Origin of the sequence: Rhodoferax sp. (assembly GCF_037143375.1) — a bacterium.
In the GTDB taxonomy this organism is placed as follows: Bacteria; Pseudomonadota; Gammaproteobacteria; order Burkholderiales; family Burkholderiaceae_C; genus Rhodoferax.
In genome coordinates this window covers 1-50137 of the sequence record NZ_JBAWYV010000013.1, presented here as the reverse complement: position 1 = coordinate 50137, position 50137 = coordinate 1, and the positions used below count along the sequence as shown (strand labels likewise).

Here is a 50137-nt window from a genome sequence, read left to right as displayed (position 1 = left end):
GCGGCACTCAGCGCTGTTCGTGTCCTCCGGCCTTCGGCCTCCCCCTTGACCTCACAGCGCTGAGTGCCACACCGTCCTGAGCCTGCAAGCCGTTGCGAGTGTTCATCGGCACTCACAAACGGAGGCTTTCCCCCCGTTTATAGCGTAGGCCAAATAGCTGTTCCAAGCCTCATTCGCCCGGAGAGAGCGAGAGGGTTTGCGGGTGAGTGGGGAAACTTAACGCCCGTAAACGTCCTCAAACCTGACAATGTCATCTTCGCCCAAATAAGAGCCTGACTGCACTTCGATCATCTCCAGCGCCACGCGGCCGGGGTTCTCCAGGCGGTGCGTGGTGCCCAGAGGGATGAATGTGGACTGGTTCTCGGACAACAAAAAAACCTCTTCGCCACGCGTGATGCGGGCGGTGCCGCTGACCACAATCCAGTGCTCGGCGCGGTGGTGGTGCATTTGCAGCGACAAAATGCCGCCCGGCTTGACCACAATGCGCTTGACCTGAAAGCGCTCACCGGCATCGACGCCGTCGTAAGAGCCCCAAGGGCGAAACACCTTGCGGTGAACCGAGCCTTCAGCACGGCCCTGTTTCTTCAGGATGTCGACGATTTTCTTGACGTCCTGGGTCTTGTCCTTGTGCGCGACCAAAATCGCATCGGCGGTTTCAATCACCACCAGATCGTTCACGCCGACGCAGGCAATCAGGCGGCCTTCAGAGAGCGCCAGCGTGTTGCTGCAGTCTTGCAGCAGCACATCACCCTGCACCACATTGCCGCTGTCGTCTTTGGGCAGTACCTGCCACAGCGCATCCCAAGCACCCACATCAGACCAACCCGCACTCAGGGGAATCACCACGCCGGGCGGCAGCAGACCCGAATCAGACCCGGCTGCAATGCGCTCCATCACGGCGTAATCGATCGAGTCGGCGGGGCAGTTGGCAAACGCTTCCTTGCCCACTCGCACAAACTCACCGTCGGTGGAGCCCAGGTCCCAGGCCGTTTGGCAGGCGGTCAGAATGTCTGGACGGCATGCTTTCATGGCGCTCAGCCAGACCGAGGCGCGCATCATGAAGAGGCCGCTGTTCCAGAGGTAAGAGCCGGCATCGAGGTAAGTCTGGGCCGTGGCTAGGTCTGGTTTTTCAACAAAACGGGCGATCAGGCTGGCGTTTGATTTTTCGCCGTCCGAGGCGCCAACGTAAGCCGCGCCAGACTGGATGTAGCCATAGCCGGTTTCTGGTGCGTCAGGCGTGATGCCAAACGTCACTACCGCGCCGGTCGCCGCCAGCGCAGAACCCTGGCTGACCACGCTCTGGAACGCCGCGAGGTTGGTGATCACGTGGTCTGCCGGCATCACCAGTAAGACTGGATCTGCTCCGTTTTTAATAGCTGCTAGCGCAGCAAGCGTAAGGGCTGGAGCTGTATTTCGTCCTAAAGGCTCGAGCACAATGATGCCCGGCTTGCCGAGCAGGCGCAGTTGTTCGGCGATGACAAAACGGTATTCCTCACCGCACACCACCATGGGTGGGGCCAGTTCGACGCCAGCAATGCCCTCGACACGGCGCACCGTGGCTTGCAAGAGGGAGTCATCACCAATCAGGGGCAGCAGTTGCTTGGGGTATTTTTCGCGGGACAGGGGCCACAGGCGCGTGCCGGAGCCGCCAGACAAAACGACAGGTTGAATCAACATGGGGTGAGCAATCAATAAAGTGGGAGGAGGCGAAGCGGGCACAAGCGATCAGGCCCGCGCATCGCCCCAGCGCAATTGGGACGTGTCATCACCGCGGTACAGCGTGTCGCCATGGCGGTCCACCAAGTAGTCGGGCGAAACAATCATTTCGTTAAAACGCATGTCGGCAGCAATTCGGGTGTACTCAAACAAAATGCTGCGCACTACTTTGGCACCGGTGCGAAGGTGGCAACCGTGCCCAATCCATGCCGGTCCGGTAATAGTCACGCCGGGTTCAATGCGGGTGTTGGCGCCAATGTAAACCGGCCCTTCAATCGTCACCTTGTCCCAGGGAATCGAGGTGTTGAGCCCAACCCAGATGCCCGGTTTAACCTGGCGCCCAGGCATCTCGGCTTCGGCGATTTCACCGCGCAACACGCGCTGCAATACCGACCAGTAGTCACTCACACGCCCGATGTCGATCCAATTGAAAAACCGGTTTTGCACATAAAAAGGCAGTTTTTTCTCGACCAGTTGCGGGAACAACTGCGAGCCAATGTCATAGATCTGACCGGGTGGCACCAGATCCAGCACCGCAGGCTCGAAAATATAAATACCGGTGCTGGCCAAGGTTGATTTGGCATCGGCAGGCGACGGTTTTTCCTGGAAGGATTCAATACGGCCGTCAGGTGCTCCCACCACAATGCCATAAGCCTGAACATCTTTCAACGGCACGTCCAGCGCCACGACGCTGGCAATGGCGCCCTTGGTTTTGTGCTCGTGCAGGGCTGCGCCAATGTCCAGGTCAATCAGGGCGTCGCCGCACAGCACCAGCGTGGTGTCGTCAAAGAAGCCGCCAAAGTCCTGAATGCGCCGCATACCACCGGCCGAGCCCATAGGGCGAGGCAGGATGTCGCCGTGGTCCAGCACGCCTTCGTAGGAGTAGCCAATTTCCACGCCCCAGCGGTGACCATCTCCAAAGTAGCGCTCGATCTTTTGGTGGTGGTAAGCCACGTTGACCATGATTTCGGTGATGCCGTGGCGCGCCAGATGTTCAATCTGGTATTCCATCAGGGGTTTGCCCAGAATCGGCACCATCGGTTTGGGTAAATCGCGCGTCAGGGGGCGAACGCGGGTGCCTTGCCCCGCCGCCAGAATCATGCCTTTAGCCATGGTGTACCTCTACTTTTGTGTTCATTTTTACTGTCCCTGGTTGTATTGAAATCAGTTCAGTGCGTAGCCATTGGGGTTGCCGCTTTGCCAGCGCCAAGCGTCGGTGCACATGGCCTCCAGCCCGCGCTCGGCACGCCAGCCCAACAAGGCCAGTGCTTGCGCCGGGTTGGCGTAGCACGAAGCGATGTCACCCGCGCGACGCGGGCCCACCTTGTACGGCACCGGTTTGCCACTGGCAAACTCAAAGGCACGCACCATGTCGAGCACGCTGTAGCCCACGCCTGTCCCCAGATTGATGGCCAGGCATTCGGCCTGGTTTTGCAAACGCTCCAGCGCCTTCAAGTGGCCCAGTGCCAGGTCCACCACATGGATGTAGTCACGCACGCCGGTGCCATCGGGGGTGGCGTAGTCATCGCCCCATACATTCAGAAACTCGCGGCGGCCGACGGCTACTTGCGCCACAAACGGCAGCAGGTTGTTGGGCGTGCCTTGCGGGTCTTCGCCGATCAGGCCGCTGGCGTGTGCCCCCACCGGGTTGAAATAGCGCAGGATTGAAATGTGCCAAGTGGGGTCGCTGCGAAACAGATCGCGCAGCATGTCCTCAATCACCAGCTTGGTCTGACCGTAAGGGTTGGTGGTGGACAGCGGGTGGTCTTCGGTCAAAGGCAGGCGCTGCGGGTCACCATAGACGGTGGCGGATGAACTGAATACCAGCGTTTTAACGCCGCACTCGGTCATGGCTTCGAGCAGGCGCACGGTGCCGACTACGTTGTTGTCGTAATAGGCCAGCGGGTTTTGCACCGACTCACCCACCGCTTTCAGACCCGCGAAGTGGACCACGGCGGTGGCGCCACTTTGCTTTAGCGCCGTCACCAGTGCAGCGCGGTCGCGAATGTCGCCCTGGATCAGAGTTGGTTTCTTGCCAGTGATGCGTTCCACCCGCGCCAGCGCCTCGGGCTGGCTGTTGCAAAAGTTGTCAAACACGGTCACCTCATACCCCGCGTTGAGCAACTCGACGCAGGTGTGGGAGCCGATATAGCCCGCGCCACCAGTCACAAGAATCATGGCCATGGTAGGTGCTGTCTTTTTAAGTAGGGGTTAAAGAGCGGTGGCACTCAGGAAAGAGGTGCCAACGGCATCTTTGACTGAGAGCTTGGGTGCGCTGGCCATGGCTGGCCAGTCAATCGCCAGCGTCGGATCGTCCCAGGCGATGCAGCGCTCATGCTCTGGCGCGTAGTAATCGGTGGTTTTGTACAAGAATTCGGCATGCTCCGAGAGCACCACAAAACCGTGGGCCAAACCCGGTGGCACCCATAACTGGCGTTTGTTGTCGGCCGACAAAATCTCGCCGACCCATTGGCCAAACGTGGGTGAGTCGCGGCGAATATCCACCGCCACGTCAAACACCTCACCGGCGGTGACCCGCACCAGCTTGCCTTGCGGGTTTTGCACTTGGTAGTGCAGGCCGCGCAACACGCCCTGGGCCGACTTGGAGTGGTTGTCCTGCACAAACTGCAGGTCCAGCCCGGTGGCTTGGGCGAAGTCGCGCTGATTAAAACTCTCATAAAAGAAGCCGCGTGCATCGCCAAATACGCGGGGTTCGATCAGCAGCACATCGGCAATGGCGCAGGGCGTCACTTTCATCAATAGACCTTTTCTTTGAGCAAACGCAGCAGGTACTGGCCGTAGCCGGACTTGGCCAGCGGCAAGGCCAGCTTGTTCAGTTGGGCGTCGTCAATCCAGCCGTGACGCCACACAATTTCTTCGGGCGCGGCCACCTTGAGGCCCTGGCGGTTTTCAATCGTGTAGATGAACTGGCTGGCTTCCAGCATCGACTCATGCGTACCGGTATCAAGCCAGGCATAGCCGCGGCCCATGGTTTGCACATCGAGCGAGCCTTGTTCCAAATACAGCCGGTTCAGGTCGGTGATTTCCAGTTCGCCTCGGGCCGAGGGTTTGACCTGTTTGGCCAGTTCCACCACCTGCGTGTCATAAAAATACAGGCCGGTGACGGCGTAGCGCGACTTCGGGCTGGTGGGTTTTTCTTCCAGGCTGATGGCGTGGCCGTTGGCATTGAACTCCACCACGCCATAGCGCTCGGGGTCTTGCACGGCGTAGGCAAACACGGTGGCGCCATGGGTTTGTTTATTGGCGCTGTCCAACAGACCAGCAAAGTCGTGGCCGTAAAAAATGTTGTCGCCCAGCACTAGCGCACTCGGGGCGCCATCCAGAAACGACTCGCCAATCAAAAATGCCTGTGCCAGACCATCGGGCGAGGGCTGCACGGCGTAGCTGAGTTTCAGGCCCCATTGGCTGCCATCGCCCAGCAGTTGCTCAAAGCGCGGCGTGTCTTGCGGGGTGGAGATCACCAAAATCTCGCGAATACCTGCCAGCAGCAGCACGCTCAAGGGGTAATAGATCATCGGCTTGTCGTAGATCGGCAGCAGTTGCTTGCTGACGACTTGCGTGGCGGGGTACAGGCGCGTGCCCGAACCACCAGCGAGGATGATGCCTTTGCGTGCCTTGGTGTTGGCAGTCGTTGGAGTGGTCATGGTTATTGTTTCCCTGTTATTTCTGTGAGCATGCGCGCCACGCCTTGCTGCCAGTGGGGCAGCGTCAATCCAAACGCGCTTTGCAGGCGTTTGGTGTTCAGGCGCGAATTCAAAGGCCGCTGCGCCGGTGTCGGGTAGCTGGAGGTGGGCGTGGGCATCACTTGTGCGGGCCCGGCCTGGAGTGCCCAGCCCAGCGCCTGGGCTTGCGCCAGCACGTAGCTGGCGTAGCCGTGCCAGCTGGTTTCGCCACTGGCAACGCAGTGGTACAGCCCGGCTAATTCGGGTTGCTGCAGGGCTTTGACCAGCGCATGGGCCGTCACATCGGCCAGCAGTTCAGCCGAGGTCGGCGCGCCAAACTGGTCGTCAATCACTGTCAGCACATAACGCTCACCAGCCAGGCGCAACATGGTCTTGGCAAAGTTGCCGCCCCGTGCCGCGTAGACCCAGCTGGTTCTGAAAATCAGGTGCTTGGCGCAGGTGGCCACCGCAAGTTCACCTTCAAGTTTGGTCTGGCCGTAGACGCTCAACGGGCCGGTGGCGTCAGACTCGCACCAGGGTTGTTGGCCGCTGCCGTCAAACACGTAGTCGGTGGAGTAGTGCACCAGCCAGGCGCCCAGTTTTTGCGCCTCGGTCGCCAGCACGCCGGGTGCCAGCGCATTGATCGTGCGGGCCAGGTCGGGCTCGGACTCGGCTTTGTCGACCGCCGTGTGCGCCGCAGCGTTCACGATCACATCGGGTTGGACCCGACGCACGGTCTCGGCCAAACCAGCGAGGTCGCTAAAGTCGCCGCACAGTTGATCTGGGTTGTGGGCCGCATCGTGGTCCAGCGCCACCACGTCACCCAGCACGCTCAAAGACCGTTGCAGTTCCCAGCCCACTTGGCCGCCACGGCCAAACAACAAAATTTTCATAACTTAATTACCGTATTGTTTTGTCACCCAGTCGCGGTACCCGCCACTCAGCACGTTAGCCACCCACTCGGGGTGCGCCAGGTACCACTGCACGGTTTTGCGGATGCCCGACTCAAAGGTCTCGGCCGGTTTCCAGCCCAGTTCTTGCTCGATCTTGCGGGCATCAATCGCGTAGCGGCGGTCGTGGCCCGGGCGGTCGGTGACATAAGTGATCTGCTCTTGGTACGGCTTGCCGTCGGCGCGGGGTTTGAGTTCGTCCAGCAAAGCGCACACGGTGTGCACGATGTCGAGGTTGGGTTTTTCGTTCCAGCCGCCCACGTTGTAAACCTCGCCCAAACGGCCAGCTTCGAGCACGCGTCGGATGGCGCTGCAGTGGTCGGTAACGTACAGCCAGTCGCGAATCTGCTGGCCGTCGCCATACACCGGCAGCGCTTTGCCGGCCTGTGCGTTGACGATCATCAGCGGAATGAGCTTTTCTGGAAAGTGGAACGGCCCGTAGTTGTTGGAGCAGTTGGTGGTGAGTACCGGCAGGCCGTAGGTATGGTGGTAGGCGCGCACCAGGTGATCGCTGGCGGCTTTGCTGGCCGAGTACGGGCTGTTGGGCTCGTAGCGGTGGGTCTCGGTAAAGGCCGGGTCGGTCTTGCTCAAGGAGCCATAAACCTCGTCGGTGGAGACGTGCAGAAAGCGGAACGCAGCCTTTTCGGTGGAATCTAACGCGCCCCAATAAGCGCGCACCGATTCGAGCAGGTTGAAGGTGCCCACGATGTTGGTCTGGATGAACTCGCCCGGCCCGTGGATGGAGCGGTCGACATGCGACTCGGCGGCAAAATTGACCACCGCACGCGGTTGGTGCTGCGTCAGCAACTGGGCAACCAGCGCGGCATCGCCAAAATCGCCGTGCACAAACACATGGCGCGCATCGCCGTCGAGTGAGGCCAGGTTTTGCAGGTTGCCGGCGTAGGTGAGTTTGTCGAGGTTGATGACCGGCTCGTCAGAGGCTCGGAGCCAGTCGAGAACGAAGTTACTGCCGATGAAGCCGGCGCCGCCGGTAACGAGGATGGTCATGTGATTTGTGTCCCTGCAATATGAATACTGCCGTGATTATCACCATGACACACCCCGCAACTATTGCGTAATCGTTACAGCAGGTTCATCTTTTTGGCCGCTTCAGTCAGTTCGGCGCGAAAGCTGGGGTGCGCAATCGAGATCATCTCTTGCGCGCGCTGTTTGCCGGTCTTGCCGCGCAACTGCGCCACACCAAACTCGGTCACCACATAATTGATGTCGTTCTTGCTGGTGCTGACGTGGGTGCCGGGGGTGAGCGTGGGCACGATGCGGGTAATACTGTCGTCCTTGGCCGTGGCTGGCAGCACGATAAACGCCTTGCCGCCGCGTGAGCGGTTAGCCGCGCGCACAAAGTCAGCCTGACCGCCGGTGCCGGAGTAGGGCACATGGCCCAGGCTCTCGGAGCCGCACTGGCCCAGCAAGTCAATTTGCAGCGTGGCATTGATGGCCATCAGCTTGTCGTTTTTTCCGGCCAGGTAAGGGTCGTTGGTGAAGTCCACCGGGTGGATTTCAAGTGCCGGGTTGCGGTCCATAAATTGGTACAGCTTTTTTGAGCCGAGCGCAAAGGTGGCCACCATCTTGCCGGGCAGGTAGTTCTTTTTGCGGTTGGTCACGGCGCCGCTTTCGATCAACGTCAAAATGCCGTCGCCAATCATTTCGGTGTGAATGCCCAGGTCGTGCTTGGCGGTGAGTTGCATCACCACCGCATCGGGAATGCCGCCGTAGCCGATCTGCAGCGTAGAGCCGTCGTCAATCATGTCGGCCACGTACTTGCCAATGGCCTGCTGCACCGGGCCAATTTTGGGCAAGCCCACTTCCATGATCGGCTCGTCGCGCTCAATGAGCGCAGACACCTGAGAAATGTGTACCAGGCAATTGCCATTGGCAAACGGCACATTGGGGTTCACTTCCAGCGCAATGACGCGGGCCTTGGCCACCGCTGCCATCGTGTAATCAGCGCCCAGGCTGAGCGAAAAATAGCCGTGCTGGTCCATCGGCGAGGCCATGGAAAAAACCACGTCCGCCGCAATCTGACCGCGCTCGATCAGGCTTGGCATTTCAGAGAAATAACTTGGGATGAAATCAACCCAACCGTTCAGGCCGCCGGGCCGCGTGGTGGCACCATAGAAAAACGCTACGTGGCGCACATGGTCAACCGTTTCGGGGTCGATGTAGCCATATTTGCGCACGGCCAAAATCTGCGCCACCTTGACGTCTCGAAAACGCAAACGCTGCTCCGAGAGTGCTGTCAGCAGCGCTGGGGGCTCGGCCACGGCGGTCGGGACGACGATGAAATCACCGTCTTTGATCAAATTAACAGCATCTTCGGCGGTGCCGCGTTTTTTTTGGTACAGGTCTTGGAATGACATGGTGCGCTTCGTGCCCTATCTGGTGGAGTGTTGATATGAATACAGCAGCCTTCGATGGTAGTCCAGACAAATTGTGCGGGGCTGACAAAGTGAGGCTAGAAAAAGACGAAAGGTTGACTGATTGGCCAGGCTCAGGGCAATGGTCAGATTGGCGCATCTCGGTTTTGCGAAAGCATTTGCATTTGACGCAAATCAAAGACGGTATTTGAAATATTCACCCTTTTTGGCTTCGCTTGTTGCAAATCAACGTATCGCTTGCTTACTTTTGGCCTGGGCGGTCTGCCAAGGGTTACTACTAACTTACACCTGACATGGAGGCTATCCGCGCTGTTGGTTATCAAAATCAAGAAATTTGGCGTTCAAATTCTCAAAAATGGGGAATAAGTCACAGGTTTGGGGTTTTTATGATTTCGAAAACAAGTGTTTTTCTGTAACCAAGTGCAAAAATTGCGTCATGGCTTGTGTAAACGCAAGCTTTTGCTAATGGTCCATTCGGACATTGCAAATCGCTTGCTTTGAATCAATGCATTCGATCGTTCGAAGTTTTCACAAATAGCCAAATTTCAGGAGTGGAAAATATGAAAAAAGTCCAAAGCAGTTCTTTCGCGTTAAATCCAGTGGTAGCTGCACTTGTGATGGTGATGACGGCACAGTTTCCGGCGAACCTTGCGCGAGCCAATAGTGCTTTCGGTCAAAACACCGATGTGGCAGGTAAAACGATCAGCGTTCCAACTTACTTCGCGAGCAGTCCTTCAGGAATCCACCCCGCATATGACCCGGCCACACAAGCGATCAGTGACACCCTCACGGTAGATACGGGCAAGCCACTACGCAAGTTTGTGGACTCCATTGGCGGGGCCTATAACGGCCTGGATAACTTGCCAGGCGATTCGGACCTGCAATCTGGTATCCCGGTTGCCATGCAAGTGCACAACTGGAAAAATCCCGCTTCCGGCCTGCAAACCGCAGATGACTACCTTGAGTTGGCCATCGTGGAATACACCGAAAAAATGCACAGTGATCTGGCCAAAGCAACACGATTGCGCGGTTATGTGCAGATTGAAACCGCTGCGCAAGTTGGGAAGACCGACGCTTCCGGTGTGATTGCCAGCGAGCACATCAAGGCGTTTTACCCGGACGGCGTCACGCCGATCCTGGACGCCCAAGGTCAGCAAGTTTATTTCGTTCACAAGCCGCATTACCTGGGCCCGGTCATCGTCGCCTCCAAGGGTACGCCGATGCGGATCAAGTTGACTAACTACCTGCCGTACACCGATGCGACCGGTAAGTCGGTGGGCTCATGGAATGGAACCGGTGGCGATCTGCCCATCCCCGTGGATGAAACCATCCCCGGTGGTGGCCCGGTGCTCGATGCTACAGGCGCACAGATTTTTGCCAAAGACGCTACTGGCAACCTGATCCTGGACTCGGCCAGAAAACCCATTCCCGTGAAAATGGGCCAAAACCGCGCCAGCATTCACTGGCATGGTGGCGACACACCCTGGATCAGCGACGGTACTCCGCACCAGTGGATTGCGCCAGCGAACGATATTTCCTATACCTTGGGACACGATGCAAATCATCCGTTCGGCATGGGCAAGGGCGACTCTTCTGTGGGCGTGCCAGACATGGCCGCACCGGGTGATGGCGAATACACCTTTTTCTTCCCGAATAACCTCAGTGGTAGGTTCATGTTCTACCATGACCATACCTATGGTCTGACCCGTCTGAACGTGTACCAAGGCGTTGCCGCAGGCTATGTGGTGATTGACCCCGTGGAACTAAAGATGGTTTCCAGCGCGCTGGGCACGACCACCGGCGCCACCGTTGGCAGCCTGGCGACCGGCTTGCTGGACACCATCGGCATTCCCCTGGTATTCCAGGACAAGGGATTTGTGCCCAAGAACATCGGCGCCAATGCAAAGGCATCGGATGGAACAACGTCGCAGTCGCAGGATGCCAAGTGGGATCTGAACCACTGGGGTCAAGAGGGCGATCTGTTCTTTCCCCATGTGTATGAGACAAACCAGGATCCAAACTCCATTGACGGCACCAACCCAGTGGGTCGTTGGGACTGGGGCCCCTGGTTCTGGCCTGTGTTCCCGGCTCAATACTCCTTGCCCTCCGGTGACTACGGAGACGTGACAACTACGCCTGAATCGTTCATGGACACTGCCATGGTCAATGGCAAGGTCTACCCCACAATGACTGTGGACCCCAAGTCTTACCGCTTGCGCATACTGAACGCCTCCAACGACCGCGCACTGAACCTGAGCCTCTACCAGGCCGTGGATGCCGAAGGCAATTTGTGCAATGCCGCCAACACCACACCCAAAGCGCCAGGCAGCGTGCCATCAAGCAGCCCTAATGGTGTACTTATCCCTGGTAACGGCTACGGCCCCACTGGTGACCTGACCGTATTCCCTGGCGGTGGAGCTTCATTGCCGGCCACTTGTACTGAAGTCAAGATGGTCCCCGCTGTGCCAAGCCCTGGATACCCGGCCAACTGGCCTGTGGATGGCCGTGTTGGCGGCGCGCCGGACCCAGCCACTGCGGGTCCTGACATTGTTCAAATTGGTAGCGAAGGCGGTTTGCTGCCTGCGCCTGCCGTCTGGAAATCGCAGCCCACAACCTATGAAACCGATGTGCGCAGCATCACCGTTTTCAACATATTGCACCATGCACTGCTGGTGGCGCCGGCAGAACGCGCTGACGTGCTGGTGGACTTCTCGCAATATGCGGGCAAGACGCTCATCGTTTACAACGACGCACCTGCGCCGATGCCGGGCTTCGACCCGCGCATTGACTACTATACCGGCATGGGTGACAACACCGCTGCCGGTGGTGCCTATGACGTCGCACCTGGCTATGGACCGAACACCCGCACCTTCATGCAGATCAAGGTGAACGCCATTACGCCAGCGGCTCCTCTGAACGTTGCTGCCCTAGCGCAAGCGTTGCCTGCGGCCTATGCCGCAACGCAACCCGCACCGCTGATTCCAGCCGTGGCTTACAACGCACCGTTTGGCACCAACGAAATTAATAACTACGCTGCCATTGGAACCGGTTCCGGCGCTTTGAACACAGGGCAATTTAGCTACGTAAAAAACGGCGTCGTCAAAACGTTGCCCGTGATCAACAAGGCGATTCAAGAGTTGTTTGATCCCGTCTTTGGCCGGATGAACGCAACCCTGGCCGTGGAGTTGCCTTTCTCCACCGCTACCGTTGCCACCACGATTCCGCTGAGCTACATCGACCATCCGGAAGAGCGCCTGGACGCGATCAAGGAAGGCGAGACACAGATCTGGAAAATCACCCACAACGGCGTGGATGACCACCCCGTGCACTTCCACTTGGTGAACGTGCAGGTGATTAACCGTGTGGGCTGGGATGGCGTGATCAAACCACCAGAGGCCAATGAACTGGGCTGGAAAGAAACCCTGCGCATGAACCCACTGGAAGACGTGTATGTGGCGGTGAGGGCCTCGCGCCCTGTGGCACCCTTCGGCATACCCAAAAGCTCGCGTTTGCTGGACCCCGCACAGGCAGAAAATTCACAACTTGGTTTTACCCAGCTTGATCCCACGTCTGGTCAGGCGCCTGCTTTGCCATACGCCAATGTGGTCACCAACTTTGACAATGAATACGTCTGGCATTGCCACATCCTGGGTCACGAAGAGTTCGACTTTATGCGTCCTTTTGTGTTCCACCCCACAGTGGTGGTGCCTGATGCACCTACCAACATAGTTATAGCTGGCAATACTGTGACCTGGACCGACACCACGCCTTATGGTGGTGTGGACTTGCAAGGCATCCCCACAGCGGGGACCAACGCAGTCTACGCAGAGCCCACTGCCAATGCCAAGAATGAAATTGGTTTCAAAATCATGATCGGGCAAACCAAGATTGGTGATGCACTTGCCAATATGACCAGCTGGGTTGATGCCGTTCCCAATCGGGATCTAAGCGGTGCGACGGTCGTGGCTTACAACGCGGCTGGTGACTCTGTTGCAGGCGGCGTGTCGGTTGTGCAAGTTGCCCCTGCTCCTGTGGTGGCTCCATTAGCACCAAAAGCAGCGCCTGCACTGACAGGCCCTGCAGCGCCAACTGGCTTGACCGTGAATGCAAACGGCATCAACTCTGCAACCCTAAGCTGGACTGCCGTGGCAGGCGCTACCGGCTACCTGGTGAACGGTGTTGCAACGGCATCTACTTGTGACCCATTGACAGGTGTTTGTACGGCCACCTTGTCCCACTTGGCCGCGGGTGCCATCACCTTCCAGGTGTCGGCCACGACCTTGAACGGAACCACGATGGCGGCAACCATTGGCCTGTTCAACGGCACAGCTTATGCGCCTGTGGGATTGGCGGGCAGTTCCACTGCTGCTGCGATCAATGGCTTGTCTGGCTCAACAATTTCCCTGACTTGGGCCAATGACCCAAGAAACAATAACAACGTGAAGGGTATGACGCTAACGTGGTTGAACCACACCGCGACATTCGCACCTGGCAGTACAGGTACCACGGTGTTTGGCTTGACTAGCGGTACCTCGTACACATTTAAGCTGGTCGCTACTAGCCTGGACGGAACTTCCACGTCTTCTACCATCACAGTAAGGGCGAAGTAAGCGCAAGCACCATAGCCAGCCTAGTAAGATCTGCCTCTTCTGAGGTGGATCTGCAAACAGACAAACGGTTTCAATATTTGGGAGTCAGACATCGTGAAAAAATTCCAACACACTTCGTTTAAGGTCAGTCCAGTTGCTGCGGCAATTGCGATGGCAATAGCGACATCTTTTGGTGCTAACGTGGCACTGGCCGGGTCCGGTTTCGGCTCTGGAGTGAACGTTAAAAATGCACCGGTGGCCGTACCCACCTACTATGCCAACAGTGCCGCAGGCCCATCGCCTGCACTGGTTGCTGGCGCACAAAGCATTGTTACTGCAACGGGCTTGCCCAAGATGATTGACTCTGGCAAGGCGCTGCGGAAGTTTGTCGATACCTTGCCTGGCATAGGTGCAGCCAAGGCCAACAACCTGGGTCAATACATTCCCTTGGCCGCGCCTGAGAAGTGGGTTGACCTCAATGGCAATGCCACGCAAGACGATTACTACGAAATCGCAGCGGTTGAGTTCACCGAACAAATGCACAGTGATTTGGCTAAGCCGACCCGCCTACGCGGGTATGTTCAACTTATGACGCCCGGACTGATTGCCAAGGGGGTAGTTGCCAAGACTTTTACGACGTTGGATAACCGTGTGCTGAGCGTAGTGGATAATCCCCATCACCTCGGTCCGTTCATTCAGTCAGCCAAAGGCACGGCAGTTCGTGTTAAGTTCATCAACTACTTGCCCACAGGTGCCGGTGGTGCACTGTTTATCCCGGTGGACACCACCCTCACAGGTGCTGGCATAGGAGCCAATGGAAAGAAAGCTTACACCCAAAACCGCGCGAGCATTCACTTGGTGGGTGGTCAGTCTCCCTGGATTAGCGCTGGCACGCCGCATCAATGGATTGCGCCTCAGGGCGAAACCAATCCTGGGGTGAATGCCAAAGGAAATGATGTTGCCTTGCTCGATGCCCGAGGCGTCAGCAATCAGAACGTTCCGGATATGGCTGACCCTGGCCCTGGCGCCACCACGCTCTACTTCCCCAACGACATGAGCGCGCGCTTCAGTTTCTACCAGGACCGTACTTCTGGCCTGACGCGTCTGAATGCCTATGCGGGTCTGGCTGCCGGGTACATGATTACCGACCCGATCGAGCAAGGGCTGATTGCCAGCGGTGTTATCCCTGCCGATCAAATCCCATTGATCATTGAAGACAAAACCTTTGTGCCCAGCGACATTGCACAGCAAGACGCCTTGTGGAATACCGCCAAATGGGGCAAGCCTGGCGACCTGTGGTTCCCCCATGTTTATGAGAAAAACCAGGACCCATCATCGGCCAACGGTGCCAATCCAGTGGGTCGTTGGGATTTTGGTCCCTTGTTCTGGCCGATCTTCCCGGCCAAGGATCCCCTGCCATCAGGTGCCTACGGGGATGCCAGCTTTGTGCCAGAAGCCTTTATGGATACACCGGTTATCAACGGCACGGCCTACCCCACACTGACGGTAGACCCCAAGGCCTACCGCATGCGTATTTTGAATGCCAGCAACGACCGCTACATCAATCTGGCTTTGTACAAGGCAGATGGTTCGGTGCATGCACCCATGCTGGATCTGAATGGCAACACGATGGTGGATGCTGCGGGCGTTGCAAAACTGATTGATAACACCGAAGTGAAGATGGTGCCTGCTGTGGGTGACGCTGCCGGCAATCCGGTCGGGTGGGATGTGACTGCTGGTGTTCAGATGCCTCTGCCACAGTATGTCAATCTAGGTGTGGCTACCAATATCATCTCCGAGCCATCTGGTCCCACACGTGCCTGGCCCGTGGATGGCCGCGCAGGTGGTGCACCAGACCCATCGACTGCCGGCCCGGACTTCATCGCCATTGGCAATGATGGCGGCCTGTTGCCTCACCCAGTTGACATTCCCGCACAACCTGTGACCTATGAAGCCAATCGCCGCTCCATCACGATTGGCAACATCTATGGCTACGGCATGTTGTTGGGTCCCGCCGAGCGTGCCGATGCTATCGTTGACTTTTCAGCCTATGCCGGTCAGACGCTGATTTTGTACAACGACGCACCCGCACCGGTGCCATTCAACGATGTGCGCAATGACTACTACACCGGTGGCCCGGACCAGACCGGTGCTGGTGGCGCTTACAGTACCAAGCCTGGCTATGGTCCGAATACCCGCACCATGATGCAGATCAAAGTGAGCGCGATCCCAGCTGCCGCGCCTTACGATCCGACCGCACTGATTACAGCCCTGCCGATTGCTTACGGTGCATCTCAACCCGCGCCCCTGGTTCCTGCGGTGGCCTACAACGATTCGTTCGGTACCAACGACACCGACATCTATGCTCACGTCGCCACTGGTTCTGCGGCACAACCCACGCTGGACTTCTCGACCAGTGTCAACGGTGTAATCACCCTGACTGGTCTGACTCTTGTCACCTCGGGCGGCACGGCCAGCGCTGGCGGGACTATCGCCGGCAATGTGATCCCAGGCTCTGGCACCGGCTACGATCCATTGAACCCACCCACGGTTGTATTCAACAATACAGTCAACGGTGTCGCATGCCTGCCCATGGAAGCCAATGGCGCTTTGAAAAATGGCGCAGTATCTGCCATGGCGACCGCCGTGGTAGACCCAGGTACACCCGGCGTGCCCAGCACCCACCAGGTGACGAAAATCATCAACTTTACGGCTGGCTCTGGCTATACCTGCGCGCCCGTTGTCACGTTTGAGAATCCTGCTGGCACCAGCGGTGTTGGCGCACAAGTCACGGTCAACTCTACCAAGATGTTCTCCATCCCCGTGCTGACCAAGGCGGAGCAAGAACTGTTTGATAACCGCGGCCGATACAACTCCACTGGCGGTGCGGAACTGCCTCTGACCAACGGCGTGGTGCAGACGACGGTGCCTTTGAATTACATCGATTCGGCCACCGAAATTTTGAAAGACGGTGAAATCCAGATCTGGAAACTGGTGGACAACGGTTTGTGGACCAACTCCATGCACTTCAACATGGTCGATGTGCAACTGATCAACCGCGTGGGCTGGGACGGAACCGTGAAGGTGCCTGCCAGCAATGAAGTGGGTTGGAAAGACACTATTCGCCTGAACCCGCTGGAAGATGTAATTGTGGCCATGCGTGCCAAGCGCGCCAGCGTGCCATTCGGTATGCCACAAAGCACTCGACTGATGGATCCATCCAAGCCTGTCGGCACCACCGGCGCTGCGGCGTCCGGTTTGGGCTTTACAGTTGCCACCGGTGTCACGCCGCTGCCATCCGTGACCAATGATTTGGTGAATTTCGATAACGAGTTTGTCTGGGGTTCTGCCATATTGGGCCATGCTGAAAACGACCTGACACGCCCTGTGGTGTTTCAACCCACGGTGATCAAGCCGGCAGCACCATCCAACCTGACCAATGCGGCTTCTAATGGAAAATTGACTTGGATCGACTCGACGCCTGCTGACAAGTCATTGGGCAACCCACAAAATGAGCTCGGTTTCAAGATATCAAAGTCTGCAGTTGATGCTAACGGCTTTCCCGCAGGAGGCTATGTAGAGGTGGCAAGGGTACGGGCCAACCAAACAACTTGGACGGACCCCACTCCTGCCCCAAGTAGCGCATACCAAGTGGTTGCCTACAATGTGGCAGGTGACTCACTCCCAGCCTATAGCTATGTCGAGTTGCCTCCAGTTGCTGCAACATCGCTGACAGCTGCTCCTGTGGCCTATAACTCTGTCACCTTAAACTGGAGTGTTAAACCCAGTAGCAGCAAATTGCAAGTCTGGCGCGATGGTGTGATGCTTGCTACCCTGCCGGGAACGGCGCTTAGCTATGTTGATAACACCGCCACGCCCCTGATGACCTACAGCTACGTGATCAAGACGAGCAACACCATCGCAACGATCGATTCGGCAACATTGGTAGTCAACACACCAATGATCCCGGTGGCCGCTCCTACTGGTGTGACTGCTACGGCTGGCGCCTACAGCGCAGGCACCAAAACGCTGCCCATCACTGTCAAATGGACCGACAACGCCAACAACGAAACGTCGTACTGGGTTGAGGTTTCCGCTGACAATGGCGCGCACTTTGCAGCTCCAATTATCGTGACCAGCAGTGGGGCTCAAAAAACAGCGATTAATCGCGCTATGACCCTTACAACGAACCTTGCGGTGTCAGCGCCAGGAAACGTTTATGTGTTTAAGGTGACTGCCATTAACTTGACGGGCAGTGCAACCAGTAAGTCGGCATCCCTGTCGGCATCGATTGATCTGTCTGCACCCGCAGCACCGAGTAAGCCGGTGGCCGTGGCCGTTTCGCAAGGTGCCACCAATATGTCGTTCACCTGGGCTCCGGTGACCGTGCCTGTGACGGTGCCGGTGACGGCAGTTTCGTATGTGGTGCAAGTGTCTACCAACGGTGCTGCACCCGTGGCGCAGGCACAGCAAACGACGATGACCGCCAACCCGGCCATTGCTGCAGGTAACAGCTACACCATGCAGGTGCTTGCACAGGCGACCCGGTTCGGTTTGACAACGCAGTCTGCTTTGTCGAATATGTTGACGGTGAGCACACCGCCCGCCGCTTCGACCACACCGTTCGCTAATGCAGGTGCTTTGACTACACGCAATATCACGGTGAGCTGGACCAACCCATCTACAAACATAACGGGATGGACTGTTCAACGTAAGCCTAACAATGGTCTTGCAGCTTTGCGTGTATGGTCAAACATCACTCCGTCAGTGACGGGAACTGCGCCAGCGTATGCATTTACCGACACGGCCCCCCTTGCAGGTGGTAATTACACATACCGTGTGACGACTACCAGTGCTGTGGGATCCAGTGGCCCCGTGACCTCAAACGCAGTTACCGCGCGTTAATCCCGGGTAGTAACCAATCGCCGATGCCAGATATGTCTGGCATCGGCGATTTACATGCTAATGTCGGCGTGAGAGATAAGCGAACTGTAGGAAGAATATGAAACAACTGAAATGGATAGCGTTGGGTGGACTGTTGATAGCTTGCAGCACCTTGTGGGCAGCAGAGGCTGTTGCCATCAAATCGGACAAAGATAAGCTGAGTTACAGCATTGGTGCGAGCATCGGTAAAAACCTCAAAAGCGAAAGTGCCGAGGTCGATCTGCCGATGCTGATTGAAGGTATCAAGGCCAGTCTGGGCACTGACAAGGTCTTGCTGAGCGAAAAAGAAATTCGCCAGGTGATGAACGATTACCAGACCAAACTGCGCCAGCGGGCCCAGGTGAAAAAGCAATTGGCCATTGGTGACAACAAGAAAAAGGGTGACGCCTATCTGACCAACTACAAGGCCCAAAAAGGGGTGCAGGCCTTACCCAATGGCGTGCTTTACAAAGTATTGCATGAAGGCCAGGGTAAAAAGCCCATGGAGTCCGATATGGTGGAAGTGAACTACCGAGGCGCGCTGACCAATGGCACTGAATTTGACGCCACCGAGCCAGGCAAACCTGCCAACTTGAAGGTTTCATCATTGATTGTGGGTTGGAAACAGGCTTTGAGCGTGATGCCCGTGGGCTCCAAGTGGCAAATCGTTATTCCGGCTGAGTTGGCCTATGGTGAACGTGGTGTGGGCAATGACATCGGCCCGAATGAGGTGCTGGTGTTCGACCTGGAATTGTTGGCGATCAAGTAGTAGGATTCATATGAGGAAAATGAAATCAGCATGGTTGCTGCCACTCTGCTTGGTGAGTCTTCAAGTCTTTGCGCAGACAGCAGTAAACGATCCCTTGGCTGGGGCCAATGCAGCCAACAAGGAACTCCTGCAGCGGGGCGGCAAGATCAGCCCTCGCCAACAACTTGAGTTGAACCGAGCCGAAAAGGCGCAAAGCAACCAGCAGTCTGCTGCCAGCTTTTTGGCCACAAACAAGTCCAGAGTTGGCGTTGTGGCGTTGGCCAGCGGTGTGCAGTACAAAATCCTGAAGGTTGGAGCCGGCAAAAAAATCGGCAATGCCAACTCGGTGCGCTGCTTCTACCAAGGCATGCTAGTGGACGGATCGCGCTTCGACAAGGCGGTCGACAAAGTACCCGCAGTGATGCGCGTGGCCGGTTTTGTACCAGGTCTGCAAGAAGCCATGAGGTTGATGCCAGCGGGTTCCAAGTGGGAAATTGTGATACCACCAGAACTCGGCTACGGTGTGCAGGGCAACCATGCCGTGGCACCAAATGCAGTCCTCATTTATGAGATGGAAATTGTTGGCATTCTTTAAGCATGAATACGCTTTTTAAAGGGGGCCGTCATTGTATTTTGGCATTCGTGCTGGCGATGGGTATGCCCTGGTTGGCCATAGCACAAAACCCGTTGCTAACGAGTGCCGACGCGCTGGAGTTGGGACATCGCATCTATGACCAAGGCATTCGTGCCGATGGTTCTGCGCTAACAGGCCGGCGCGTGGATGGTACCCAGGTCAGCGGTGTTGCTGCCGCCTGTGTGAATTGCCATCGGCGCAGTGGCATGGGCCAGGTGGAAGGCAATACCTTGGTGCCGCCGATTAACGGCACTTATTTGTATGCCCCAGAGGGTGACAAACCAGTGGCCACCATGGATCCGCACGTCAGCAAGATGTTCAACGAGGCGCATCCACCCTACACTGCTGAGGCCTTCGCCAGCGCGGTGCGCAACGGTGTCAATAATCGAGGCCGAACCATGAAGGTTCTCATGCCTCATTTCGAACTGAATGCGGTCGAGTTGAATTCGCTCAGCGCTTATTTGAAGCAGCTCTCTTCTCAGTGGTCACCTGGCGTGACCCTGACAAACATCCACTTTGCCACCGTCATCACGCCGGATGTGGACCCGATACGGCGCAAGTCATTCGTTGACATGATGCGCCGCATTGTTCGTCAAAAAAATGGCAGTACGGTGACGGCGAAGCAAGATCGCTCACGCCACCACATGATCAGTGCGGCCGAAATGATGCTGGGGACCGAGCGCACCTGGACTTTGGATATTTGGGAGCTGCAAGGTGCCCCTGAAACTTGGGACGCCCAACTTCGCCAGCACTACAGCGCCAAACCCGCGTTTGCCCTGTTGTCGGGACTGTCTGATGCCACTTGGCAACCGGTGCATGACTTTTGTGATCAAAACCAAGTGCCTTGCTGGTTCCCCAGTGTTGATGTCCCGCCAAGCGGATTTTCCAATTACGACTTGTATTTTTCGGCTGGCGTCAAGCTGGAGTCCGAAGTGCTGGCGCGCCATCTGCGCGATAGTCAGCAGTCCCCCAAGTCGCTGGTACAGATATACCGGAATGGGGTTGCGGCGACTGCTGCTGCAGAGACCTTGAAGAGTGCGCTTGCCGGGTCTGCCACGGTGACGAAAGCACTTATCTTGCGCTCTGACTTGGCGCCTCTGGAGGCATTGCACCAAGCCATTGCTGAACTCAAGCCTGCGGATTCGGCCATGTTTTGGCTTGGACAAGACGACTTGAAGTTGCTCAACCAACTCGCTCCCCAAGCCGAGAAGAATTACTTTTCAATGCGCCTGTCCAAAGGTGGCCTGGAAAATCTGAATCAGGCTTGGAAGGCACGTGCCCATGTGATCTATCCCTACGAATTGCCAGTCCTTCGTGCGAAGAATCTGGACTATTTCCGCTCCTGGATGGGCATGAGCAAGCTGGCGCTGGTGGATGAGTCCATGCAATCTGAGGTGTTTTTTGCCATGAACTTCATGACCGATACCTTGTCTGAAATGCTGAATAATCTGTACAGCGACTATTTGGTGGAGCGGGCCGAAAACATGCTTGGCAAGCGCGAGGGCGCCAAGTCAGAGCAGGAAACTCGTGACCGCGTCGTCTTGGGTCGCGAGGGTGATTTGTTGAGAAAGTTGGGCACCATGACCATGACTGATGCTGCTCGTATTCAAATTCCAGCCCAAGGTGGCGCCTTCGCAAAGAGCGTTGGCACCACGATGTATCCGAATTTGAATCTGGCGCCCGATCAGCGTTTTGCCGCCAAGGGCGGCTATATCGTCCGTTTTGGAAATGGCAGCGAAAATTCTTTGATTGCCGAATCTGAGTTAATTGTTCCCCACTGATACAAGGAGTTTGATAATGAAAACTATTTTTTCTAATACTTTCAAAATATCTTTATTGCTTAGCGCAACACTTGGCCTAAACGCTTGGGGTGCTGATACGGTTCAACAGACACCGGATAGCTCAGACGCTGTTGTGCTCACCAACTTAGGTGAACCCGATGGCGTAGACAGCACAGCCGTGCTGAAAGATGCAAACGAAGCATCCAGTGCAGCAACTGAAGCCAAAAAGTCAGGCTCTCCTTCGACGCAAGAAGATGGGACCACAAGTTTTGCCAATGTCGGTATGCCTGGCAATATCAGTCCTGAAGAGTTGAGTACGAATGGCTCACCGGCCAAGTACCGCGAAGTGATATTAAATAAATCAATAGCAGCCCCCAATGAGAATCCATCGGCTTCGCGCCGTTATCTTGCCGTGGACCGTGCCACCTACCAATCGAGAATTGGGCAATAAATGCGAAATTTTGTAAGTCTTGAGGGTATTGATTCGCGTACTATTGAGCCATATCAGTGTTAAAAATACATTCAGGGATTTTTAGAGCATGAAATTTGTAAAACAGATGCAGTCCGCAACCCATTTGTCGGCAGCCATGTTGCTCGCATTGGGCCTGGGGATTTCGCAGTGCGCGCTGGCAGAGGACGAACACGCCGGTCATGACATGTCAAAAATGAGCATGGACCATGACATGAAAGGAGAGGACCCCCATGCAAACCATCACGCAGACATGAATGCCGCGGTCAAGCGCAGCATGGTGGAGGTTGCTTTGGCTGCTACACCGATGGTGCGTCAGGATGGCTCTGCAACGACGCTGAGCAAGGAACTGGACGGCAGCAAGCCCGTCATCCTGGCCTTTATTTACACCTCTTGCACCACGGTATGCCCGGTCACCAGTCAGATTCTGGCTACGACCCAGGATTTGCTTGGCAAAGACATGGGCAAGGTGCGCATGCTCTCAGTGTCGATTGACCCGGAATATGACACCCCCGCAAGGCTCTTGGCATACAGCAAAAAATTCGGTGCTAAACCCCAGTGGGTGCACTACACAGGCACACTTGCCAACAGTGTGGCCGTTCAAAAAGCGTTTGGCGCCTACCGTGGCGACAAGATGAACCATGAACCATTGATTTTCATCAGTGGCGGCGGTAAAAAGCCTTGGGTCCGACTGGATGGTTTCCCAAGTGCAGAGCAGGTCGTTAAAGAATTCCGCGACCAAACCAAGGGCTGATCAGATGACACGTCTACGTCGTAAAAGCCTCGGTTTCACGCTGCTTGAACTGCTGGTGGTGATGGTCATCATTGGCCTGCTGGTCGGTTATGTGGCGCCCATGTATTTCAAACAAGTCGGCAAATCCGAGGTCAAGGTCACGCGAGCCCAGATCGAATCGTTTGGCAAGGCGTTGGACCAATATCGACTGGACACAGGCCATTACCCTACCAGCGAGCAAGGCTTGCAAGCGCTGAATGTGAAACCTGCTGATGAACCTCGTTGGGACGGCCCTTACCTGAAAAAAGGGGTGCCACTGGACCCCTGGGGTACGGCCTTTACCTACAAACGACCCGGTACCAAGGGTGAGTACGACATCGTGTCGTTTGGCAAAGATGGCGTTCCGGGGGGTGAGGGCGAAGCCGCTGATATTGGAAGTTGGGAGTAGATGCAGGGCTAACCCCTTCACTGCTTGACAACACTGATGCAATTCGAAATCCGCTCTATTGACAAGGCCTCAAGCGTCAGCACGTTGACCCTGGATGCGCCCAATCGCGAAGCCGCCATGCAAATGGCGATAGAGCGGGGCTTGCGAATTCTGTCGATTGAATCAGGTCAAAAGCTTTCGGGCTTATTCCAGCGCAAGTCATCCAAAGATTTTCCACTAGGTCAATTTAGCCAGGAATTGCTGACGCTGCTGGATGCCGGACTGGCATTGGTGGAGTCCATCGAAACCCTGAGCGAAAAAGAGCATCGGCCTGAGCGCCGGGATTTACTGAACCGGCTGGTGGCTGACTTGTACCGTGGCGCTGCCTTGTCGCGCGCCTTGAGCCAATTTCCGGATGTATTTCCTCCGCTTTATGTGGCCACCGTTCGGGCCAGTGAGCGCACAGGTGGGTTGTCTGAGGCCTTGGGTAAATATGTCGCCTACCAAAGCCAGTTGGACATCGTCAAGAAAAAAGTGGTGAGCGCCAGTATTTATCCGATCGTGCTGGCGGTTGCCGGCTTGTTGGTGATCGGGTTTTTGATGGGTTACGTGGTGCCGCGCTTTGCCCGTATTTTTGAAGATCTCGGCGGTGATATTCCATGGATGTCACGCCTGTTGATTCAGTGGGGGCACCTGGCGCGCGACTATGGTGGCACGCTGCTGGTGGGTAGTCTGGCACTCGTGGGTGCTGCCGGTTTTTGGTTAACGCGACCCGGCACACCGGCTCAGGTTCTGCAATGGCTGCAGAAGCTGCCTTCGATTGGTGAGCGCTTGCGTGTTTATCAGTTAACCCGTTTTTACCGCTCTTTGGGCATGCTGCTGCGCGGTGGTATGCCTGCGGTGGCTTCACTGGAATTGGTCACAGGATTGCTGCCCGGCGCCTTGAACCAGCGGCTCGTCTCCGCCACGCAATTGATTCGAGAAGGAACCACCATGTCGGTGGCCATGGAGAACTGTGGTCTCACCACGCCGGTGTCGGCGCGCATGCTCCGCGTGGGCGAACGCACCGGGCAGATGGGCGAGATGATGGAGCGCATCGCCTTGTTTTATGACAGCGAAATCAGCCAGTGGATCGACTGGTTTGTGCGGTTGTTTGAGCCCTTGCTGATGGCTTTTATCGGCTTGGTGATTGGCTTCATCGTGGTGGTTATGTATTTTCCGATTTTTGAACTAGCAGGCAGCATCCGGTGACTCAAACATCTACTCATTCCGTGTTGTTTTCTGGAGACGAGCTGCGTCAGGCGCAAGCACAGGCTCAGGCATCTGGTCACTCAACGGCGCTGGTGCTGCAAGAAACACTGGGCCTGACCGATACCGATTTCGTCAACGCACTGGCCAAAAAACTCGGCTACCCCGCGCTGACCATGAACGAGCTTCACGCGATGGAGCCGGCACTGGACGTCCTCACGTTCAGCGAGATGCTGCGCCGTGAGTGCCTGCTGCTGCGCGACCCGGAGCGGGGCTATTGCCTGGTGATGTCGGACCCGTTCGACCAGAAGTTGCACCAGTGGGCAGATGCTCGCCTGAAGCAGGATTTCACCAATTGCCTCGCACACCGTAGTGATATTTCTGCCTGGCTTGCCAAGCAGGAAAGTGGTCTGCGGGCCATGGAGTCGCTAGTTTCCACGAAGGACAACGCCCAGGGAATTGGTGAATCGGTCGAGGAACTCAGTTACCGCGGTATCAGCGAAGACGCCAGCCCGGTCGTAAAGTTCGTCAATTCCACCATTTTCGACGCCTTGCGTGCCAATGCCAGCGATATTCACCTGGAGTCAACCTCGGGCGGCATGGCCATCAAGTACCGGGTGGATGGCGTGCTGAGTTCAGTCGGTTCGGTGTCCACCGCTGAACTGGCCGAGCAAACTATTTCACGCATCAAGGTGATGTCGGAGCTTGATATTTCGGAGCGTCGCACGCCGCAGGATGGCCGTTTTCGGGTCAGCTTGCAAGGGCGTTTGATTGACTTGCGGGTCTCGATCATCCCCAGCATTCACGGTGAAGATGCAGTGCTGCGGATTTTGGACAAGCAGTCTCTGAGCGATCAGATGAAAGGCCTGCAGCTCACCACCCTGGGTTTTGACGAGGAAATTGCGGTCGTGCTGCGACGACTCGCCTCTGAGCCCTACGGCATGATGCTGGTGACCGGGCCAACGGGTAGCGGCAAGACAACGACGCTCTACGCTGCCATTTCAGAAATCAACAACGGTTCTGAGAAAATCGTCACAATTGAAGACCCGGTGGAGTACCAACTGCCGGGCGTGCTGCAGATTCCCGTGAATGAAAAGAAGGGACTGACGTTTGCCCGGGGCTTGCGTTCTATTCTGCGGCATGACCCCGACAAGATCATGGTCGGCGAAATTCGTGATGCCGAGACCGCACAAATCGCCATTCAGTCGGCGCTGACCGGTCACTTGGTCTTCACCACCGTTCACGCCAACAATGTTTTTGATGTCATTGGCCGGTTCATGCACATGGGCATTGACATGTACAGCTTGGTGTCTGCGCTGAACGGCGTTTTGGCCCAGCGACTGTTGCGCGTGAACTGTACGCACTGTCTAGAGCCTGTGGTGCCGGATGCTGCATTGTTGGCCGTTTCAGGGTTAACGCAAGAAGCTGTGGCAGGTTGGACTTTTATGGCGGGCCGTGGTTGTGGTCACTGCCGGGGTAGTGGCTACAAAGGTCGCAAAGCGATTGCAGAAATCTTGAATCTCAATGACGAAATTCGAGAACTTATCATTGCCCGTGCGCCCATTCGGCAACTGAAGGAAGCCGCCCGGAAAAACGGAACACGTTATTTGCGTGAGTCGGCACTGGACCTTGTTCGCAAGGGTGAATCAACGCTTACCGAGATCAATCGTGTCACTTTTGTCGTCTGATTCCCTGTTGCTTTATCTGACGCCTGACAAGGTTCAGGCGGTGCATTTGCGTGGCTGGCGATCGCACATCGTCGGCTTGCATCAGTTGCCGGTCACTTCGGAGTCTTCCGATGATTGGCAAGCGGTTCTGGAGACTGCTTTGCGCTTGGTTAAAACGCTGGCACCCAATAGCGTGCGCATCTTGCTGTCAGATCAATTGGTTCGCTATTCCTGTTTTCCCTGGCGCGATGCGTTGCGCAATGAGGCTGAAGAACTGGCCTTTGCCAAGTTGGCGTTTGAAGATACCTACGGCGCCGAAAGCAGTGTGGGCTGGCGCATGAGTTTCAGCAATGAGGCACCGGGGCTTAACCGACTGGTCGCAGCAGTGCCTGAGGGCTTGATCGCAGGGTTGCAGTTGGGGCTTGCACAAGCCAAGGTGCGACTGACATCGGTACGACCTCAGTTGGTGGCTGCTGTTCAGGCATTTTCAAAATCGTTGCCTAAAGTCGGTTGGATCATGAGCCACGAGCCTGGTCGTCTTTCTATTGCAGGCTGGGATGCGTCAGGTTGGCATTGGGTGGGTTCAAACAGAATGGGCTCAGACGCGCCCCAGATGCTGGTTTTGCGTTTACAACAAGAGCTCATGCTGGCAGGCGCCTGGCCTGCTGCGACCGAATCACCGATTCTGGTCAGCGTATTTGGTCCTACGTTGCCAGCGCATGACTGGGTTGCTGTTGACGGACTGCAATTTACCCCATGGGTCATGCCCGCCAATGTATTGACCAGGCTGGAGCAAAAAACCGATGGGGCCCTCATGACCGAATCTGCCATTGCTGATTTCAGTCAAGCCTTGATGGGGGTTTTGGCATGAAAAACTTCCATCTTGATTTTGTGGCGGAGGCGGGCGGCCTGCGTGGCCTGCGACTCAGTTTGCTTGTGCTGGGTTTGTTGGCGGCGGCCGGTGTTTGGACCTATCAGCAGACCGAGATGCTCCCCCGCACGCAGTTGCTTAATCTTGAATTGGCGCGTCAAAAAGCCGAGTTGACGCCTCCGGCAGTGCAATCTACGTTGAAGCCCGCCGACCTGTTGGCCGCTTCTCGTCGGGTGCAGGCGATTTCTGATCAGTTGAATTTGCCTTGGAGTGGTTTGTTTGCGTCCATGGGCAAGGCGTCTTCCAAGGAGTCGCTTGCCTTTTTGACGATTGAGCCTGATGCCATCAAAGGGCAGATTGTGGTCGTCGCTGAAGCTCGTGACCTGGATGCGATGCTCAAATTTTTTAAAGCGATGCAAGACAGTCAGTCTTTCAGTGATGTCACGCTCCAATCGCATTTAATCAATCATGCGGTAGCTGAAAAGCCGGTGCGCTTCCGTCTTTCTGCACGATGGAAGCTAAAAGGATGAATACACTTTTATGGCGTCGTCGCCTGCAATACCTTCTCCGTCAATTGGGGCCTTTTGGGCTGGTAGGCATGTGTTTGCTCATCGCAGCTGTAGCCATGTGGCTGGCCATTGTTCGGCCAGGTCAGATGGAGCAGCAGCGACTCGTCAAAATGGTTGAAACCCGCAACGCTCAACTCGTCGCGTTAAAGCAAGTGGGTCGCGTTGTTGAATTAAGTCCTGAAGAAAAAATTGACGTTTTTTACAAAAAGTTCCCAACTGCGACCCAAGTGCCTGAGTTGTTGAGCAAGGTGTATGGTGCTGCTCAAAAAAATGGGCTCGCCCTGGAAACAGGCGAGTACGCGTTGCTTCAATCTGATGCTGATCGGTTGGCACGCTACCGGGTTTCGTTGCCCGTCAAAGGGGCTTTTCCGCAACTTATTGCCTTCATGGATGCCGTACTAAAAGACATGCCGACGGTGGCCCTGGAGAGTGCCAACTTCAAGCGCGAAAAGGTGGATGATGTTGCGGTGGATGCCAAACTGGTTTTTATCGTTTTTGTAGAGACCCAGCTATGAGTCCCAAAATGACAAAAATCCTTTTGGTCTTGGGCGTGATCGCTACCATTGGCTTGATCTTGTTCGCACCCAAAGACGCAGAGGAAACGATTTCAGCGCCTGCCAAGTCGTCTAAAACGGGTGCCAAAGTAGTGGGCGGACCAGCTCAAATAGCGCGTCCAACGAACGTCGTGCTGGCCCTACAAGAGCAACGCCCGGAATTGAGTGAACCGGTGGTCGAGCAGCTTTTTTCAAAGCACTCCTGGTTCATTGCGCCGCCGCCGCCGCCACCCCCACCACCGCCGCCACCCCCTCCACCGCCACCACCGCCCTCTGCGCCACCGTTGCCTTTTACTTTCCTTGGTAAATACACTGAAGGAGCGACGCAGTTGATCATTTTTTCGCGCGGTAACCGCGTCATCACCGCAGGACTGGGCGACGTCGTGGACAACCAATACCGGATCGAACGTATCGACCCCACCAGCGTTCAAATCATGTACCTGCCTTTAAGCATTCAACAAACTCTATCCACCGGGAGTTCTCAGTGAAACCAGTGCTACTCCTGACTCGCAAAATTTTGCCCCTCACTTTGGCCTTACTACTGGCCGGTTGTGCCGCCGATCGCTATCGCAAAGAAGGCCTGTCGCTCATCAGCGAAGGAAGACTTGAAGATGGGCTAGCCAAGCTTACTTTGGCCCAACAAACGGATTCGAGCGATGCGTCCATTCGTAAGGACTGGTTGATGCAGCGTGAAGAAATCACCCGGCGTCTGATGGCTGAAGGCAACCGAGAGCGAGGTGCAGAGCATTGGGATGTCGCTTTACAGCGATTTAACCGTGTGCTCAGCATCGACCCGGGTCATATTGCTGCGCCACAGGCCATTACCGAGCTGACTTTGGCGCGCAAGCAGGTCTTGCGTCTGGATGAGGCCGCTATAAAGATTCAAAAAGGTGAATTTGAGCCAGCCAGTGCCTTGGTCGGCAAGGTGCTGATTGAAGCGCCTAGCCACCCGCGGGCATTGCAACTGCGAACCCAATTGGCGGAAGCCACGCAAAACGATTCGTTCAATGGCGTGAGCCTCAACCTCAAGGGCCGCAAACCGGTGACCTTGCAGTTCCGCGAGGCCAACTTGCGCATGGTGATGGAAGCCATCTCCAAGACCACCGGCCTGAATGTGATGTTTGACAAGGACGTGAAAAGTGATTTGAAGGTCACGATCTTTGTGCGCGATACACCGGTAGAAGAAGCCATCGACCTGATCCTGATGCAGACCCAGACCACCAAGCGGGTCATGAGTGAAAACTCGATCCTGGTCTACCCGGACACCGAGACCAAAGGGCGCGAATATGCCGAGCTCAAGATCCGCCGTTTTTCCTTAACCAACGCAGATCCCAAGCAGGTGATGGCCATGGTAAAAGCCATGGTCAAAACCAAGGACATGTTCATCGATGAGAAAACCAATGCTTTGATCGTGCGGGACACGCCGCAGATTATTCGATTAGTCGAAAAACTGGTGGCGACTATGGACCAACCAGAGCCTGAGGTCATGTTGGAAGTGGATGTGATGGAAATTTCACGTGCGCGCGCGCTGGCACTGGGCATTGACTTGCCAACGAGTTTTGGTACCAGCCTCACCAGCATGACGGTGGATCAGTTGAAAGCTTTGGGGCGCAATGACTTCTTCTCCAACGCAGGTGTGACCATCACGGCCAATAAGACCGACTCCGACATCAATGATCTCGCTACGCCTCGCATTCGTGTGCGGAACAAGGAAAAGGCTAAGATTTTGGTGGGCGACCGCCTGCCTGTGATTTCATCTGCAGCAACGCCATCCACTACAGGCGCTGCTCCTGTCTACAACACCAGCGTTCAATATGTGGAAGTGGGTATCAAAATCGAAGTGGAACCCACCATTTATGCCGACGGTGATGTCGCCATCCGCTTAACATTAGAAGTCAACTCAAAGGGGGATCAGGCACCGGACGTTGCAAAAAATGGCACCATTGCTTACACCATTGGCACCCGAAGCCTGAGCACGGTGCTGCGTCTCAAAGATGGGCAGACCGAAGTCATTGGCGGCCTGATACAGGATCAGGATAGAACGGGCGCCAACCGCGTTCCTGGCTTTGGTGATATTCCACTATTGGGTCGATTGTTCGGTAAGCAGACTGACACCAAGAATAAATCAGAAATCATCATGTCGATCACGCCGCATATCGTTCGAAACAACCGTCAAGCCGACGGCGATTTGCTAGAAATGTGGTCGGGCACGGAGAATAACCTCCGCTATGGTTCCAAGGTGGTGGGTGCCAGCAGAACGCAGCTGCCGACCCCCAGCATGCCTGCGGCAGCTACACCCGGTGCTGCCTCGCCCACAGCCTCGGCTTCAAGATCAGGTGTGGCTCGTCCAGCACCAGCGCTAGCCGCTAAAGCAGCGGGTCAAGCAACAGGTACACAAATTACTGCACGCCCGGTAGCACTCATGCCTGTCGTTTTGTCCGCACCACAAGCGGCCAAACCAGGGGAGCAAATTTCAGTGGCGTTGGCACTGCCGGCTTTGCCTGCAGCTACCCAGTTGGATTTAACACTGGCCTACGACCCGGCAACTTTGCGTTTTGTTTCCGTGACTGAGGCGGGTGCTGAGCGCAATGCGGCTGTAGGTGCGCGCTTTACTGGCGATGCTGAGGGTGCGGGTTCCGTTCACATGGAGTTGACAGCGGGACGTGGCGAGAGTTTGCCAGCAGGTGGCGGTGCACTGGCACAAGTACAGTTTGAGGTTCTGACGGCCGCAGGCCCTACGCAAATCAACATCAGTAACGCTACCTTGCACAGTGCAGACGCTGGCGATCAGCCCCTTCCTATGACGCCCGCCGTAGGAGTGGAAATCAAGGCGGCTCCATGAAGTTTTTCCGATCACGGCAACGGGCAGCGGGTTTTACGCTGATTGAAATGGTCGTGACCGTTGCGATTGTCGGACTGCTCTCAACAATTTCATTTCCATTGATAGAGTTAGCGGCGCGTCGCAGTCATGAGCGCGAATTGCGCGATGCACTGCGTCAAATTCGCACAGCCATTGATCGCTACAAGCAAGCCGTTGATGAAGGTCGCATTCTGGATGATGCCAAGGCCTCAGGTTATCCGCCTAACTTGAATGTGTTGATAGCGGGGGTGACCGATGCCAAGAGCCCCAACAAGGAACAAAAAATATTTTTCCTGCGCAGGATTCCACACGATCCAACAGCACCAGAAACCGCTTCGTCGACCGAAGCCAGTTGGGGCTTGCGCAGCTATGCCAGCTCGTCTGATAGCCCACAACCGGGTGCTGATGTTTTCGATGTGTATTCCTTGACTGCCGGCATGGGCCTTAACAGTGTTCCTTATCGGGACTGGTGAATAAATGAAAGTCAGATCCATTTTTCGCCCATTGCGCAAAGGTTTCACTTTGATCGAATTGATCATCGTGATGGCCATTGTGAGTTTGTTGCTGACGCTGGCCGCGCCACGGTATTTTCGATCGATCGAGCGCAGCAAGGAAACCGTTCTAAAGGCCAATCTGGCCTCTACGCGCGATGCCTTGGATAAGTTTTACAGCGACACGGGTAAGTACCCGGATCAGATCACGGATCTGGTGGACCGAAAATATATGCGAACGCTTCCGTGGGATCCGATTGCTGAAAGCGCAGTCAGTTGGACTACGGTGCCTCCACCCGGAGGTCAAGCGGGGGCGGTTTACAACATCTTCAGCGGGGCGCAAGGCGCTGGATCGAACGCCATCCCTTATGCAGAATGGTAAAAATCAGGGGTTTGTTTACATTGGATTGTTGATCGGCCTGACAGTGATCGGGGTTGGCCTGAGTGCAGTTTCTGAAGTTTGGTACCAAAGCCGCCAGCGTGAGCGCGAAGAAGATTTGCTTTTCATAGGCAATCAATTTCGCCAAGCCATCACACGTTATTACATTGAGTCCCCCAAGGGCAGCCTTCGTTTCCCCATGCGTATGGAAGACCTGCTTCAAGACGATCGTTCGGTTGATAAATCAAAGCGTTTTTTGAGAAAAATTTATCCTGACCCTATGACAGGAAAAATGGAATGGGGTGAAATTCGGCTGGCGAGTGGTCAATTGGTGGGCGTTCATAGTTTGTCAACAGAGGCGCCTCTGAAGGTGGCAGAGTTCAGCGCGCAAAACAAAGACCTGGCCGATAAAACTCGTTATTCAGAATGGGATTTTCGGTCTGCGCTTCCTGCTGCAAACCCCATTCTCCCGCCGAATGCAAGTTATTCAACACCAGGAGGCGGTACTCAAAGTCCCGGTGCTGCGACGCCACAAAGACCCTTAGCACCTACGCCACCTGGTTTTACACAGCCAATGCCACGCCCGAGGCCTTAATAGGATGCTGAAGCTGCAAATAAATGGATGTTATCTTCACGTGGTGAACGTGCGCAATGGTATTGAAAGGATTTGTTATATGAAAATTCGCATCAAAGCGGTCGAGTTGATCGCCGCTGTGACTACAGTTTTGACCGCTTGCGGTGGCGGTATTGATAGCGGTAGCGCTAGCGGCACTTTAAGCGGAGTTGCCGCAGTGGGTTCGCCAATAGTTAGCGGCGTTATTAATATTAGTTGTGCTAGCGGTCCGATAATAAATTCGACGACCACAGATTCTGACGGGGCCTGGAAATCAACTATATCAGGGCATACCTTGCCTTGCGCTGTGCAAGTCTCAGGAGGGACCGTCAATGGCTTCGCCAATACCACGCAGTACCACTCCATTGCAACAAATTTTGGCATTGTGAATGTCACGCCCTTAACAGATTTGATGGTGGCTAATCTTATTGGATCGGTGTCACCTGGTTCATGGTTCGCTGGTTTACCCGTTGTGCCAACGTCACTTGTCAACATCAAATCTGCTCAGGTGACACTGGCACTGGATAAACTCCGCACAGCTATACCTGTTCTGGCATCCCTCAGCACGATCAACCCGATAACCACATCTTTTAAACCTATATCCGGAGATGTTAGTGACGATATGTTGTCAGCTTTGAAGGCTGCACTCACCCTGTCACAGGTGACCTATGCTTCACTGTTGAACTGTGCGGCAGATACTGTGTTTTCCACACCCCCAAGTAATTTCAGCATAGCCTTGGCGCTTGCTTACACAGGACCGGCAAGTAATGTCCTCAATCAACCAGTAGGCGAGACGAGCATCAGTGGCGTATTTCCATCGAGTGCAGTTGTAGGGCAGCAAGTGGTGATTTCAGGCGCGAACTTTGCTGCTGTACCAGGCAGTCTGCTAAGTCAATCAGGGGCAGCTTATCAAGTGAGTTTTAACGGTGCAATAGTGACACCCTTTTTCAGGACACCTACACAACTAGGGATCATGGTCCCCGCTGGGGCGACAAGTGGCACGCTAACTGTAAAAGACCTGAATACCAATCGAATCTATTCTCTCGTGGGTGGATTTACGGTTGCCGAATCAACAACGTCAACAACGCCAAAGACAGTATTTTTGGCCATCCCAGCCAATGGTGCCTTCACTAGCGCACCTAACAATGTCACTATCGATTTCATTGACTTGGTGGGCGCGAACGTTGCGATTGACAATGCAAATATTACGGTTCAAATAACTGTTCGAAATTTGCCACAATCTCTCACGTTCAATCAAGCAGCCGTTCCTGCTCAATATTTGGAATATGAGTGGGCTATTGATTTTGATATCAATAACGATGGTGTTGCAGACTACACGATTTCGATGAGTGAATACAACTTGGGGGTAGCGTCACCAACAACAAAATCCATTTCGGCCGGGACTCAAGTTCTCGCTTGGAATCATCAAGGATTTATTTCAAGCACTATTGCAAGTTCTCAACCTTCAATAAACGGCAACACGATTTCGTTGAGTATTCCAAAATCAGCGAGTTCTGAGTTGGTAAACATCACGTCAAACGCCAAGGTTAATGTACGAACATTTTACAGAAGTAGTGTATCAACGAGCTTCAAAGACTCCCTCTGATAGTGGGCTTCAAGTGGGTTGCAAAGCCTTTTTGTAAAGCGCCAGAACTTTGGGGACGTATTTTTCGGTTTCTGAAAATTTAGGGATTTTGCGTCCTGCTTGCATAACTGCCATTTCGCCTGCGTTGTAGGCGGCTACAGTTAATTCAATGTCTTGCTGAAAGTAGTCCATCAGCCAGCGCAAATAGCGGCTGCCAGCCAAAATATTCACACGCGGGTCAAAGCTATTGGTGGCGCCAAAGCGACGCGCCGTGGCGGGCATGAGTTGCATCAGTCCTTGTGCCCCTTTGGGTGATACCGCGCGGGGGTTGTAGTTGGACTCCGCTGAAATGACGGCATGAATGAGGGCCGCCGGCAATTTGGATGCAATACTGGCTTCGTGAATAAAGGGCGCAAAACTTTCCGGGATTGAACTTGGAAATAAGGCAACTTTTGCAGTTGAAGTATTCAAGATAGGCGCCAGTGGCGCTTCAACAATCAATTCTTCAGCACCTTCACCCTGGTAGTCTGATAGCAAAAGGGTGCCAGAAGAACTGGTTCCTGCATAAATATGAGCCTGCGCACTTACGCTTGCAATGCCAAGGCAAACGAGCCAGGCAAGTTGAGGGATTTGCGGTCTACCCATTCGAGTTAAATTGACGAGAGTGACTAGGAGCGGGGCTCTGATCTGCGTTCGTAAACGCGAACGATGCCACCATCGAGCTTACGGATGAAAGACTGATCTTCAAAATCTTTCATGGCACGGCTGACCATTTCACGCGACGAGCCCACAAGATTCGCAATTTCCTGGTGAGAAAAGTTCTCATGAATCAATAATTCCCCATCTTCGCCTTTAACTGCGGCGTCCATAAGAGTTTTGGCAACTCTTTCATAAACACCCATCAAGGCAAACGATGCAATTTTTTGATTGGCTTTTCGTAGGCGCTGAACAAGTCCGCGCATGATGGATAAAGATGTGGCTGAATTTCCGATAACACAACGGGAGAATCCCTCTCGACTGAGCACAAGGACGTCAAGCTGTGAATCCGCAATGACGGTGGCCGAGTGAGGTTCGTTGTCTATCAAACTCATCTCGCCGATGTATTCTCCCGCACTCAATATTGCCAGGATAACTTCGCGTCCTCTTTCATTGGTCAGGCAGACGCGGGCTTTGCCTGCCAGGATGATATAGAGTGCGTTAGATTTGCCGCCGAGTTCTACAACTGCATCGTTTTTCTTGAAGCGTTGTTTCGTTAATGCGTTGGACAATGCTTCAAGTTGCGCAGGGGTGAGCATTTCAAATAAATGAACTCTTTTGATCAAATCTTGATTCGTGAGTTTTGACATCGAAAACACCTGCCCCTTTGAACATCTTTAATTTATGTTTGATTCTGCACAATAAACTTACAGTTGGACGGTTATTTTTACTAAAACTTGTCATCAACAATTCCATTTTTAAAAAATATGTGTAAAGAGATTTTGAAATTTAAATGAACAAGGCATTTACCAAAGAATCTGACGATGCGGATGAAGAAGAGCCGCAACTGCCCTCATTACCGTCGAGTGGGAAAAATTACATGACACCGAACGGTTATGACCGTATTCGTGGCGAATTGTTGGACTTGATTGATGTCGAGCGTCCCAAAGTGGTCGAGAGCGTTTATTGGGCTGCCAGCAATGGAGATCGATCTGAAAACGGTGACTATATTTACGGCAAGAAACGTTTGCGTGAAATTGACCGGCGGATCTGGTTTTTGACCAAGCGGCTTGAAATCGCGGAGGTGGTTGACCCCGCTGTTCACCATGGTCGCGATCAGGTGTTTTTTGGGGCCTGTGTTACTTACATCGATGAGGCAGAGGTGACACGAACCGTCACCATCATGGGCATTGACGAAGCGGACAGTGCCAAAGCCCAGGTAAGCTGGGTTTCGCCGATTGCCAGAACGCTACTGAAAGCACGAATTGGCGACGTGTTGCAGTTGGTGACGCCCTCTGGCGTTTCGGAGATAGAAGTTACCAGCGTTATATATCCCGCCCCCGTGTGATTTGATTTACTGCGCGTCTTTGGTGCGCTGCACCTTGAGTACTGATGGCGTTCTTCTCAGGTTGCGCATGGCAGTCTCCAACTGGGTGGTGTCACGGACGGCAACCACAAAGCGTAAATCAGTCGCATCTTGCGCTGCTTCATCTTCCATGTCGATGTGCGTAATGTCTGCTTCAGCCGCAGCCAATGCGGCGGCCACGCGAGCCAGGACACCTTTTCCGTTGATGACCGTCACCATCACTTCGGTTTCAAAAGGACGAATGGGCTCGTCGGACCACTCGACGCCTATAAAGCGCTCACTGTCTTTATGTTTGAGTTTTTTAGCCACTGAGCAGTCGTCAGCATGCACGATCAATCCCTCGCCACGGCCCAGGTAACCCAGAATGCCATCACCAGGAATCGGCCGGCAACACGTCGCAAACCGGACTGAGGCGTTTTCACTTCCGTCCAGAATGATGCCGCCTTGGGACACTGTTTCATGCTCGGCAAAGCGTTCACGAGTGAGCAGCAAGGCATCTTGTTTTTCACCGCTATCGGTCAGCATGGTCAGCAGGCGTTTGGCGACGATGCTGGCGATTCGTTTGCCAAGGCCGATGTCAGTGAGTAGTTCTGACTTGGTTTTATTGCCACTAAATCGGAGTAACTTCTCCCAGATCAGTTGATTTTTGCCTTCGTCGTCAGGGAGCTTTTCAATGCCTTCGGCTCTCAGTGCTTGCGCCAGCATCATCTCGCCAAGGCCTTCCGAATCGGCTTGGCCCAGTGTTTTAAGGTGGTGCCGGATTTTTGAGCGTGCCCGAGCTGTTCTGACAAAACTTAACCAGGCCGGGTTGGGTGTCGCCAGCGGAGCCGTGATGATTTCGATGACGTCGCCGTTTTTGAGTTCGGTGCGCAAGGGTGCATGCTCGCCGTTAATCTTCGCACCCAAAGTCTTGTCACCCACATTGCTGTGAATGGCGTAAGCGAAGTCGACGACCGTGGCACCGCGCGGCATGGACATGATTTGGCTCTTTGGCGTAAAGACGTACACCGCATCCGGAAAGAGATCGACCTTGACGTGGTCCCAAAATTCGGCAGCATCACGTGTTTCGTCTTGAATGTCCAGTAGCGACTGAAGCCATTTGGAACTTAGTCGATCCCCGTTTGTGGATTCTGTCGGGTTGTTGACTTTGTAGAGCCAATGCGCAGCTACACCAGATTCGGCGACGATGTGCATGGCTTCAGTGCGAAGTTGAAACTCCACATTGACACCAGAAGGGCCAACCAGGGTGGTGTGAAGAGACTGATAACCATTGAGTTTTCCGATGGCAATATGGTCCTTGAATTTCCCCGGGAGTGGCTTGTAGAGTTGGTGCAAGGTGCCGAGTGCGGTGTAGCAATCAATCACGCTGGGAACAATCACCCGAAAACCGTAGATGTCGGTCACCTCGGCAAAACTCAGGTGTTTTTCGTTCATCTTTGTGTAAATCGAATACAGGGTTTTTTCTCGTCCTGCGATCCTGACTTGCATGCCACTGGCGGTGAAGGCTGCTTCCAGTTCCCGTTGTACTTTTTGAATCAGATCTCGCCTGCGACTGCGTGCTTTGGCCACGGCCTTTGACAAAATGGCGTAGCGCCAAGGCCTGAGATGCGAAAAAGCAAGGTTCTGCAGTTCACGGTAGGTTTGATTGAGTCCCAAACGGTGTGCGATGGGCGCGTAAACCTCTAGCGTTTCAGAGGCAATGCGACCCCATTTTTCGCGCGGCGCATCCGACAAGGTGCGCATATTGTGCGTTCTATCTGCCAACTTAATCAAGATGACTCGCACGTCTCGGGCCATGGCCAAGAGCATTTTTCGAAATGACTCCGCCTGGTTTTCTTCCCGGGTGTTGAAATGCAGTTTGTCGAGTTTCGTCAGCCCATCTACCAGTTCGGCCACCGGGGAGCCAAAACGCTCGATTAGTTCAATTTTGGTGACGCTGCAGTCTTCAAGGGCATCATGCAGCAGTGCTGCCATGAGCGCCTGGGCATCAAGCTTCCATTCGGCACACTGGGCGGCGACGGCAATGGGGTGGGTGATGTAAGGCTCTCCACTGTTGCGCAATTGCCCCAGGTGGGCTTGATCTGCAAACCGGTAAGCTTGCCGAACTTGCTCCAGGTCGGGTTGTGACAGGTAGTCGAGCTTGTTGGTTAAATTGGCAAAGCTGGCGGCTGCCGCATTGGCCGCGGCCAGGGTGGTCGACGCCGCAGTCCCCTTGGTTGCAGGGGTGGAAGACTTGCCAGAAGATGATTGAAGGGTGGTGCTCACCCCTCAAATATAGCGTCGCAGACGCCGCATTGTGGTGCGCCAATAAAAAAGCACCGTAAACGGTGCTTTTGATGTGCTGAGGAGCCGTTACAGAGGCACTTTTTTCAGCATTTCAAGTCCCACTTTGCCCGCAGCGATTTCGCGCAGAGCAGTAACGGCGGGTTTGTTCTTGCTTTCGACCTTGGGGGCGTGTCCTTGGCTGAGCATGCGCGCGCGGTAGGTTGCGGCCAATACCAGCTGGAAGCGATTGGGGATCTGCACAAGGCAGTCTTCTACAGTAATACGGGCCATGGAATTCTCCGATAAACGAGGGAAATGAACTAAGGAATGTTCAGTGCTTTGAAGGTTTCAGCTCTGGCGCGACGTTGCGCGGTGAACTTGAGTCGCTGGGAGTGAACGATCGCCTTAAGGTCAAAGAGCGCTCGGTCAAACAACTCGTTGATTATAACGAAGTCAAATTGATGGACCTGAGCCACCTCGATAGCCGCATTTTTGAGCCGCAATTCAATGACTTCTGGTGAGTCTTCGCCACGGCGTTCAAGCCGGGCGCGCAATTCCTCCCAACTGGGCGGCAAGATGAAAATGCTGATGGCGTTGGCAAAGACTTCCTTGATCTGAAGGGCTCCTTGAAAATCGATTTCAAGAATGACATCGGCACCCTGGGCCATGCGCTCTTCAATGGCTTTTTTGGAGGTGCCGTACCGATGGTTATGAACTGAAGCCCACTCCACAAAAGCATCGGCCTTGACCATGGCATCGAACTCTTGCTCAGACGCGAAAAAATACTCACGCCCATGTTTTTCCTGGCCACGCGGTGCCCGGGTGGTGTGCGAAACGGATGGTTGGACGTGTGAGTCCAGTTCGAGCAAGGCCTTGACCAGGCTGGATTTTCCCGCGCCACTGGGGGCCGCGACAACAAATAAATTTCCGGGGTATTCCATAGGAGACAGCTTTTGAGGGCGAATAACAGGGTCGCGTTATTCTAGGTTCTGCACTTGCTCGCGCATCTGCTCAATCAATACTTTCATGTCGACAGAAATGTGGGTCAATTCCAGAGCAGCAGATTTTGAGCCCATGGTATTGGCTTCGCGGTGCAATTCCTGAATCAGAAAATCAAGTCGTTTGCCGATGTCGCCACCCTTGGTAATCAGCCGCTCAATTTCATCCAAATGTGAATTGATGCGGGTGATTTCCTCTGCGACATCAATGCGAATGGCAAAAGCCGTAGCTTCAGTCAATGCGCGGTCTTGTGCTGCTTCTGGAAGGATGGCTCCGTCCGTCAAGGCCATCGCTTCTTTCCAGCGGTCCAGGAAGCGCTGACGTTGTTGAATGACCAGTTGAGGCACCAAAGGCCCCGCTTGACCCACCAAGCCACGAAGTTGGTTGATGCGGTCCAGCAGCATGGTGGCCAATCTGGCGCCTTCACGCTGTCTGGCCGACAGAAGTTCGGTCAGTGTTTTCTCAGCCAGCGGCAGAATGTCTTCGCTCCAGTCGCGGGCGCTCACGTTGTCGTTGGCGCTAAGTCGGATGACATCTGCCACACTTAAAGGGCTGGCATTGGGCAGCCAGGCTTTAACGTTGTCTTGGACCGCGTTGAGGCGCTGCAGCAGGCGGGGCGATGGTTCGGCGATCGTGCTGTGGCTGCTGGTCTCAATGGCGGCGCGCACCTCAACCTTGCCGCGTTTGAGGCGCGCGATCAGGATTTCACGCAGAGCGGGCTCAAATTGGCGAAGCTCTTCGGGTAGCTTGAACGTCAGGTCGAGAAAACGACTGTTGACTGACCTTATTTCCAGGCCGAGATGGCTGGAGGGGACGGTTTTGGACTCGTTCTCGGTGGAGGAATTGGCTGTGCTGTGCTGTGCACTGGCATAGCCAGTCATGCTGTAAACTGGCATCTAGACTCTTTGATCAATGGAATGTGCCTGAGAATAACCCGGTTCAGGCAGGCCAGATGTGGGTTTAATCAAAAATTATGTCAAAGGCCAAACCCGCTCCCTTACCTCCTGACACCAGAATTGGTGGTTATCGCGTAGTTCGCAAAGTTGCTGCGGGCGGCTTTGGCGTGGTTTATTTGGCCGTGGATTCCGATGGTCAGCAGGTAGCAGTTAAGGAATATTTACCTTCCTCGCTGGCGACGCGTGCACCAGGCGAATTGCTCCCCCAGGTGCAGCCAGAAAAGCTGTCTTTGTACCGTTTGGGCTTGAAAAGCTTTTTTGAAGAAGGGCGTTCTCTTGCCCAGATATCACACCCCTCGGTGGTGAGTGTGATGAATTTCTTTCGGGAAAACGAGACCGTTTACATGGTCATGAATTATCTGGAGGGCGCGTCCCTGCAGGATTTCATCATCACCGCGCGTGATCTCAAACAGGCCAAAGTGTTTCGAGAGTCCACCATCAGGTCGCTATTTGACGAAATACTGCGCGGCCTGCGCATTGTTCATCAGCACAAGATGCTGCATCTGGACATCAAACCGGCCAACATTTTTATTACCGATGACAATAAATCGGTGCTGATTGACTTTGGCGCTGCGCGTGAAGTCTTGAGCAAGGAAGGTAATTTCATCCGTCCCATGTACACCCCCGGCTTTGCGGCGCCCGAGATGTACCGGCGCGATGCTTCCATGGGCCCGTGGACAGACATTTACGCCATTGGCGCCTGCATCTACGCCTGCATGCAGGGGTATCCACCCAATGAGGCGCCGCAACGCCTTGAAAAAGACCGCATCGCCACCGCTTTGTCGCGTCTGCGAGGGGTGTATTCTGACAATCTGATTGAGGTGGTGGAGTGGTGCATGTCGCTTGACCCGCTTTCAAGACCGCAGTCGGTGTTTGCCTTGCAAAAGGAGCTTAGCCGGGAGGGTGAGCGTCGCTACACCCGTTTGAGTGTCAGTGAAAAAGTTCGTCTTCAGTTCGACACCATGGTGTCGGATACCAAAAAGAATGTGCAAAAAGCCACTGGCGTAGGTGGAAAACCTAAATGAAATTCTCAGTTTTTCAGGTTAGTCGCAAAGGCGGTCGTGAGAAAAACGAAGATCGCATGGGGTACTGTTACACCAGCGGATCAGGTATTTTCCTCCTTGCTGACGGTATGGGTGGTCACCCGCAAGGTGAGGTGGCGGCCCAATTGGCGCTGCAAACCATCTCAGCCTTGTTCCAAAAAGAAGCGCATCCCAAACTGGCGGATATATCGGCCTTTTTGACCTCTGCGCTGATGGCGGCCCATCGGCAAATATTGCGGTATTCAATAGAAAAGGGAATGTTGGATACACCACGCACCACCATCGTGGCGGCCGTGGTTCAGGCCGGGACGGTGACCTGGATCCATTGTGGAGACTCCCGGTTTTATCTGGTACGCGAGTGCGAACTGTTGGCGCGCACCCGGGACCACTCTTTTCTGGAACAAAGTCAAGCCGCTGCTGCAGGCGTGAAAGTGCCTGAGCACATCAATCGCAATATTTTGTTTACGTGTCTGGGCTCACCGACCAAACCGGTATTTGATGTGACCGGGCCGGTGGCCTTGCTTCAGGGCGATAAGTTGATGCTTTGCTCGGATGGCCTGTGGGGCAGCCTGAGTGATGAAGATATTACTTACCATTTGGGCCACAAAGTGGTGAGCGAAGCGGTTCCTGATTTGGTTGAAAAAGCGTTGCGCGCGGCCGGTGATGGCAGCGATAACGTCACCTGTATTGCCCTGGAGTGGGAAACTCCGGACGGGTTTGAATCAACCCGGGGCAGTATTTCTACCGACACCATCAGTGATGGTGTTTTTGCGTCCACCGTGCAGGCCGGTTGGCCAGACTCCAGTCTGGAAGATATGGACGATGCCGCCATTGAGCGGTCCATCGCTGAAATAAACGAGGCGATTCGTCGTTCGGCTGCTAAAAAGAGCTGATACCGTCGGGTCGCATTATCCGAGTTAGGCGGCGCCAAAAGCTGCCCTTGATTGATTGAAAACACCATGAGTCATTTTGTTAGAAGCGGCGCGCGCGCTGCAGATCAGTTGCGTCCGGTGCGCATTACCCGCGCCTACACCATGCATGCCGAGGGCTCCGTGTTGATCGAGTTCGGCAACACCAAGGTTTTATGCACGGCCTCGGTCGAAGAAAAGGTGCCAGGCCACAAAAAAGGCAGTGGCGAGGGCTGGGTCACGGCCGAGTACGGCATGCTGCCGCGTGCCACGCACACCCGCAACGACCGTGAGGCGGCGCGTGGCAAGCAAAGCGGGCGCACCCAGGAAATTCAGCGCCTGATTGGCCGCTCAATGCGGGCCGTGTTTGACCTCACCAAACTGGGCGAGCGCACGATTCATCTCGATTGCGATGTGTTGCAGGCCGATGGCGGCACGCGTACCGCTGCCATTACCGGCGCATTTGTAGCGGCGCAGGATGCGGTCACCCATCTGATAGCGCAGGGCAAACTCACTGAGTCGCCCATCCATGGTCATGTGGCGGCGATCTCGGTGGGTATCGTGCAGGGCACGCCTTTGCTCGATTTGGAATACACCGAAGACTCGGCGTGCGACACCGACATGAATGTGGTGATGACCGGGGCAGGCCATTTTGTGGAGGTGCAGGGCACTGCCGAGGGCGTGGCCTTTTCGCGCCTGGAAATGGATGCCTTGCTGGCGTTGGCCGAAAAAGGCATCAGTGATCTGGTGGAACTCCAAAAACAATCGCTACTGAATTAATAGCTGCTAGCGCAGGTAACACGGGGGCTACAGCCTTATTTTATGAAAATTATTCTGGCCTCCAATAACCAAGGCAAGTTGCTTGAACTCCGCGCCATGTTTGCGCCGCTGGGGTTTGAGTTGATCACGCAAGGCGAGTTGGGCATTCCGGAAGCGGCCGAGCCGTTTCATACCTTTGTTGAAAACGCCCTGGCCAAGGCCCGCCATGCCGCCCAACTCAGCGGCTTGCCCGCCGTGGCGGATGATGCTGGCTTGTGTGTTGACGCCTTTGGTGGTTTGCCTGGTGTTGATACCGCTTACTACGCCACCCAGTTTGGCTATGAAAAGGGCGACAGCAACAATGTGCGCGCGCTGCTGGAGCAAATGGCCACTGTCGAAAACCGACGTGCCGCACTCGTTAGTACGCTGGTGGCGGTGCGATCGGCCAACGACCCCGAACCCCTGATTGCCGTTGGCCGTGTGGTGGGCCAGATTACCCGTGAGCCGGTAGGCAGCAACGGGTTCGGCTTTGATCCGGTGATGTTTATTCCCGAATTTGGCCAGACCTTTGCCCAGTTGCCGATTGAGGTCAAAAACGCCAACAGCCACCGCGGTCGCGCGGCCCAGGCCATGGTGGCACTGATGCGTGAGCGCTGGCTCCAAACAACGTAACTTGTCCATGATCCCTATTTCGCCTGTCGAGTCGCTGGAAGCGGCATCAGTCCACCACGACATCCAGCATTACATGCGCCCTGGCATGCTGCAACTCACGGCGCTGCCTCCGTTGTCGTTGTACATCCATCTCCCTTGGTGCCTTAAAAAATGTCCGTATTGCGATTTCAATTCGCATGAAATGCGCGCTGCCGACCTGCCCGAGCAGCGCTATCTGGATGCCTTGATGGCTGACATGGAAGCGGCCCTGCCGCTGATCTGGGGCCGCACGGTGCACAGTATTTTTATTGGCGGTGGCACACCCAGCCTGTTTTCTCCGGAGTCGATTGACCGGTTGCTGGGCGATATCCGCGCCCGGCTCAAACTGGAGGCCGCTTGCGAGATCACGCTGGAGGCCAATCCGGGCACCTTCGAGAAAGACCGCTTCAGGGCGTTTCGGGCGGCTGGTGTCACCCGTTTGTCAATCGGGGTGCAGAGCTTTAACGACGACTACCTGAAGACCCTGGGCCGTGTGCATGACCGGGCGCAGGCGCTGGCAGCGGTCGAAGAGGCAGCGCAGGCGTTCGACACCTTTAATCTGGACATCATGTACGCGCTGCCCGGTCAGTCGATGGCCGATTTGAAACAAGACATGGCCACCGCGCTGGCACTGGCGCCGCCACATATTTCGATTTACCACCTGACGATCGAGCCCAATACCTATTTCGCCAAGTTTCCGCCGGTCATTCCTGAAGAAGACATGGCCTACGACATGCTGGACTTCATCACCGACATGACGGGGCAGGCCGGTTTGAACCGCTATGAAGTTTCTGCCTACGCCAAAGATGCACACCGCTGCTTTCACAACCTCAATTACTGGCAGTTTGGCGACTATTTGGGTCTGGGTGCCGGTGCGCACAGCAAGCTCAGTTTTGCCCACCGGGTGGTTCGTCAGGTGCGGTTTCGTGAACCCCGGCTGTACATGGAAAAAGCCTTGGCAGGCCATTGTTTGGCCCAGGTTGAGGAAGTCTCGCGGGCTGACCTGCCGTTTGAGTTCATGCTGAATGCCCTGCGGTTAAAAGAGGGTTTCAGCTTGCAGCAGTTCTCTGAGCGCACGGGTCTGGCCATCACCGCGATTCAAAAAGGCCTTGCCGAGGCGGAGCGCAAAGGTTTGATTGAGCGCGACTTTGTGAATGTCAAACCCAGCGTGCGCGGATTTGATTTCCTGAACGACTTGCAGTCACTGTTCTTGCCACCGTCGCGCTGATTAATTAGCGCCAAAGGGCGTCATCGCGCTATAGTGCCATTTCAACCATGGAGGGGCGGTGCGATGTTCTCTGTCTACGGCGTTGGCGGTCAATTGTTTCGAGGTTCGCTGGAGCAATTGCGCCAGATTGGAAGCGTGAGTGCCATCGCCCGCGCCAACGCTGTCACCGCGGTGGGTCAAGACGGGCAAGCGGGTTCATTTGCTGCGCCCAGTGACGAGGCGCACCGCAGTGCGTTAGCGGCTTACGCCCAAACCAAAAAAATAGAGTTGCCGCGCCACCCTTTAAGTCTGGTTGGTTCCTTGATGAGTTCTGTGGTGTTCACGATTCCCGACACCTCCACGGTGCTCGAGGCCTGGCAAATTCTCGCCCTGCATGGTGTGGGGCAGGCCCCGGTGGTGAATGCGGAAAAGACCTTGGTGGGCTTGTTGTCGCGCGCTGATTTATTGCGTCCGGACCGATTGCCCAAGCCAGACAGCCATGCACTCGCGTGGCGGGCCTTGTTGGCGCAAAGCGTGCAGGACATCATGTCAACCCCGGTGCCGAGCGTGGCGCCCGATACCGATATTCGCCGGGTGGCACGCGTCTTGTTGGATACCGGCCTGCCCGGTCTTCCTGTGGTCGATGAGCTGGGCCGGGTTACTGGTTTTGTGTCGCGCTCAGATATCCTGCGCGCGGTGGTGACCGATCCGCCGCTTGACCTGTGGGGTTAGGCGCGGCGCTTGGGTGCCGCAGCTGACTCAAAAGGGGGCAGGTCCAATAGATCGGCACGCTCCGTACTTTGGAAATCTGGTTCGGTCTCCCCATCAGGCTTAGCCACAATTTCTTCCCACAGGGCCCATACCGTGTCGCTGTCAGACTCAATGGCCTCGGGCACCGGCAATGGGTCGTGAGCCGAGTAGAGATCGCCTACTTGCGATGGTTTTACTTCAACCGGCTTTTTAGAAACTTCCTTGACCATGACACCCTCATTGAAATTTCAAAATCATTATTGTTGATTGGCAGGTTTAAATTGACATTTATCAATTATGAAGAATTTTAGAACGTTTGGTTCACGGTGGTGCTGGCGGCTGAACTCTTCCAAGTTGGCTGGCGCGGATCAGTCGCCGAACGAAATTCCGAGATCGCGTCCGGTCTGCAAGGTGTCGCAGTCCAACGGAACCCCCTTCATGCGCCCGGCGACGTCCTTCATCGCCACGTAATTGACATTTGGGAACGCCAGCGCCACCATGATGCCGGTTTGTCCCTCGGCCAGCGCCCGCACTGCCGCAGTGCCAAAACGCATGGCCACCAGTCGGTCGAAGGAGGTTGGGCTGCCTCCGCGCAGCAAGTGACCCAGCACCACCACGCGGGTTTCTTTGCCTGTTAGCTCTTGAAGGGATTTGCCAATTTGTTCGCCAATGCCACCCAATCGCTCAGCGTGACCAATCTCAGCCTGCTCCACCACCTCGCGGTGACCATGAAGGGGCTCAGCGCCTTCAGACACCAACACAATGGTGTACGGGTGCCCCCCCACATCGCGGCTGGCAATCATGGCGGCCACTTTGTCCAGATCAAACGGAATCTCGGGAATCAGAATGGCGTGGGCGTTGCCGGCAATGCCGGTGTGCAGCGCAATCCAGCCGGCATACCGCCCCATGACCTCCACCACCATCACGCGCTGATGGCTCTCGGCGGTACTGTGCAGGCGGTCGAGGCATTCAGTTGCAAACGCGACCGCCGTGTCAAAGCCGAAGGTTGTGACCGTTTTGTCCAGGTCGTTGTCAATGGTTTTGGGAACGCTGACCACGCGCAGTCCTTTTTCGTGGAGCGCGTTGGCGATGGTGAGCGAGCCATCGCCACCGATGGAGACAAGCGCATCCAGTTCTTTCAGGGCGAAATATTCAAGGATTTCGTCAGTGCGATCAATCTCTTTGGTGGATCCGTCCGGCATTTTTATCGGGAAATGCAAGGGATTACCTTTGTTGGTGGAGCCCAGAATGGTGCCCCCCAAATGGGCGATGCCCCGAACCCGGTCCAAGGTGAGGCGGAACACCCCGCCTTCTGAATAACGTTCCGGAAAAAGAATACCGTTAAATCCATCCCGTATGCCATAGCATTCCCAGCCCCGGTTGGAGGCCGCGACCACCACGGAGCGAATGACCGCGTTTAAACCCGGAGCGTCGCCGCCTCCGGTGCAGATGGCGATGCGATGGATATTATTTGACAAGGTAGCTCCGAAAGGTAAATTAAAAAGCCGGATGCTGGGCGAAAGCACTATTTTGCATCCACTTGGAACTTGATTACATCAGAGAGGCGTGTTGATATTTGCCGATTCTAGACATACAGGCTTGCAATGTTGATATTGGTCAGTGATGTGATTGAATGCCGATCAGGTGTTTATATTGACATTGCGAAGCGCCTTCGCTCAGGACTGCAATGGCTACAGTTTCTCAGTCTCGCCAGAGCGTGGTTGCCATTTCATCAGACGTTGCTCAACCAAGCCGACCAGGCCGTCGAGTACCAGTGCGAAGAGGGTGAGTACCACAATGCCGGCCATCACGGTATTGATGTCAAAGCTTCCTTCGGCTTGCAAAATCAGGTAGCCAACGCCCTGGCTGGAGCCCAAATACTCTCCCACCACAGCCCCAACAAAGGCCAGGCCCACGGCCGTGTGGAGCGAACTGAACACCCAACTGGTGGCGCTGGGCAGGTAAACATGGCGCAGCAACTGCCGTTGGTCGGCGCCCAGCATGCGCGCATTGGCAAGCACCACGGGGCTGACTTCTTTCACGCCTTGGTAAACATTGAAAAAAACAATGAAGAAAACCAAAGTCACCCCAAGCGCCACTTTTGAGCCCATGCCCAGTCCAAACCAAACAGAAAAAATGGGGGCCAAAATGATGCGCGGCATGGCGTTCATGGCTTTGATGTAGGGCTCCAGAAGGGCCGAAGCCATGGGCGCCAGCGCCAGCCATAAGCCTCCTGCCAGGCCCAAACCTGATCCAATGGCAAAGGCCAGCAGCGTCTCGGCTAGCGTGACGCCCAGATGTTTGTAAATGTCTGCGTCAACGACAAACCACGCCCAGATGCGTGACGCCATTTTGAGCGGTTCACCAAAAAAGAAGGCAGCCTGGGTGTCGTTGTCGAACATCATCGGCGGGATCAACCCTGGCACCGTCATCACATGCCAAAAGACAAACAGCGCCAGCAAAAGGCCAAGCTGCCACAGCCACAGGTTGCCGCTGCGCGGTTTGATCAGATTCCACATGGATTCAGGCCGCTTTCAACTGTTGCTGGTAACCTTTGAGAACTTCTTCACGCAGCACGGCCCAGATGGCCGCGTGCAGTTCTAAAAAGCGGGGCGTGGTTTTGACCTCACTCACATCACGCGGGCGTTCGATATCGATGCAGAAGTCACCGATCGGGTGGCTGGCCGGCCCGGCACTCATCACCACCACGCGATCGCTCATGGCAATGGCTTCGTCCAGATCATGAGTGATGAACAGTACAGCCTTCTTTTTTGACGACCAAATCTCCAGTAACTCGTTTTCCATCAGTTGGCGGGTTTGAATGTCCAGCGCTGAGAACGGTTCGTCCATCAAAATGATGTCGGGATCCAGCACCAGCGTTTGCGCCAAGCTGACACGCTTGCGCATACCGCCGCTCATTTGATGCGGATAACGGTCGCCGAAACCACCCAACCCTACCCGACGCAACCACTCGTCTACTTGAGCGGCGACTTGGGCCTCAGGTACGCCACGAAATTGCAATCCGGCTGATACGTTGCCTGACGCAGTGCGCCAGGGCATCAAACTCTCGGCCTGAAACATGTACCCGGCACGGGCGTTGATGCCGGTCAGTGGCTGACCAAAAACGCTCACGGAGCCTGTGCTGGGGGCGAGCAAGCCCGCGCCCACATTCAGCAGCGTGCTCTTGCCACACCCTGTGGGCCCGACCACGCTGACGAATTCGCCGGCTGCAACGCTCAGATTCACCGACTGCACCGCGGTGTAGCGTTGACCGGGTTGGTCTTTGCTGACAAAGGTGCATGCGACATCGCGCAGTGTCAAGGCCGCCGTCATGTCAACCTTTGGGGTATTTGGCGTTGGCTTTTTTAACAAAATCGTTGGTGTAGATGGCCATCAGGTCCAGTTTGGCGGCAGCGATCTTTTCATCCACACTGGCCAGTGCCCTAAACGCCGTCGGGGCGCCTTGTTCCGGGATCATGCCGTTGGGTGACAGTGCACCTTTGGCGGCCAGGTAGGCATCAATGTAGACCGCACGGTCACCCAACAGATAACCCTCGGGCACGGCCTTTATGATCTCAGCAGCGCCTGCAGTTTGAATCCATTTAAGTGCGCGCACCAAGGCGTTGGTCAGGGCTTGGGTGGTGGCGGGATTTTTGTCGATGAACGACTGTGGTGCGTACAGACAACCAGCGGGCATGGGACCGCCAAATATTTTTTCAGACTCCGCGACTTTGCGGGTGTCGGCCACTATTTTGAGGTCGCCCGAGCGTTGCAACAAAGTGATGACGGGGTCAAGGTTGCTCATTGCATCAATTTGGCCTGAGCGCATGGCGGCCACCGCACCGCTGCCGGTACCAACGCCAATAAAGCTGACATCGCTGGGTTTGAGACCTGCCTTGGCCAGCACAAAATTGGCCATCACATTGGTCGAACTGCCGGGCGCGGAGACGCCAATTTTTTTACCTTTGAGGTCGGCAATACTCTTGAAATTGGGAATAGTTTTGGGGTTGATGCCCAGCACAATTTGGGGTGCCGCGCCTTGCAGTACAAAGGCGCGCATTTTCTGTCCCTTGAACTGCATGTTGATGGTGTGTTCAAACGCCCCGGAGACTACGTCGGCGCTGCCGCCCACCACCGCCTGCAAGGCTTTGGAGCCTCCTGCAAAGTCGACGATGGTCACATCCAGTCCCTCATCCTTGAAGTAACCCAATTGTTCGGCAATCGTAAGTGGCAGGTAGTACAGCAGGTTTTTCCCGCCCACCGAAAGGGTGACTTTGGGCTTTTCAAGCGCTTGTGAGAAGACCCATTCGGGCAAGGTGGCAGCGAACAGGCTACCGGCAATCAGGTGTCGTCTTTGCATGAGTTTGTCTCCAGCTAAGTCAAAGCAGGCATCTGTACGTGCCTGTCTGCTGAGAATCATACAGAGCGTGGCGGCTTGCCTGGAACTTTTAATTGCAACTTGACCGCCAGCCCTGCCCGGTTGCTGTGCTGACTGTTTTTGATGCCGGATATAACGCGGATGGGAAACTATAGACAAGAAAAAACCCTAAGTGAATCAATCACTTAGGGTTGTATCTTGGCGGAAGCGGTGAGATTCGAACTCACGAGCCCT

46 protein-coding genes are annotated in these 50137 nt (G+C 55.2%); 27 read left to right on the top strand and 19 right to left on the bottom strand.

Features of this window, described 5'->3' with window-relative positions:
- Positions 1-216: 216 nt before the first annotated feature.
- The 8 genes from WCG50_RS03935 to WCG50_RS03900 form a co-directional block, all read right to left on the bottom strand.
- A complete protein-coding gene (locus WCG50_RS03935; protein WP_336898268.1) occupies positions 217-1677 on the bottom strand; it encodes a mannose-1-phosphate guanylyltransferase/mannose-6-phosphate isomerase in 1461 nt (486 codons plus the stop codon).
- A 48-nt stretch (positions 1678-1725) separates the two neighbouring features.
- Positions 1726-2817 carry an NDP-sugar synthase gene (locus WCG50_RS03930; protein WP_336898270.1) on the bottom strand — a complete coding sequence of 364 codons (1092 nt, stop codon included), beginning with the start codon at positions 2815-2817 and terminating at the stop codon, positions 1726-1728.
- A gap of 63 nt (positions 2818-2880) precedes the next feature.
- Complete coding sequence (gene galE / locus WCG50_RS03925) at positions 2881-3900, bottom strand: UDP-glucose 4-epimerase GalE (protein ID WP_336898267.1); 1020 nt, start codon at positions 3898-3900, stop codon at positions 2881-2883.
- Between the two features lie 27 nt (positions 3901-3927).
- Positions 3928-4473: a dTDP-4-dehydrorhamnose 3,5-epimerase gene (gene rfbC / locus WCG50_RS03920; RefSeq protein WP_336898266.1), complete on the bottom strand. Its 546-nt coding sequence runs from the start codon at positions 4471-4473 to the stop codon at positions 3928-3930.
- The gene (gene rfbA, locus WCG50_RS03915; RefSeq protein ID WP_336898265.1) at positions 4473-5381 is read right to left on the bottom strand and encodes a glucose-1-phosphate thymidylyltransferase RfbA; all 909 of its coding nucleotides are present in this window, start codon (positions 5379-5381) and stop codon (positions 4473-4475) included. Before rfbA ends, rfbC begins: the two co-directional genes overlap by 1 nt.
- Before the next feature lie 2 nt (positions 5382-5383).
- Positions 5384-6292, bottom strand: a complete 909-nt coding sequence (gene rfbD / locus WCG50_RS03910; RefSeq protein WP_336898264.1) for a dTDP-4-dehydrorhamnose reductase — start codon at positions 6290-6292, stop codon at positions 5384-5386.
- A gap of 3 nt (positions 6293-6295) precedes the next feature.
- The gene (gene rfbB, locus WCG50_RS03905) at positions 6296-7357 is read right to left on the bottom strand and encodes a dTDP-glucose 4,6-dehydratase (protein WP_336898263.1); all 1062 of its coding nucleotides are present in this window, start codon (positions 7355-7357) and stop codon (positions 6296-6298) included.
- A gap of 74 nt (positions 7358-7431) precedes the next feature.
- Positions 7432-8727 (bottom strand): acetyl-CoA hydrolase/transferase C-terminal domain-containing protein, encoded by a 1296-nt coding sequence (locus tag WCG50_RS03900; RefSeq protein WP_336898262.1) that lies wholly within the window; start codon positions 8725-8727, stop codon positions 7432-7434.
- A gap of 35 nt (positions 8728-8762) precedes the next feature.
- Here WCG50_RS03900 and WCG50_RS03895 point away from each other — a divergent pair, with 35 nt between their 5' ends.
- The 20 genes from WCG50_RS03895 (at position 8763) to WCG50_RS03800 (ending at position 33907) form a co-directional block, all read left to right on the top strand.
- Positions 8763-8936, top strand: a complete 174-nt coding sequence (locus WCG50_RS03895; RefSeq protein WP_336898261.1) for a hypothetical protein — start codon at positions 8763-8765, stop codon at positions 8934-8936.
- 369 nt (positions 8937-9305) lie between these two features.
- Complete coding sequence (locus WCG50_RS03890) at positions 9306-13355, top strand: multicopper oxidase domain-containing protein (protein ID WP_336898260.1); 4050 nt, start codon at positions 9306-9308, stop codon at positions 13353-13355.
- A gap of 93 nt (positions 13356-13448) precedes the next feature.
- Positions 13449-18239, top strand: a complete 4791-nt coding sequence (locus WCG50_RS03885) for a hypothetical protein (RefSeq protein ID WP_336898259.1) — start codon at positions 13449-13451, stop codon at positions 18237-18239.
- 97 nt (positions 18240-18336) lie between these two features.
- The gene (locus WCG50_RS03880; protein WP_336898258.1) at positions 18337-19026 is read left to right on the top strand and encodes an FKBP-type peptidyl-prolyl cis-trans isomerase; all 690 of its coding nucleotides are present in this window, start codon (positions 18337-18339) and stop codon (positions 19024-19026) included.
- 19 nt (positions 19027-19045) lie between these two features.
- A complete protein-coding gene (locus WCG50_RS03875) occupies positions 19046-19600 on the top strand; it encodes an FKBP-type peptidyl-prolyl cis-trans isomerase (RefSeq protein WP_336898257.1) in 555 nt (184 codons plus the stop codon).
- Between the two features lie 2 nt (positions 19601-19602).
- Positions 19603-21420: a hypothetical protein gene (locus WCG50_RS03870; RefSeq protein ID WP_336898256.1), complete on the top strand. Its 1818-nt coding sequence runs from the start codon at positions 19603-19605 to the stop codon at positions 21418-21420.
- A 16-nt stretch (positions 21421-21436) separates the two neighbouring features.
- Complete coding sequence (locus WCG50_RS03865) at positions 21437-21871, top strand: hypothetical protein (RefSeq protein ID WP_336898255.1); 435 nt, start codon at positions 21437-21439, stop codon at positions 21869-21871.
- An 88-nt stretch (positions 21872-21959) separates the two neighbouring features.
- Positions 21960-22643, top strand: coding sequence for an SCO family protein (locus tag WCG50_RS03860; protein ID WP_336898254.1), 684 nt, complete (start codon positions 21960-21962; stop codon positions 22641-22643).
- A gap of 4 nt (positions 22644-22647) precedes the next feature.
- The gene (gene gspG / locus WCG50_RS03855) at positions 22648-23070 is read left to right on the top strand and encodes a type II secretion system major pseudopilin GspG (RefSeq protein ID WP_336898253.1); all 423 of its coding nucleotides are present in this window, start codon (positions 22648-22650) and stop codon (positions 23068-23070) included.
- 36 nt (positions 23071-23106) lie between these two features.
- Complete coding sequence (locus WCG50_RS03850; RefSeq protein ID WP_336898252.1) at positions 23107-24300, top strand: type II secretion system F family protein; 1194 nt, start codon at positions 23107-23109, stop codon at positions 24298-24300.
- A complete protein-coding gene (locus WCG50_RS03845) occupies positions 24297-25985 on the top strand; it encodes a GspE/PulE family protein (protein ID WP_336898251.1) in 1689 nt (562 codons plus the stop codon). The genes WCG50_RS03850 and WCG50_RS03845 overlap by 4 nt, the downstream gene beginning before the upstream one ends.
- Positions 25966-26835, top strand: coding sequence for a hypothetical protein (locus WCG50_RS03840; protein WP_336898250.1), 870 nt, complete (start codon positions 25966-25968; stop codon positions 26833-26835). The genes WCG50_RS03845 and WCG50_RS03840 overlap by 20 nt, the downstream gene beginning before the upstream one ends.
- Positions 26832-27365, top strand: a complete 534-nt coding sequence (locus tag WCG50_RS03835; protein ID WP_336898249.1) for a hypothetical protein — start codon at positions 26832-26834, stop codon at positions 27363-27365. Before WCG50_RS03840 ends, WCG50_RS03835 begins: the two co-directional genes overlap by 4 nt.
- Positions 27362-27919, top strand: coding sequence for a type 4a pilus biogenesis protein PilO (gene pilO / locus WCG50_RS03830; RefSeq protein ID WP_336898248.1), 558 nt, complete (start codon positions 27362-27364; stop codon positions 27917-27919). Before WCG50_RS03835 ends, pilO begins: the two co-directional genes overlap by 4 nt.
- An 8-nt stretch (positions 27920-27927) precedes the next feature.
- Positions 27928-28446, top strand: a complete 519-nt coding sequence (locus WCG50_RS03825) for a hypothetical protein (RefSeq protein ID WP_336898247.1) — start codon at positions 27928-27930, stop codon at positions 28444-28446.
- Positions 28443-30800 (top strand): secretin N-terminal domain-containing protein, encoded by a 2358-nt coding sequence (locus tag WCG50_RS03820; RefSeq protein ID WP_336898246.1) that lies wholly within the window; start codon positions 28443-28445, stop codon positions 30798-30800. The genes WCG50_RS03825 and WCG50_RS03820 overlap by 4 nt, the downstream gene beginning before the upstream one ends.
- A complete protein-coding gene (locus WCG50_RS03815) occupies positions 30797-31291 on the top strand; it encodes a type II secretion system protein (protein ID WP_336898245.1) in 495 nt (164 codons plus the stop codon). The genes WCG50_RS03820 and WCG50_RS03815 overlap by 4 nt, the downstream gene beginning before the upstream one ends.
- A 4-nt stretch (positions 31292-31295) precedes the next feature.
- Entirely contained in the window at positions 31296-31691 is a 396-nt protein-coding gene (locus WCG50_RS03810) for a prepilin-type N-terminal cleavage/methylation domain-containing protein (protein ID WP_336898244.1), read from the top strand.
- Positions 31678-32283 (top strand): type II secretion system protein, encoded by a 606-nt coding sequence (locus WCG50_RS03805; RefSeq protein ID WP_336898243.1) that lies wholly within the window; start codon positions 31678-31680, stop codon positions 32281-32283. The genes WCG50_RS03810 and WCG50_RS03805 overlap by 14 nt, the downstream gene beginning before the upstream one ends.
- Positions 32284-32362: 79 nt before the next feature.
- Positions 32363-33907 (top strand): hypothetical protein, encoded by a 1545-nt coding sequence (locus WCG50_RS03800; RefSeq protein WP_336898242.1) that lies wholly within the window; start codon positions 32363-32365, stop codon positions 33905-33907.
- Positions 33908-33916: 9 nt separating this feature from the next.
- On the opposite strand, the gene WCG50_RS03795 is transcribed toward WCG50_RS03800, so the two are convergent.
- Positions 33917-34357 carry a lytic transglycosylase domain-containing protein gene (locus WCG50_RS03795; RefSeq protein ID WP_336898241.1) on the bottom strand — a complete coding sequence of 147 codons (441 nt, stop codon included), beginning with the start codon at positions 34355-34357 and terminating at the stop codon, positions 33917-33919.
- Between the two features lie 197 nt (positions 34358-34554).
- Complete coding sequence (locus WCG50_RS03790; protein ID WP_336898240.1) at positions 34555-35232, bottom strand: Crp/Fnr family transcriptional regulator; 678 nt, start codon at positions 35230-35232, stop codon at positions 34555-34557.
- Between the two features lie 143 nt (positions 35233-35375).
- Between WCG50_RS03790 and greB the strand changes: the two genes are divergently transcribed.
- Positions 35376-35930 (top strand): transcription elongation factor GreB, encoded by a 555-nt coding sequence (gene greB / locus WCG50_RS03785; protein WP_336898239.1) that lies wholly within the window; start codon positions 35376-35378, stop codon positions 35928-35930.
- Positions 35931-35936: 6 nt separating this feature from the next.
- Here greB and WCG50_RS03780 read toward each other — a convergent pair whose 3' ends face one another.
- From WCG50_RS03780 to WCG50_RS03765, 4 genes are all read right to left on the bottom strand, one after another.
- A complete protein-coding gene (locus tag WCG50_RS03780; protein WP_336898269.1) occupies positions 35937-38138 on the bottom strand; it encodes a bifunctional (p)ppGpp synthetase/guanosine-3',5'-bis(diphosphate) 3'-pyrophosphohydrolase in 2202 nt (733 codons plus the stop codon).
- 162 nt (positions 38139-38300) lie between these two features.
- Entirely contained in the window at positions 38301-38504 is a 204-nt protein-coding gene (rpoZ, locus tag WCG50_RS03775) for a DNA-directed RNA polymerase subunit omega (RefSeq protein WP_336898238.1), read from the bottom strand.
- 29 nt (positions 38505-38533) lie between these two features.
- The gene (gene gmk, locus WCG50_RS03770; RefSeq protein ID WP_336898237.1) at positions 38534-39154 is read right to left on the bottom strand and encodes a guanylate kinase; all 621 of its coding nucleotides are present in this window, start codon (positions 39152-39154) and stop codon (positions 38534-38536) included.
- A 36-nt stretch (positions 39155-39190) separates the two neighbouring features.
- Positions 39191-40108 (bottom strand): YicC/YloC family endoribonuclease, encoded by a 918-nt coding sequence (locus WCG50_RS03765; protein WP_336898236.1) that lies wholly within the window; start codon positions 40106-40108, stop codon positions 39191-39193.
- A gap of 77 nt (positions 40109-40185) precedes the next feature.
- On the opposite strand from WCG50_RS03765, the gene WCG50_RS03760 reads away from it, so the two are divergent.
- From WCG50_RS03760 to WCG50_RS03735, 6 genes are all read left to right on the top strand, one after another.
- Positions 40186-41193, top strand: coding sequence for a serine/threonine-protein kinase (locus tag WCG50_RS03760; RefSeq protein WP_336898235.1), 1008 nt, complete (start codon positions 40186-40188; stop codon positions 41191-41193).
- Positions 41190-42104 carry a protein phosphatase 2C domain-containing protein gene (locus tag WCG50_RS03755; protein ID WP_336898234.1) on the top strand — a complete coding sequence of 305 codons (915 nt, stop codon included), beginning with the start codon at positions 41190-41192 and terminating at the stop codon, positions 42102-42104. The genes WCG50_RS03760 and WCG50_RS03755 overlap by 4 nt, the downstream gene beginning before the upstream one ends.
- 66 nt (positions 42105-42170) lie before the next feature.
- Positions 42171-42899: a ribonuclease PH gene (rph, locus tag WCG50_RS03750; protein ID WP_336898233.1), complete on the top strand. Its 729-nt coding sequence runs from the start codon at positions 42171-42173 to the stop codon at positions 42897-42899.
- Positions 42900-42941: 42 nt separating this feature from the next.
- The gene (gene rdgB / locus WCG50_RS03745) at positions 42942-43550 is read left to right on the top strand and encodes an RdgB/HAM1 family non-canonical purine NTP pyrophosphatase (protein ID WP_336898232.1); all 609 of its coding nucleotides are present in this window, start codon (positions 42942-42944) and stop codon (positions 43548-43550) included.
- 7 nt (positions 43551-43557) lie between these two features.
- Positions 43558-44796 (top strand): radical SAM family heme chaperone HemW, encoded by a 1239-nt coding sequence (hemW, locus tag WCG50_RS03740; protein WP_336898231.1) that lies wholly within the window; start codon positions 43558-43560, stop codon positions 44794-44796.
- Between the two features lie 63 nt (positions 44797-44859).
- The gene (locus tag WCG50_RS03735; protein WP_336898230.1) at positions 44860-45507 is read left to right on the top strand and encodes a CBS domain-containing protein; all 648 of its coding nucleotides are present in this window, start codon (positions 44860-44862) and stop codon (positions 45505-45507) included.
- On the opposite strand, the gene WCG50_RS03730 is transcribed toward WCG50_RS03735, so the two are convergent.
- From WCG50_RS03730 to WCG50_RS03710, 5 genes are all read right to left on the bottom strand, one after another.
- Entirely contained in the window at positions 45504-45755 is a 252-nt protein-coding gene (locus WCG50_RS03730) for a hypothetical protein (RefSeq protein ID WP_336898229.1), read from the bottom strand. The two genes, WCG50_RS03735 and WCG50_RS03730, sit on opposite strands and share 4 nt — an antisense overlap.
- A 138-nt stretch (positions 45756-45893) precedes the next feature.
- Positions 45894-47003, bottom strand: a complete 1110-nt coding sequence (locus WCG50_RS03725; protein WP_336898228.1) for an ATP-dependent 6-phosphofructokinase — start codon at positions 47001-47003, stop codon at positions 45894-45896.
- A gap of 213 nt (positions 47004-47216) precedes the next feature.
- Entirely contained in the window at positions 47217-48044 is an 828-nt protein-coding gene (locus WCG50_RS03720) for an ABC transporter permease (RefSeq protein ID WP_336898227.1), read from the bottom strand.
- A gap of 4 nt (positions 48045-48048) precedes the next feature.
- Positions 48049-48858, bottom strand: coding sequence for an ABC transporter ATP-binding protein (locus WCG50_RS03715; protein WP_336898226.1), 810 nt, complete (start codon positions 48856-48858; stop codon positions 48049-48051).
- A gap of 1 nt (position 48859) precedes the next feature.
- Positions 48860-49885 carry an ABC transporter substrate-binding protein gene (locus tag WCG50_RS03710; RefSeq protein WP_336898225.1) on the bottom strand — a complete coding sequence of 342 codons (1026 nt, stop codon included), beginning with the start codon at positions 49883-49885 and terminating at the stop codon, positions 48860-48862.
- Positions 49886-50137: the final 252 nt, after the last annotated feature.

Coding starts and splice junctions, on each gene's coding strand:
- WCG50_RS03895 (WP_336898261.1), top strand. CDS start 8,763: ATGAATACAGCAGCCTTCGATGGTAGTCCAGACAAATTGTGCGGGGCT.
- hemW (WP_336898231.1), top strand. CDS start 43,558: ATGATCCCTATTTCGCCTGTCGAGTCGCTGGAAGCGGCATCAGTCCAC.
- WCG50_RS03735 (WP_336898230.1), top strand. CDS start 44,860: ATGTTCTCTGTCTACGGCGTTGGCGGTCAATTGTTTCGAGGTTCGCTG.
- WCG50_RS03810 (WP_336898244.1), top strand. CDS start 31,296: ATGAAAGTCAGATCCATTTTTCGCCCATTGCGCAAAGGTTTCACTTTG.
- WCG50_RS03760 (WP_336898235.1), top strand. CDS start 40,186: ATGTCAAAGGCCAAACCCGCTCCCTTACCTCCTGACACCAGAATTGGT.
- gspG (WP_336898253.1), top strand. CDS start 22,648: ATGACACGTCTACGTCGTAAAAGCCTCGGTTTCACGCTGCTTGAACTG.
- WCG50_RS03870 (WP_336898256.1), top strand. CDS start 19,603: ATGAATACGCTTTTTAAAGGGGGCCGTCATTGTATTTTGGCATTCGTG.
- WCG50_RS03790 (WP_336898240.1), bottom strand. CDS start 35,232: ATGTCAAAACTCACGAATCAAGATTTGATCAAAAGAGTTCATTTATTT.
- rfbD (WP_336898264.1), bottom strand. CDS start 6,292: ATGAAAATTTTGTTGTTTGGCCGTGGCGGCCAAGTGGGCTGGGAACTG.
- WCG50_RS03730 (WP_336898229.1), bottom strand. CDS start 45,755: ATGGTCAAGGAAGTTTCTAAAAAGCCGGTTGAAGTAAAACCATCGCAA.
- WCG50_RS03880 (WP_336898258.1), top strand. CDS start 18,337: ATGAAACAACTGAAATGGATAGCGTTGGGTGGACTGTTGATAGCTTGC.
- WCG50_RS03935 (WP_336898268.1), bottom strand. CDS start 1,677: ATGTTGATTCAACCTGTCGTTTTGTCTGGCGGCTCCGGCACGCGCCTG.
- WCG50_RS03800 (WP_336898242.1), top strand. CDS start 32,363: ATGAAAATTCGCATCAAAGCGGTCGAGTTGATCGCCGCTGTGACTACA.
- WCG50_RS03860 (WP_336898254.1), top strand. CDS start 21,960: ATGAAATTTGTAAAACAGATGCAGTCCGCAACCCATTTGTCGGCAGCC.
- rfbB (WP_336898263.1), bottom strand. CDS start 7,357: ATGACCATCCTCGTTACCGGCGGCGCCGGCTTCATCGGCAGTAACTTC.
- WCG50_RS03710 (WP_336898225.1), bottom strand. CDS start 49,885: ATGCAAAGACGACACCTGATTGCCGGTAGCCTGTTCGCTGCCACCTTG.
- WCG50_RS03900 (WP_336898262.1), bottom strand. CDS start 8,727: ATGTCATTCCAAGACCTGTACCAAAAAAAACGCGGCACCGCCGAAGAT.
- WCG50_RS03890 (WP_336898260.1), top strand. CDS start 9,306: ATGAAAAAAGTCCAAAGCAGTTCTTTCGCGTTAAATCCAGTGGTAGCT.
- WCG50_RS03875 (WP_336898257.1), top strand. CDS start 19,046: ATGAAATCAGCATGGTTGCTGCCACTCTGCTTGGTGAGTCTTCAAGTC.
- rfbA (WP_336898265.1), bottom strand. CDS start 5,381: ATGACCACTCCAACGACTGCCAACACCAAGGCACGCAAAGGCATCATC.
- WCG50_RS03815 (WP_336898245.1), top strand. CDS start 30,797: ATGAAGTTTTTCCGATCACGGCAACGGGCAGCGGGTTTTACGCTGATT.
- WCG50_RS03865 (WP_336898255.1), top strand. CDS start 21,437: ATGAAAACTATTTTTTCTAATACTTTCAAAATATCTTTATTGCTTAGC.
- gmk (WP_336898237.1), bottom strand. CDS start 39,154: ATGGAATACCCCGGAAATTTATTTGTTGTCGCGGCCCCCAGTGGCGCG.
- rph (WP_336898233.1), top strand. CDS start 42,171: ATGAGTCATTTTGTTAGAAGCGGCGCGCGCGCTGCAGATCAGTTGCGT.
- WCG50_RS03850 (WP_336898252.1), top strand. CDS start 23,107: ATGCAATTCGAAATCCGCTCTATTGACAAGGCCTCAAGCGTCAGCACG.
- rfbC (WP_336898266.1), bottom strand. CDS start 4,473: ATGAAAGTGACGCCCTGCGCCATTGCCGATGTGCTGCTGATCGAACCC.
- WCG50_RS03720 (WP_336898227.1), bottom strand. CDS start 48,044: ATGTGGAATCTGATCAAACCGCGCAGCGGCAACCTGTGGCTGTGGCAG.
- galE (WP_336898267.1), bottom strand. CDS start 3,900: ATGGCCATGATTCTTGTGACTGGTGGCGCGGGCTATATCGGCTCCCAC.
- WCG50_RS03805 (WP_336898243.1), top strand. CDS start 31,678: ATGCAGAATGGTAAAAATCAGGGGTTTGTTTACATTGGATTGTTGATC.
- rdgB (WP_336898232.1), top strand. CDS start 42,942: ATGAAAATTATTCTGGCCTCCAATAACCAAGGCAAGTTGCTTGAACTC.
- WCG50_RS03765 (WP_336898236.1), bottom strand. CDS start 40,108: ATGCCAGTTTACAGCATGACTGGCTATGCCAGTGCACAGCACAGCACA.
- rpoZ (WP_336898238.1), bottom strand. CDS start 38,504: ATGGCCCGTATTACTGTAGAAGACTGCCTTGTGCAGATCCCCAATCGC.
- greB (WP_336898239.1), top strand. CDS start 35,376: ATGAACAAGGCATTTACCAAAGAATCTGACGATGCGGATGAAGAAGAG.
- WCG50_RS03930 (WP_336898270.1), bottom strand. CDS start 2,817: ATGATTCTGGCGGCGGGGCAAGGCACCCGCGTTCGCCCCCTGACGCGC.
- pilO (WP_336898248.1), top strand. CDS start 27,362: ATGAATACACTTTTATGGCGTCGTCGCCTGCAATACCTTCTCCGTCAA.
- WCG50_RS03755 (WP_336898234.1), top strand. CDS start 41,190: ATGAAATTCTCAGTTTTTCAGGTTAGTCGCAAAGGCGGTCGTGAGAAA.
- WCG50_RS03825 (WP_336898247.1), top strand. CDS start 27,928: ATGACAAAAATCCTTTTGGTCTTGGGCGTGATCGCTACCATTGGCTTG.
- WCG50_RS03715 (WP_336898226.1), bottom strand. CDS start 48,858: ATGACGGCGGCCTTGACACTGCGCGATGTCGCATGCACCTTTGTCAGC.
- WCG50_RS03835 (WP_336898249.1), top strand. CDS start 26,832: ATGAAAAACTTCCATCTTGATTTTGTGGCGGAGGCGGGCGGCCTGCGT.